The following is a 57,671-nucleotide window of genomic DNA, read 5'->3' as shown; positions in this document are numbered from 1 at the left end:
TTCATTTCCGACACGTCGGCGATCATCGATACCGCCAGGGGAATGATGATGCCGCAGCCCAGCCAATAGAGCCCCTGGAACACACCAAAGCTTATGGACACTGCCCACTCACCACCTTTGGCGATGGTTTCGAGGGACCCGGTTTGGCCGAACAGGAAGTACATGGCTACGCCAGACACGGCGCTGATCAATACCGCGAGCTTGCACAGGGTACGCTTCTCGATGCGCTTGACCAGCGGGATAATCGCCAATGAGCCCAGGGTAAAACCCACCATGGTGGAGCCGTGCACAAACGATTTCTGGAAAGCATTCAGCCCCATGTAGTCGATATAGGTGTAGATCTGCATCTGGGCCGTTAACCCGACGCCGACCTGGGCGACCGCGTAGAACATAAAAATCTTGTTGGCATGTGGGTCTTTGAGGATGCCCCATACGGTCGCGAAGAAATCCTTCAGGCCATTCCCGTGCATTTCCATGTTGCGGGAATCAACAATAAATTTCCTTGTCAGGTAACAACAGAGTAACACCAGCGCGGCCGTGCCCAGGCTGATGACCAGCCCCATGGTCTCGTAATTTTCAAGAATCTTGGTGCCATCCAGGCGGGAGCCATCGGCATTGGTGCCATCCTGGAAAAACAGACTCCAGGCCATGGCACCAAAGGTGAAGTTGATCGCCATATTCACCACCATGCGCACCGACTGCAGGCTGGCACGGGATTCATAGGTCTTGCAGATTTCAAACCCGAGCGCGGTAAACGGCACCACGAATACGGTGACCGCTGTGCGCAAAATGAGGTTTGCAACGAGCAGGTAGGTAAACAGCAGCGCGTTGCTGGCCATAAAGAATTCGGGTACGGACCATAACGAATATAAAGAGACACTGGTCGCCAGGCCGCCAACCAGCATGTAGAGGTGGCGCCGTCCATAGCGGCTGCGGGTGTTATCGCTGACAAACCCCATCACCGGATCCGTTACCGCGTCCCACAAGGTTGTAATACCCAGAGCCAACGCCGCCAGCGCCGCCGGAAGCCCTAACGCCTGGGTGTAAAAAATCATGGCGAAGTTGCCGATGGTCAGAAGCGGGATCGCTGAGCCGCCATCGCCAAGGGCATAAAACCAGACGTCGCGTTTGCGCGAGCGCGCAGGCCCCGTGGCCAGGTCACCACCGGACGCTTGGCCAGCGCCGGGGTGGGTATCAGTTGCGGTAGTAGTATTCATTATGGTTATTCCGTTTTTACCGACTGTTGTCTAGTAACCGACTAATTTTAATCAATCACCGCTTTATTCTTTGTCGCAGCACTTGTCACCGTATGGAGCTGCCGAGAACCAGGATCGTGCGCTATCCGGGCTTTCCTTATCTTTCAGGGGATATAGCCGCAGCGTATCTGGCTTGTCAGAGGCCCAGGAAAATACGTCATACATGCTGACTTCCACATCGGAAGCCATGACCACGCTGAGGCTTTTGTCCGACTGTGGCAGCTTGCGCATTGGGCGCACTTCCAGCCCTCGGGCTTGACCAGTCTCGCGCAGCTGCGCCATGGGAACTTGTGGGTATGCGCTGGCTTTATTGGGGCGGGACACCATCATCCACGGGCCGAGAAATTGTGTGTAACGCCCACCCTCTTCGGGAGATACCGGCTCGGGTGCACGCTCGGGGAGGCCGTTCCAGAATTGCCATTGAACCTGAAAACGGTGGCATCCCGCTTCAGCAGTCTGGCTGGCCCGCATCCAGTGGGGCTGATACAACTGCACATCATCAATATCCGGTGCGTCGGACAGATCGACCGAGTACTCTTGCAGATCGTCTCTCCATTTGAGGCGCACCCGGTTGTCCCCGAATGACAGCTCACCTTCCAGTGGATACAAAAGGTTGAGAGTATTCCCTTCGATGCGCGTCAGGTAGCTGGCCGCTTCCAACATGGCCGCCGGCCCGTACAGTGAGCAGCACCAGTAACCTTCTTTACCCATCTGCAGATAACTGTTTTTCAGAATCAGGCGCGCGCCAAACCCACCATTAATGGTCTGGTTGTAGAAGAACTGGTTTTCGATGCACAGGATGGCGCGGTCCAGCCAGCGCTTTTCCGCTGTCAGCTTGTGCAACTTGAGGCAAAGCAGAATCCAGTCGGAGTGGGAGCAACCCTCGTCATCAATGTGGGCGTCATCCTCGAAATGTCGAAAGCGCTCGGGAATACCGCCCGCTTCCAATACAAATTCCTGCCAGACTTGCTCCAGCTCCCCCATCACCCGATTGAGCAACGCTTCATCCCCTACTTGCTCAGCATACGCCAGACAGCCGCGACGAATGGTCAGGTAAGAGTGGGAGTGGTCCGCCTCCTCAAGCGGAGGCGCCAGATCAATTATCTTTTTGGCGAGCTCAAGGATCTGCTCATCCTGCAGAACTTTGTGGGCTTCAATCAATCCGTTGAGCCCATGAAAATATCCGCTTGGGGTTACTGCGTAAAACTCTGTACCGCGTTCGGAGATTTTCCGCGATACATCTTCCCAGTACTCGTACTGGTCAATGTACCAATCGACATGCGCGCGCAAAGCCGCAAGCACTGCCTCGCCACCATGCACTCGCGCATAACTCGCAATCCCCTGAAGCATCCAGCCATTGCCGTAGGCCCCCAGCATTGTCTCGACACCCGGCTTGATGGTCGCATTGCCGTAATGCCCATCGGCCTGCTGTAAAGCAATGGCCTTGTCGACGAGTGATTTCAGATACTCTGGCGGATTGCCCGGGTCATTGGAGGTGGCCAGTGCGTGAGCCCAGATCCAGCGTCCAGCAACATCACCATGGCAACAGGGAAAATTGGTCCAGCGGCCGTCGTCGTTGACGATCTGACCGAGCAGGTAGTCTTCCGAATACGGTGGCTGCGCCACGGTACGGAATATGGAGAGGCCGCAACGATCCCCCCATTCTCCATGCAAATGAAAGCTACTGGCGAGCTGCTCGTCACCCAGAATTCTCTGCGGGTTGAACAGCACCTGGCGGGTCTCGATACGCATACTCATCTCCACTATCTGCTCTGTACTACGACAGATGCGTAGCCATCGCTCACTCAGGTATCCCTCGGATTTACCGCTGTGAACGGACGGGATGAGATGCAGCGATCGCAATGATTTATTATGATTTATTTCGATCGAATTTGATCACGCAGGGATCGCGGTGTCAACGATTGGTATGCGCTCCAGACAGCGACAACGCCTTCAATCATGGCGCCAGAATACTCCTAGACAGGCGCCTTCGCATCCTCCCTCCCCCACCCTTTCGTTTACGCGACCTTACTGCCGAGCCACCTTAGCGAACAAAAAAGGGGAGCCTGCTAAGGCTCCCCCGTTTCGTCTAGCTTGCTGGCAAACCAGCGATCAGTTGGAAAACGAGAAGGTTGTCAGGCCGGAATAGTCCGAGCTTGTCAGCCCACTTTTATAGTAGATCGAGGTCCAGTCACTGTTGTTGTTGGAACCAAAGACCTCAAAGGACGAGAAACCCCGATTATCGGCATTGGGTTTCAGCTTGATGGCATCGGGCGCAATCTCGTTGCCTGCACCCAGGTCGATCTTGATCCACGCCGGGAAATTATTCCCGATATTCCAACCCACATTGGTGTTGTCGAATGCGGCATAGTCGTTGCTGCCATTGGTGCTGGAAGTTACCTGGGACTTGGTGCTCCAGGTCAGTTTCGGATCCGGGTAAGACTGGCCACCCACCATCCAGTGGATCTGCTGCATCGTCACATCCAGCTGCACGGTTCCGTAGCCGTAGAGCATCAGGTAACGGTACGCGGTGGGCTGCCAGCCTCCGCTGGTCACGCTCACTGAGCAGCCACTGGCGAAGCCGCCATCGTTGGTGGTGACGGTAATGCTGGCACTGCCCGCCGACAACGCGGTAACAACACCTGCGCCATCCACACTGGCGACACCGGTATTACTGGAGCTCCAGGTAACCGATGAGTCCGTGGCATCAGCCGGCGAAACCGTGGCATTGAAGTCAAAGGTTTCGCCAACACTGAGTGCAGGGTTGGAGCAGTTGTTCACCGCGACCCCGGTCACCGGGATATCACCAGGGCCAGCCCCACCCGCGCTGATGCTGCCGAAGTCGATGTATCCAGGGCAGTGCATGATCTGGGCGTAGCCACCGCCACCACAGGAACCATTCATCCACGCAGAGGTGTTGATGGCCTGATCTTCCGCCTGATAGGTGGTGCCATCAATCCGCAGATAATCCACCTCGATATCGGTGCCGTTATCCGGGAAGTACAGTTTGACGTTGCCATCGACCGGCTTGGCTACGGAGTAATCCGCATAACTGCTGCCGGAGATCGTCCAGGAATGGACAGTGACATCATCCACCCGCAACTGCAGCGTATCGTTACTGCCCAGCGCCATCCGTGCGCGTACCGTCACCAGCGTATCGCTGCTGTCAGCGGCGACTGAGACTGGACAGGTGGCACTGCGGTTACCACTCACCGTCGTCACTGTAATGGTGGCCGAGCCCGCGGCCTCAGCCGAAACCAATCCGCTGGAATTCACGGTGGCAACCGCCGGATTGGATGAGCTCCAGGCGACCGACTTGTTGGTTGCATTCGAAGGGGATACATCTGCAGACAGCGAGACCGTCTGATCCACGGACAGGTCCGCACTGGGGCAACCGCTAATGGTCACGCCGGTGGGAATCACCTCGGACGACCCGCCCAGCTGCTTGCGCCAGGCACCGGCACCTGCGGTGGAGACATACAGGAAACGATCACCGCCGCTCTCAACCACCCGTGCCGTTGTCAGGCCGCCAAAGTGGAGGTCACCGGTAATATCTGCCCAGGAAACACTCGCGTTCTGGGTGGAGGTGCCGGTAATGGTCCCCTCCATCACGGCATAGGTTTTCTGCAGGGTATGGTCGTAATGCGCCATGACCACCTTGTTGTCGTAGCCGGTCAGCCCCCCTTTGTTGCTGAACTTGAAGCTGTAGCTGTTACTGCCGCCGGTCACGGTGTTGTACCAGCTGTGGCTGGTCAGGGCGCGGGTGTCCGCACTCTTCAGCACGGTTTTCCAGGTGGCGCCCTCATCCAGTGAGATGGCGCCGACAAAGTGATCACCATCTCCGTCCTGATAGCTCTTGCCCGAATAGAACAGAATCACCTGACCATTGTTTTCCCAGGCATAGACTTCTGCATCCCAGCCGCCGCCGTTGTATATCTTCGACCAGGACCAGCTGTCGTTGGCGAACTCACCTTTAAAAACCCCGGTATCACCACTCACCGAGCTCAGGTAGACAATGTTTTCATTGGTTGGGTGCGGGGCAATTTTTTTGACCGATGCAATCTGGTCAGCTACACCGTTGGAGATTTTATTGAACCACGGCTGGTTGCCCTGCTCATGCTCGTTGTAGCCCCAACCCACATCACTTTGCATGTAGAGGCCATAGCCACGGGAGAAAATAAATACCTTCCCGGGTTTGGCCGGTGACTCGGCAATATCACTGATGAGGCCATTGGGCACGCCACCACGCCACTCACTGCCACCAGCGTAGAATTCCCACTCGTCCGCCGGCGAAAACTGGTCGAGATGCTTGATATACAGATTGCCCGTGCCGGCATGCCCGCCGAAACCGGCCGCCATTTGCGCAAGTACCACTTTTTTACCCCAGGCATCGGCAATTTCCACCGCCTGCACATCAGACAGAAAACCGTTCTGGCGCATCCAGACATTGCTCCAGGTGGCGCCACCATCCCAGCTCTCTACAGGTCCGTTATCACCCATCCCCTGGATGACGTAGTTACCGTGTGCATCGATATCCCAGGTGTAGGTACTTTCGGTACCGCGGCTACCGTAAGTTGCAATGGGGATTCCGTAGTAATCGGCAAAATACTGATTGGTGGTGTAACTGTAGCGATTGACCCAGTTGTAGCTGGAACCGTTCCAGTCTCCGCGGTATATCGTCTGGTTTTGCGTCGACCAGATGGCCCGCGCCCAGCCGGCGGAGTTGGGTGTGTAATGGGCGAAACGCGCATTGGGCTTGCCAACATCCCAACCGTCCAGCACATCGCTTTCGGTCCAGACCTGGTTCCAGGACACACTGCTGGGGGACGCACTGCTGTAGCTGCTGTTCCAGTTAATGCTTGCCTCGTAGACGCCCTTGCGCTCTTGGTCCATGGACACAATCATTTTATGGGCGCTGCCAGTAGAGCGAGGGTCGACTTCAGGCTGCCAAAAGCTGTAGTTCGGCAGGCTTCCGGTGACACTCTGCCAGGCGATACTGGATGTGCGCGAAGCAAAAATGGCAGTCTCCAGGTTTTCGCCCTGGTCGAGCCCGCTGTTAGCCGCCGCATTGGTTTGATACACCGCGTAAACCACTTTGCCATCCGGGCTTACATCCAGCCCTTTCGCCTGGCCGTTGGTGCCGGCAGGCGCACTCACCTGGTTCCAGGAATCACCAGCATTGCTCGATCTGAACACCCCGGCATCCGAGGCCAGAAAAACCTCGTTGCCATTGGCCGGATTGAACGTCATCGCGAAAACGTTGCGGTCACCAAAACTGTTGGCGGTGGATTTCTGGCTCCAGGAGGCACCGCCATCGATTGACTTGAAGACGATAACCTTGCCACCTTTTGACATACCAAACAGGCTATAAAAGCGGTTGCCGCCGCCGGCATCGTCGTAGTCGTCTTTCCAACCCACCGCGGCCAACACAATATTTTTGTTGGTTGGGTGGATGGCAATGGCTCCGATGGATTTCTTCTTAGTGTCTTCGACGAGGGTGAAACTGTCACCGCCATCGTTGGATACTTCCAAACCGAACAAGGTGCCCACGTACATTTTCTGGTTGCCCGACTGCTCGGGGATGGCCACCGCATACACCCGGTTCTGATGCAGTTCGCCCTTGGCATGCCAGGATCCACCGTTGTCGAGTGATTCGTAAATACCTTCCATATCGGAGGCCAGAATCAGCCGCTGATTGATATTCGGGTCGGCCACCACATCCTGCACCTGACCACCGGCACCCGGGTTTATGGACGTCCACTGGGCACTCACTCCCAATGGCAACGCCATCAACAGCAGTGTCATAAATGACGCCAGAATCAGCGTCACCCGTTTTCTGAGTTTGAGTATGTTCATCGCTTTGGCTTCTTATTGATTATTTTCTATGCAAAACAGCGTAAATTCGCACCATTTACGACCACAAATGATCGCTTGTGATCGATAACGAACGAAAATGAACCATTGGAATGTAGAAAGTCAAGTGTTTCAGCAACGAGTAACCGGAACTGCGAACCCGGTCGGCGCACACATTACCTGGCCGACGGATCGCCCGACTGCCCCGCCCAACTCAACTCAGCCGGATTTGCGGTAAGCCAGCGGAGTGGTTCCGCGGTACTTCTTGAACTGGCGGTGGAACAGGGGAAGAGAGGGAATACCACAGCGGTCAGCAATGACCGCCACCGGGTCACTGCCCTGCCGCAACTGCTGGCAGGCCAGGTGGATCCGGTATTCGGTAAGATATTCGAAGAAGGTGCGGTTCATTACCCGCTGAAAAAAACGCGCAAATGCCTGGCTACTCAATTCACAGGCTGCCGCTGCCTCGGCCAGGGTAACTTTACGGTGGTAATTGTGCCGAACAAAATCCAGCACGCTGTTCAGGCGGCTATCGCTATTTTCCTGGAGGTCGTATTGAAAATCATCCGCCGACAACACCCGCAGGCGACTCTGCGACAGGTCTTCAAGTAACCGCAATAGCCGCAGCAACCGGTCGAGCCCGCTGCCCTCGATGACAGAATGCAGCGCGTTTGCAAAATTCCTGTTACGGCCATTTTCAAACACAACCCCGTGCGCGGCCTGCTGCAATAACTCATGGATGGCAACCAGCTCCAGCCCGGGCGGTATCAACTCCTGCGGCCACTGCAGCACCAGTGCTTGTGCCGCGTCGGCGACCATGGACGCTTCGCCGCCGCTGCTTTCCCAGCGGTGTGGCAGGTTCGGTCCGATCAGCACCAGGTCTCCCGGTGCAAATGGCTCCATACTGCTACCAACATGGCGGACACCGGAGCCACGCCGAATATACGTCAGCTCGAACTGCGCGTGAAAATGCCAGGGCGCCGGAAACTGTGGCTCCGAGACACAGAGGCCATGAACAGAGCTGCCCACTTGCGGCGTGATACGTTCCAGGTGTGCGCGCAAAATTTACCTATTTTTTATAATTTAAATAAATTTCCGATGAAAAACTGAAAAATAGTATACATACAAACCTGCCATCGCTAGAAATACCGCAACCAACGGCTATCTATTTGAGGGCGACAGGATGGCAACAAGCAGTACCCAGCCGACAGACCTGTCACTGGTACATGAGCCACTGACCGAGCGCATGCGCCGGCACTGGCAGACCTGTGACTGGGATGCTTACAAACTCGACACAGACCAGCTCACACACTTTCAGGAATTCGGTTTTGTCAGCGGCGTCCCCATGCTGGACGATGATTACATCGGCGCATTGCGCGCAGAGCTGAATGAGATCGTGGATCCCGCGCACCCTCAGAACGCCCTCTTCCACGAGTTTCACAGCAATGAATCCAGCAACGCTAACCAAGTACTGTTTCACTCTCTGGGGCACTGGCGCATCGCGCCGCACTTTCACGATTTGCTGTGGAACCCTCGCTTTCTGGTACCGGTCTCTCAGCTCTTGGGCAACCGTGCGGTGCGCTTCTGGCACGACCAGCTATTTTGCAAGCCCGCACGCCATGGCGGCGTAGTTGCTTGGCATCAGGACTACAGTTATTGGACGCGCACTATCCCAATGCAACACCTCACCTGCTGGGTAGGCCTGGATGATGCCAATACCGAAAATGGCTGCCTGCATTACATCCCTGGGAGCCACCACTGGGGGCTGCTGGAAAAACCCGAACTGGCCGGTGACATGCAGGGAATAGAAGCCTTTCTTAATCCGGAGCAGCGTCGTCAATTGGAGAACCCTGTTGCGGTGAAGATGCCGCGGGGCTACGGTAGCTTTCACCATCCACTGATGGTACATGGCTCCTATGCAAATAATTCGGACCGGGCGCGGCGCGCGTTTGTGTTAAATGTATTTGCCGATGGTACACGGTCCGATACATCCGCTGCTCTTTTGGAAGGGATTCCCGTGGTACCGAGCGGCGAGACGATGGATGGACAGTTCTTTCCACTGCTGTTTCAACCCACCGAACACAAAACTTATCCGCTAGTAGTTAACGAAAAAACTCCATAAAAAAAGGAGGCTGCAATAGCCTCCTTTTTATCTGTCAGTCAATCGACAACGCTCAAGCGGCGAGGGCCTCGAGCTGCACCGTGATTACCTCAACCCCGGCCGCCTCAATTTGCTCAACAACACGAGGATCTGCGGTATCGTCGGTAATCAAAATATCGACCTCTGTCAGCGGGTAGATCACGAAGTTACTTTTCTGACCAAGCTTCGAACCATCCGCCAGCACTACCAGCTTCTCTGATTGACGACGCAATTTTTGCTCCGCGCGTACAATCAGGGAATCCGTTTCCATAACCCCAAACTCACCAATACCCGCAGTGCCGGTAAACATCAGGCGGCAACGATAATTCTGGATGGAGTCATTTTCAAACGGACTCAGAATGATGCCTTGTTTGCGGTAGATCTCTCCACTGGGCACCGTAACCTGGTTCTGGCCGTTCTCGCACAGGTACTGCGCAAGATAATAGGAATTCGTCAGGACACTCACATCCCGCTGGGTCAGGTACTCGCCCATCATAAAGGTTGAGGAACCCCCATTGACGATGACCAGTTCGCCCTCTTCGCACAGGGAAACGGCCTTCTCGGCAATCGCCTGCTTGGCAGTCGTCATTTTGTCTTTGTTGACGAGGAAAGCAGAGCCTGCAAGATGCGTCTTGGGCGCACCGGCCGGGCGGTTGCCAATACGCTGGGCGCCGCCGCGAATTTTCTCCAGGCGACCCTCTTCACTGAGCTTGATAAGATCACGACGAATCGTCGCCTCAGAGGAGTTCAATTGCGCAGTCAGGTCTGCGACGCTGGCAAACTGCTGCTCTTCGAGAATTTCCAGCAACAGTTGATGGCGCTGCTTTTCTAACATAGTGGCGATTCCGTGTCTGATTTTGAGCGTGTTAACCCGAGTGTTGACGCTGTATCCCTTCAGCCCTGCGCACACTGCCTTCACCTTTCGTGTTTCCACTTAGTAGTGCTTGTCGGCAGCTCGCTCATTTGGCGCGCCAAATCACTCAGAATTGCTCATTATCATTCAATCAAGGCAACTTTCAATCCTTTCAATCACCTGTGATTGAAACTGCAATTTGTCAGTGAGCCCGACTGATCGGGGCTTATACGATCCCTGAGCCACTGCCGCCGGTGGCTGGGCGGTCCGCTGTCAGGTTTTGCTTATATTGCGCAGCGCGGTAGGTCGCCAGTGGTGCGATAGCCCCGCCGTGACGGAGCCGGGCCATGCCAAGAATTGGGCTCACATCAGTATTGAATGCCTGCTTCAGGGTATTAGAGGCCATTAACGCATCATTGTCCTGCTGGAAACCTTCCAGTGCCGGGCGATCTACCAGCAAAGCTTTTACATAGGAGCGCTGCACCTCTTCCGCCGAATTCATCAGGCTCTCGATGGGATCGGTCACATTGTGAGACTGGTCCAGCATGTAACAGGGTGCGAAACCGGCCTGCTTGCGGTACTCGGCATCCACCAGTTCGTTGAAAATCAGGAACTGCTGATACGGATGCAGGGAACCGCTATCCAGGTCGTCGTCACCATACTTACTATCGTTGAAGTGGAAGCCCGCAAGCTTCTTGAACTGGATCAGGCGCGAAACAATCATTTCGATATTCACGTTGGGGGCGTGGTGGCCGAGGTCCACCAGAGACTTGGCCTTCTCACCCAGTTCCATTGCACACAGAACGTTGGTGCCCCAATCCTGAATCACGGTGGAGTAAAAGGCAGGCTCGAACATCTTGTGCTCGATAAAGACTTGCCAGTCGTCCGGCAACGCCGCGTAGATCTCGCGCATACTGTCCAGATAGCGCTCAAGGCCGCGCTGGAAGTGTTGCTGCCCCGGATGGTTTGAGCCGTCACCGATCCATACCGTCAGCTCTTTCGCACCCAACTCTTTACCCCACTCGATGCATTCAATATTGTGGGCTACCGCCTGAGCGCGGGTTTCCGCGCAGGTGCTGGTCAAGCTGCCATATTTATAGGTGTGGTTCTGGTCGGGCTGATCCTGAAAGGTATTGGAGTTGACGCAGGTAAAGCCGAGGCCGTACTGGTCGGCAAACTCGCGCAGCTCACTGAAATCATCCACCTTGTCCCAAGGGAAGTGTGGGGAAACTTCCGAGGTACAGCGGGTCAGCTGGTTGATCACCGCACAATCCTCCAGCTTCTCGAAAATATTACGCGGCTCTGCCAGCCCCGGGAAGCGGGCAAAACGGGTACCACCGGTACCGGTTCCCCAAGACGGAACGGCTACTTCAAACGTCGCGGCTTGAGCGGTAATCGCTTCGATATCAATGTTGCGCCGGGCCAGCTGGTTACCGAGAGCGTCGTAATCCTGTTGCAGTGCCTGATGCTGATCGTCGTTGCATTTATCGACGAGTGCGGAGGAAATTCGTTCGTTCATCGCCTGAAATCCTGTTTTTATTGTGTTTTCAGTGTTGCTCTTCGCTCGGGATTAGCGAGTAAAGGAAGGCGCGTGGCCCGCATCGACATTGATAATATTACCAGTTGATTTCGATGACACGTCCGAAGCGAGGAAATAAGCCGCTTCAGCGATATCTTCCGGGAACACGTTCAACTTCAGCAGACTGCGCTGGCGGTAATGTTCCTCGAGCTGCTCTTCGCTCATGTTGTAAGCGTCGGCGCGCTCTTTTTTCCACTTTCCGCTCCAGATCCGCGAGCCTCGCAGCACCGCATCCGGGTTTACCACATTGCAGCGCACCCCGATGGGCGCCCCCTCCAGCGCGACACAGCGTGCCAGCTGCACCTCTGCCGCCTTGGCCGTGCAGTAAGCCGATGCATTCTGCGAAGCCACCAAACCATTTTTGCTCGCGATAAAAATCACCGACCCTCCGAGGCTCTGGCGTTTCATCACTTTGAACCCTTCTCGGCTAACCAGGAAGTAACCCTTGGCCAGAATATCGAGATTGCGGTCCCATAGCTCGATGCTGGTTTCCTCGATCGGTGCAGCGCTGGCGATCCCCGCATTGGAAACCAGGATATCGATACCGCCAAACTCCACGGCCGCCACGGCCAGTGCTTGAGCAACAGACACCTCGTCAGTCACATCACAGCGCACGGTGCGCACGACATCCGCACTGAATTGCTCCACGAGCTGTGCGCCGCGCTCGGCGAGGGAATCTTCATCGATATCCGCCAACACCACGCAGGCGCCCTCCTGCAACAGTCGGCTGGCAGTAGCAAAGCCAATACCACCGGCACCACCGGTGATGAATGCCACCTTACCAGCCAGGTTCTTTGGCTTGGGCATGCGCTGTAGTTTGGCCTCTTCGAGGAGCCAGTATTCAATATCGAACGCCTCCTGTTCATCCAGGCCGACATATTCGCTAACGCCACTCGCCTCTCGCATTACATTGATGGCGTTGATGTAAAACTCGCTGGCGATACGCGCAGTGGCTTTATCCTTGGCAAAACTCAACATGCCAACGCCGGGGATCAGGTAGATCACTGCATTGCCATCACGCATGGCCGGGCTGGTATCGCGCTGGCACCGCGCGTAATAAGCGGCGTAATCCTCGCGATAGCTCGTCAGTTGCCCATCCAGGGCCGACTCACAGCGCACAAGCTCGGTTTCCAAGTCAGCAGACTGCGGATCGAAGTCGATAACCAGTGGACGAATTTTGGTTCTGAGGAAGTGATCAGGGCACGAGGTTCCCAGCGCAGCCAGCGGGGCCAATTGCGCGGAGTTTACGAACTGCAGCACCTCTGCAGAATCATCGAAGTGACCGATCTTGCGCTCACCGCTGGAGATCTTGCCGCGCACCAGAGGCATCAGTCGCGACGCGACCGCGCGGCGCTCGTCTGCAGACAGTTTTTGCGAAAGCTTCTCGCCACCAAAGGGCGCAGACGTATTGTTCTTTGCCAGCCAGTCCGCTGCGCGCTGAATAATAGTCAGAGTATTCAGGTAGCAGTCTTTGGAGGTGTACCCCCAAGTAAAAATGCCGTGCCCTTCCAGCACGATGCCTTTTAGATGCGGTCCCGACTTGGCCATGGCCTCCAGCTTCAGTCCCAGGTCGTAACCGGGCCGCTGCCAGGGCAACCAGCCCATCTCGCCTTCAAAAATTGTTTCGGTCAGATCCCGGCTATCTTTCGTGCAGGCAATGGCAATTGCCGCATCCGGATGCATGTGATCCACATGGGTGTGGGGGATGTAGGCGTGCAACGGCGTATCAATACTGGCCGCGCGGGGGTTCAAGTTGAAAGTGCAGTGAGATAGCAGTGCGACCATCTCATCCTCGTACTCCAAGCCACGATATTTCTGCTTCAGCTGCTCAAGACGGTCCATGTACAGGGTTGAGAATCCATCCAGTTCGATGGACCCGAGATCACCACCTGAGCCCTTTACCCACAGCACAGTGACGTCATCTCCGGTAAGCGGATCACTCATCTGGACCTTGGCTGAAGTGTTACCGCCACCGTAATTGGTAATGCGCAGGTCGGAGCCCAGCAGATTGGACCGGTATTTGAGCAGTTCGGGCTCAGACATGGAATTGGCCAGGGAATCGTCCCACAGGCTCTGGAGTGGCTTACTCATCATAGCTCGACCCTGAAAATCTTATTTATTGGTTTTTGTATCGTAGATATCTTGTGATTGGCCGAATTATGGCACTGAAGGAATATGATCGCAAATGATTTATTGTGATCGGGCAGATCATTTTTGATCGGAAAGCGACTTTTGGCACATCATACTGAGATCATCTAGTGCGCGCGGCACTATCCATAAGTCACCTTGTAATGACGGCCTCGCACAATGAAGCTTCGAATCGCTGAGCGATGGCCGACGGGGCAACAGGAAGTCGTCACTCACGCACGATATTGATTACATATGATTGTTTAGCGAGTCACTTGGTGTTACTTTAACCGAAAGAACCACGGCGCCCAGAGTGCTAAAAATAATAAAAAGATACCCTTAAGTAGACGCCCTGCATTGCGCGTGCCACGCACCAGGCGGTGAGAGATAACCCATGCAATACACACTTATTTTCGATATCGGCAAAACTCATATAAAGCTTTCGGTTCTGGACCCAAACCTGAAAAGCGTAGCCACACGAGAAGCCAAAAATCGTATCCTGATGTCTTCCATCTATTATCCGCAGGCCGATGTGGACTATATCTGGCAGTGGTTTAGCAATAACGTCCGCACACTTACCCAACGGTTTAAAATTACACGGCTCAACATTACGACCCATGGAGCCACCGCTGCCTGCCTGCGAGATGATGCCAACGCTTCTGACCTTGGGAACGACGGCCTCGCACTACCCGTGATGGATTATGAATTTGAGGATTTCCGCGAATGCCAGAAAACGGCTACCCACTACGCGTCTGTGCGCCCCAAGTTTTCTGAGACCTACTCACCAGCCCTGCCCGCCGGCCTGAACCTCGGACGCCAGCTACATTGGCAATCCCAGCAGTTTCCCGATGCCTTTTCCCGCGTGGGTGCCATCGTAATGTACCCGCAATACTGGCTGTGGAGACTGACGGGCAAGCAGTGCAACGAGGTCACCTCACTCGGTTGCCACACAGACTTGTGGGCACCCGGGCAAAACGATTATTCGTCACTGGTAGATACCATGGGATGGCGAGAGCTGTTTCCCACTCTGGTCAGCGCCACCCAGAAAATAGCTTCTCCCCTTTCTGAGGTCTGTAAAACGACGGGCCTTGCAGAAACTTGTGCTATCTATGCCGGTGTGCACGACAGCAATGCAAGCTACTGGCGGCACCGGGCAACAAGCGACGGAAAGCCATTTACGGTTATCTCAACAGGGACATGGTCGATCGTCATGGCCAATGGTGCGGAGCTATCCAGCCTGCAGGAAGCACGCGATATGCTGGCCAACGTGGATGCTGCCGGTGACCCTATCGCCTGTGCACGCTTTATGGGTGGGCGCGAATACGAAACCCTGTGCGCCATGACGGATTCCCCACTAGACCAGGCCGCAGCCGGGGATGAACCTCTGGATCAATTACAAACCTACATTCTCCAACAGGTCATGGCACTGCCAACATTTAGCCGTGGCGGGGGACCTTTCGCCAACCTCCAGGGAACGATTCGCGGCGAGGTAACGGCTGGTACCGGTGCGCTCATCGCATCACTTTACTGCGCATTGATGCTGGACTTTCAACTCGCTGCCATTGGCAGCCGTGGCCACATCATTATTGAAGGGGCCTTCCTAAAAAACCCAATTATTTGCGGCCTACTCGCTCAGTTACGTGCACCCCAGAGGGTTTACCTGTCCGAAGATGACACCGGCACGGTAACTGGCTGCGCCATGCTCACGCAAGCTACCGAGTGCAAGCCAGATACGCCATTGGAAACATGTCGCCCAACGACTCTAAGAGGCCTGCACGACTATAGAGATAGTTGGCGCCTCGCAGTAAGGGCACTCGAACAAGCCAGCACCACACCCGTTACCCACTCCAGCGCAGAGTGCTAGTAAATCCCCTTCAAGAAACTACTGTTATCAATCGCTGCCATCCCACCCTGTGGTTGCCCGGATTAGCCTGAACGATTCAACCCATTGGTATGCTGCGCAGTGGATTATGGGGCGAGACTAGGGAGTGGGACAAGATACAAAAAAAGCCCCCTTGCGGGGGCGACGAGAAGGGAGACTAAATCTTCTTGCGAAAGTCTCCTGACGAAGAGCTCCAAACAATGCCATGACTAACGTCATGTAGTGCCCGAAGAAACAAGCGTGTGTTGAGTGCGGCTAATACTTACCATCAATACACCAACCGAAAACAAACAAGAACTACCCTATCAAAATTCATCAAATGCGATCTGGGACTCAGGAACCTTAAGCTCCGCCAACATCTTTCGAGTAGCCGCCATCATCGGCGGCGGTCCACACAGATAAAATTCCACCTGCTGCGGTGTCGCATGGAATTGCAGATAGCGCTCGTACAGATACTCGTGGATAAAGCCGCTGGGCAACTCGCCAGAAGAATCCTCTGCGTCAGACAAGGCCACATGGAAACTGAAATTTTCGTGATACTGCATCAGCTCCCTGAAGTAGTCGGCGTAGATTAACTCCTGCTCACTGCGTGCCCCATACCAGAAGCTGATTCTGCGCTCGCTACTTTCGGTCTCCAGCAAGTGGGATATGTGTGATCGCAGTGGGGCCATACCAGCACCCCCGCCAAGGTAAACCATCTCTGCAACCGAGTGCTTAATACGGAAATCCCCAGCAGGTCCCTGCGCCTCGATCACATCGCCCGGTGTCAATCCGAAAACATAGCTGGAGCCAACACCCAGCGCAGGCTTCCCAGCGACCTGGCCCAGAGCCAGGCGCACATTTAACTTGATCGTTTTATCCCGCGCGGGGTTAGTCGCGATAGAATAGTTACGTTTACAGGCAAGTCGGTTCTCTACAGGAATATCAAAAATTCCAAGGCTCTGCCAGACATCCTCAAATGGTTTATCAACCTGCTCAAGCTGCAGGTGACGACGCTCGTATGCCGGTATTAATACCTGAATATAGTCACCGGGCTGATAGCGGAATGTGGGTGCTATCGCCAGTGGTTCGAGCTCCAGCTCACAGATGAAACTCGCGATATTGCGCTTCCCGACAACTCGGAATTGCCAGCGTCGGCGCGTCGGATCCTGATTTTTTTCATCAACGTTAGGGCGGGTACACAACTCCAAGTGGCCGTCACGCTCTTTCACCGCGAACGTCTCAAGTGCACTGCATGCAGGCCCTCGCACCGCGGCGCCATTACGAATGTCAAAGCGTCCATTGTGTTTTGGACACTCGACAATTGTGCCCTTCACAAAGCCTTCCGCCAGATGCGTATTTCCGTGTGTGCAGATTCCCTCGGTCGCGAAGAGCCGCCCTTCGGCAGTCCGGTACAGGGCGTAGGTATGACCGCGAAAATCAACGCGTACAACGTCTTCTACCCTCAACACATCCGCGGCGCCAACCCTTACCCACCCTTCGGTATCGACATCACCGTCAGGCCGAATCACAGCGTCCTCACAAGTACTAACACTGCCAGCTGGTAACTTACGCTCGACGAAATAATCCGGATCCTTGGATTGCTTCCAAAGGGCAGGGATAATTTCCTTCCACGCTGCCCACAATCCCGGATATGCCGGAGGGCAATCGTCTTTGATCAATGCATGCAGGCGTGGCAATGCATGGTAGGGCACCAGCGGAAACATGTGGTGCTCGACATGATAATTCATGTTCCAGTAGAGATAGCGGTTCACCCAGTTCATATACACCGTGCGGCTATTCAGGCGGTGGTCCAGAACGTTTTCTGCAAGCGCCGCATGCTGAGTGTAACCGTAAATTGCGATCAGCCAGGAGCCAAATACGGTTGGCAGGCCGATAAAAAACAGTGGTAGCCAAGACTGAAACACAACAGCGAGTGCGATAACGGCGAGATAGATCGCCACATATAACCGCGCCTTCCAATGGATTTTTGGCCACTCCTGCTCGGGTACAAACGCGTTCGCCTCCTGGGTGCGCTTGCCGAGTGCATGCACTACCATGCGACGCCCCTCAGCCCACATCACGTTGAGCTTTATCACCCCAATCAGCGTCTGAAATAGATTGACCGGTCGCGGGCTGGCGATTTCGGGATCACGGCCGACGATAATCGTATCCGTATGGTGACGGACGTGGCTCCAGCGCCAGGTGGTGGATTCGCGGAACACCAAAAAGGAGGCGATCTCATAGAGCGCGGTGTTCATCCAGTCGGAACGGAAGGCCGTTCCATGACTGGACTCATGCCAACGGGAATCGGAAACGGATGCATAGAGCACCGCATAGATCATAAATAGAAGAAAGAACCACCCGGTGCCCCACGTCAGTACCATGGCATAGGCAGAGAATCCAAGTAGCGCGAACCAGAACAGCGTATCGCGCACAGCGGGGCCGTTCTTGCGTTGTAGCAAGTCACGCATCTGCGCCTTGGGAACCGGGCTCTGATACCACTGCGCATCGGCAAGCCCATTGGCCTGCGCAGCGCGCGCACCAGCGCCAGTTAACCGGTAGTCTCTCACCGCAAAAGCCCTCCAGGGCCAATTCTTATTGTTATCGAACGATCTCGTGACGAGCAGCCTTAATCAGAGGCTCGTTTGCGCTTGATTTATCCGGCGCTCGGCCCGACAATCAAACCATCAGTAGCGATCATTTTTAGTCATTAGCGATCATATTAAATAGCGAGCGAGCCCAAATCAACCACTTTTTCCGTTGTTTTGCGGCTTTCAAAACCGGTTTAACCGGGGTAGAAGAGATTAGGCCAACTATGCAGAAGAACCTTTCCGAAGAGGTCGGTACGGTGAGCGTGCTGGGACGGGGCAGCGACCTCGAAGTAACGATTGTTGAGTACGGCGCGCGCCTCGCCTCTATGCGTTTCCGCGGCCGCGAAATGCTACTGACTTATCCGCGAGTCGAGGACCTCGCCGAAGATCCGTTTGCTTTCGGTGCGGTATGTGGCCGTGTCGCCAACCGCATCGAGAACGCGCAGTTCAGTCTCGACGGCCGAGAATATATGCTCTCGGTCAATGATCCCCCCCACTGCCTGCACGGCGGCCAGCGCAATTTCGCCAACCAACGCTGGCGGCAAGTCGCCGCCGATGGGCAAAGTGTGCGGCTGCAAATCCACTCTACAGACGGCGATCAAGGTTTCCCGGGCAACCTACAAACCGAGGTGCATTACCAGCTCCACGAAGACGGCGCTCTGGATATCCACTTCAGCGCTGAAACCGATGCGCCCACCCCCGTCGATCTCACCAGCCATGGCTATTTCACCCTGGGAGAAGTGGATGCGCGGAATCTGGAGCTACGCATTGGCAGCCGACATTTTCTGCCAAAAACCCGCGCTAATGTACCAAGCGGAGAGATTGTCGAGCTGCGTCCCGAGGCGACGCTCGACCAGCGCCGATCACTAGCAGAGCACGAGCTGCGGTGGACTCAGGCAGATCTGAAGCAGCATGTAGGATTCGATCATTATTTTCCCTTCCACCGCACACCTCTGATGCCCCAGGCGAGCCTGTGGGCACCCAATAGCGGCGTACAAATGCAGCTGTTCACCGACCAGCCCGGTGTGCAGTTTTACGACGGTTTCGGTCTCGGAGGTGCCTTCAGGCCATATGCGGGTATTTGTCTTGAGCCACATAATTTCCCCAACGCAATCAACCAGCCAGGCTTCCCCTCACCCGTACTTCGCCCCGGGGAAACCTACCAACGCAGTATGCGACTGGTTTTTCGCAGCCTCTCCTAATTCCCCCCCCAAAAAAACGGCACCCAAAGGTGCCGTTTTTTCAGATAACAACGCCGAAGGCGCACATCAATTTCGAATAGCGACCTTTAGAGTTTTGATTTCGAACGGGTCCAATACCAGAGACGTCCGCCCCGCTTCTAGGGTTAATTCCTCCGCACTAGCCAACTCTTCTTTCATGTTGAGCTGCCAAACAGACGACACACGCGGATCAAAAGCCAGCTCAATTGCGCTGCGCTTATTCTCGGTATCGTACAGGCGCACGATATACCCGCTGCCATCCTCGGCCAGCTTTACCGAACTAATCAGGACATTGTCCGGCAAGGTGGAACGCAGCAAGCCAAATTGCGTAGGCGACTCACCATCTCCATTCGCAGATACTTCGGTGACCACCAACGGATGATTGAACGCCTTTGCCCGCTGAATGACCTTGGCCTGATGCAAGTTGCCCTGGTGCGGATAGATGGCATAGCTAAAGCGCTCCCCGCCCGCATCACCAGACTGAGCCAAACCCCAGCCGACCTGGGCCAGCTCCGGGTAGGAATGCTTGCGCTGGCCATAACTGAGATTAAGCCGGATACCGCCTGATTTCAGATCATAGCCATAACGGGTGCGGTCAAATAGCGCTACGCCATAGCCACTCTCCGAAACATCCGCCCACTCGAACGCCGCCGTCGGCGACACCAGGTGATCGAACTTCCCGTGATTACCCCGCTCCATATCGATATAACCGAACTGGGTTCCGTGATGGGCCTCATGGCTGTTCACGTCGAGGGGAAAATCCACTTCCAGTCGTTCGTAATCGACCCAGCGAATGTCATTTTCAAAGTAGAGCTGCCTCTCCCCTTTGCCCAACCAGACCCGCTGGGTGAATTGCGAATCGCCAATCTGGTAGCGAATGGTGACGCCCGCTTGCAGGGGGTTGGTGAAATAGTCACTGAAGCGCGCACTTGCGGAAATCGGCATTACAGACTGGTCTTCATGGGACACCTTGATCATGGCATTCCACAATTTTCCTTCCGGCACCAGTTCACGCTGCTCTTCTTTATCCCAGAAGGACGTAATCTGTCCGCGCTCATTGAAGGTAACCTTAACGAGCGTATTTTCCAGCACACGTTTCTCGGCAATCATGGAGGGTACGTCGAGGCTAGAGGTATCGTCCCAGTAGAGCACCTGAAACTGCCCCGCCGGTAGCGTCGGCAGCTCGGCGAACAACTCACCATTGTCCCCACGCACCAATGGCACGGTTAATCCATCTCCAGTAACCAGTGTGCTTGCTTTCGCCTCACGAACACCGAGACTAACCAGTCCCTGCTGGCTTACCGGCGCGCCATTGAATAACAGCAGCCCATCGCCTTGTAGAGCCATTTTTTGCTGCAGGTGACGAATAGCGCGATCACGCACATCCGCGGCCTGCTGCTCCAGGCTGCGCAACTGCACGTTGGCTGCTTCCAGTACCTCGGGTACGGCCATACCGGTGATCACATCGTGGAAGTGGTTGACCAGCAGGGCCTTCCAGGCTTGCTTCAATTCTTCTGCCGGGTAGTCGAGTCCTTCCAGCGACGCCAGTGCAGACACGGCTTCAGCCTCAGCCAAGCGCTGCTCTACCGCGCGGTTCGCCGCTTTGATTCCGTTCGCCATCATGAATGTGCGTTCAATCCAGGCGTCCGGCAAAATACGATCATCGTACAGCGGGAACTTATCCCAGTTGACCTGCTGCCCTTCGATATAATCGTGCAATGTGGTCCACTCCACCGCCGGGAACCCGGGTAACGCTTTTACCCGCTGAATCACCTCGATCTGATCCTCGGAGCCGCCGGCACCCCCGTCGCCCCACCCGACCAACAACAATTGGTTATCCGTGGCCTCTTTATTCTTGAACTGGTTCCAGGTACCTGCCAATCGCCTTGGGGCCGCATCCGGTGCGTTGTACGTCGTGATCAGGCTCCCGTCTTCAAAACGATAGTCGTGGATGGGATCGTGGAATGGATATTCCCAGGCGGGTGTAGTGAGTGAATTCACCAGGATTTCCGAGCCATCCAGCCCACGCCAGCGGTAAATACTGCTGTCGATTTCCGGTGTATTGGTGCGCATTCCAATCAAATGATCCAGCCCAAAGCTCCGTGCGACCTGCGGTATAAACGGCGGATGCCCGAAGGTGTCGGGCAGAAACAGCGTGTTGTCCGTTACGCCCAGTTGGTTTTCATAGTAATCAAGTCCGTACAGGAACTGTCGGACCACACTCTCACCACCGGGTAGGTTCATGTCGTTTTCGACGTAAGTAGAACCATTGGCGATCCACTGCCCATCGGCGATTTTGGCCCTCACACGGCCAAACAAATCCGGATACAGAGCTTGCATGCGCTCGTAATGGTAGGGCGTGGTGAACACATACTGATACTCGGGGAAGCGATCCATCAAATAGAGGTTGTTCAACGCCAACCGCTGAATCTTGTCGTCGGTGTGATCAAAAGTCCAACGCCAGGCACTGTCGAGGTGACCGTGCATCAGGACCTTGAGGGTCTCGCTGGGCGCGGCCATTTGTGCAAGGTCTTCAAACCCCTGCTCCAATACTTCAACTGCCGCCGCCAGCTGTTGATCCAGCAACTCGGAACCCGCGACTTCCAGGTTAACCGAAGTGAGCACCTTGTCAGCGAGTTCACGAACCGCGCGGTATTCCGAAGAATCCTCGGTGAGGATCGAAGCCGCCTCGATTAATACCCGCATCCGCCAGTAGACTTCGTCGGCATTCGGATTACGCTCCACGATGCCAATTTCCCGATATCCCCGTGGCTGATCGAATACACCAAAACTTTTCAGGGTAATGCGATTGGTGCGGGACAGATCCATCATCGAATCAGTGGACCAGTAAAAGTGCTTGCGCTGCAATGCGGCCTTGGGTTCGCCGTTGACAAAGATGGTAGTTTCCGGCCAACCGGGAACGGACATATCCATGGGCTTGACAGTGAAAAAGCGCTCGGCACCACTATCGGAGGGTGGCAGTGGAGGGATGTCAAACCAGTAAGTATGTTTGCTGTGCCGTCCACCTACAAGGCTACTGGGGTTCTGCCGAATCTCAGATTCGGTCACATCCTGTTCAGGATACGACGGGTCCCAGTCGTCAACACGCTTTACCCGATCGACCTTCCACAGCATCGTGTGACGCAATTTTCCGAGGCGCTCCAGAAACAGGATTTCATGGGCCTGGAAATAAGGATACGGCATAACGTGCCCGTCCAGCGCCAGGTGCCCGCCTTCCAGGGCAAGGTGGTCGCCATCAGCCGCACGCTTGATGTAATCGAGGGTTGATGCGGGTACCGGCTTGTATTTCGTGGATTCCAGAACGGGATCACCGGTAGCGATGTGAGAAATCAACAGTGCGCCGATGCCACTGCCTAACGTGATAATCGACTGTCGCAAGAGGTTACGCTTTAAAGTTTGCATGCGTTACTCCCAGTGCTGCGCTGGTTTCCATGGGAGAGGCACAAACGATCCCGCGAATCACACGCAGACATTGAAAAGAAGGGTTGGGGAAAAGCGACCGGTGCCGTGTAGCACCGGCCGTTCTCTTATTTATTGTTATGAATGCGCACGGATTTAGTTCAGTGCAGCACGCTCACTCGCAGTCACCTTCAGTACACCACCTTTCACCATATCCTCATGCTGGAGCTGGAATGGATTAAACGGCTTGCCGTTCAGGGACTTGCTAGCGATGTAGCGGTTTTCTTCGGCGAAATTCTCCACTTCGATACGGAATTCGTCCCCCGGATAGAAGTCCTTGTCGAGCTTAATGGTAATCGACTCGAACGACGGCGTTGCCAGTTGATACTGAGGCTCGCCGACCAGGTCCGGATAGAAGCCCATCATGGCAAATGCCAACCAGGCCGAGAGAGTGCCCGCATCATCATTGCCTGGAATGCCCCAGGGGGTGGTATTGAAATACTTGTCCACCGCAAAGGTAACGATATCCTGAGTGCGGTGTTCCTGCCCTTCGACATAGTTGAACAGGAATGGATACTGGATGTCCGGTTCGTTGGTCATATCGAAGTAATAGTTTTCAAAACTGCTGCTCAGGCGATCAATAAACTGCTCCTCGCCCATCAGATCGATCAGGCCGGGAATGTCGTGGGGCACGAAGAACAGGTATTGCCAGGCAGTACCTTCCACATAACCCTGACCGCCGCTCATTTTCCAGCGAATATCCCAGTGGCGATCCAGCGGGTCGAACGGAGTCATCCAGGAACCGTCTTTATTGCGCGGGCGCAGGAAGCCGGTTTCCTCATCATAGAGTTTACGGTAGCTCTGGGCCTGCTCGTAAAAACGCTTGGCATCTTCTTCATAGCCCAGCTCTTCTGCCAGCTTGCTGATATTCCAGTCTGCCAGGTTGTATTCAAGGGTGGTGGATACTGGCCCCCACACAATACCGTTGAACCAGCCGAACTCCATCGGCTCACCGCCACGGTCATCCATGGGAATGTATCCGAGGTCCAGGTAATGTTTGATACCAGGGCGCAGCAGGTTAAAAGTTTCGTATTGAGTACCCGCCTTTACCATTGCCTGATAGGCCGTTTCCACATCGAAATCTTTCAGGCCTTTCCGGTAGGTATCGACAATCACCGGCACCGCAGGATCGCCAACCATGGTGGCGGCTTCCATACCGATTAGTTCCCACTTCGGCAGCCAGCCGCTATCTTCGGCGGTATCGACCATCGATCTCACCATATCCAGCTGCTGCTCAGGGTGAGTCAGCGTAATCAGTGGATGTACGGTGCGGTAGGTATCCCACAAACTGAATGTGGAATAGCGGGTGAACCCCTCAGCCTTTTTGACCGTTTCACCGTCCACGCTGAGATACTCACCATTCACGTCGCTGCTGACGTGCGGCATGATCAGTGAGTGATACAGGGCGGTGTAGAACTTGGTCTTGTCTTCTTTCCTGCCGCCAGTGACTTCAACCACAGACAGTTCTTTTTCCCACGCAGCGTTGGCCGCTTTGCGCAACTCAGCAAAGGATTTCTTACCCTGCTCTGTTACTAAGTTTTCACGCGCGTTCTCAACAGAGACAAAAGAAATACCAACGCGCAGTTCCAGCTCGGTAGGCTCAGCAAACTCATAGCTGAAGCTTGCGCCTACGTAGTCGGCATTTGGTGTCCTTTTTTGGGTTTCGAGAAATGCCGGAGAATCAAACTGCCCGTACACCGCAGCCGGCTGGCTAAGCTCTGCGGAGAAGTAGATCTTGCGCTCTTGGCCAGCGTCACAGAAATTACCTTCTATCTGGTAGCCCTCAATACGGTTGGCGCTTAGCTCGCTGAAACGTCCCCCGCGCATTTCTCCCTGATTTACCGCCAGGTCGAATACCAGGTGGGCCTTGCCCGCCGGAAAATGATACTTAGTGATGCCAGAGCGGGTGGTCGCGGTCATTTCCGCCCACACATTAAAGGTGTCCAAAAATACCTTGTAATAGCCTGGCTCTGCCTGCTCTTTGGAATAGCGGCTGCGTGTTTCTTCTGGGGTCAGCGCCAGCTCACCGGTAATAGCTTTAACCGGCAGCGCCCCGCTGCTCGGACAGCCTACGCCCGAAAGCTGCATATGACCGAAACCATAAATATGCTCGGCACCAAAATGATAGGCGGCGGAATTTTTGTGTTTACTGAAGTCGATGTTTTGTGGCACTACAGAAGCCATACCCCAAGGGAGTACCGCGCCGGGATAGGTATTACCTTCGTTGGCAGTGCCGATAAACGGGTCTACCCACTGGGTTACCGAAGAGGCTTCGGCAACCGCTGCTGGGGTTGGGGTATTGCTCGCAGTGTTCTGCTCGGTATCACAGCCATACAGCATGGCGCCTGTCGCAAGTATGCCCAGTCCCAAGCCCAATCTCTGGCCCAAGGCACGCGTGGAGCTTGCGAATGTTCGTTTCACTCTCATTATTTTGTTCTCCATCATCTTCTTATGTTCAATCGACAATTAGTTGCAGAGTCTGTGCACAGGCACCAATGGTGTGGTAGTCACACTTGGCACCGGCGGCACTTTTTTCATCGCTGTAGCGCTGGTTATCTGCATTCAATAGGCGGTACCAGGCACCATGTTTGTGGTCCACCATGTGCGTCCAGCAGTATTCCCAGATTGTCTGGTAAACCCTCCAGTAGTGTTCATCCCCGGTCGCTTCCGCCAGCATCGCCGCGGCCGCAAAGGACTCCGCCTGAACCCAGAAATACTTGTCGTCATCGCAGATATCGCCTGCGGGGCTGTGGCCGTAATAAATGCCACCGCGTTCGCTGTCCCAGCAACGGTCAAAGGATTCATCGAACAATGCGCGAGCGCGGTGCAGCATCCACTCTTCCGGCCTGTGTCCGTAGAGGGTGAGTAGCAGCTTGCTCCACTCGGTCTGATGTCCAGGCTGGAATCCCCAGGGACGGTAGAGGTTTTTGGGATCGTCGCGATTATAGTCCCAGTCCACGTCCAGGTTTTCGGTGTAGTGTTCCCACACCAGGCCCCCGCCCTTCGCAGCCAACTTCACCGCTACGGTCTCCGCCAGATCGCGAGCGCGTTGGAAAAATTGTTTATCGCCGGTCGCCTCAAAGGCGGCGATCAACGCCTCACAGCAGTGCATATTGGCGTTTTGCCCCCGGTAGCTGGACACACTGCTCCAGTCGGCAGTAGCCTCATCGGCATAGATCCCCCGCTCTGGCAGCCAGAAGTGTTTTTCTAGCAGTCCCCACACCCGGTAAATGCCGTCCCGGGCGCTCTCGATACCGATGCCAAGGGCACTTGAATAGGCAAGCATGACAAAGGCGAGACCGTAACAATGGTTGGTTTGCTCCACCGGCGTATGATCTTGCAATAACCAGTGATAGCCCTCGCGCTCTGGATCCCAATGCACTTCGTCCACATACGTGAGGCCGTGCAAAGCAGCATCCCGGTATTCGGGTTTGTCGAACAGGCGGTAGGCAGTGCAATAGTTGAAAACCATGCGAGTAGAACTGACCAGATGCCGTAACCCCGACTCGAACAGGCTGCCATCGTCACGATAGTTGTGAAAAAAACCACCGGATTCATCAATCACGTTCGGGGCATAAAAATCGAGAATTGACCGGATATGCCCGGTAAGAAATTCCTCACTGCGGAAATCGGGTATTGCAGATGTATTCATAATGATCTCTCGCAGGCGCACCTAAAACTTTCGATATCGGCCAGAGTCGGAAGTGCCGGGAAGGCACCAGGGCGCGATACGGCAATGGCACCACTCAAGGTTGCGAAGCGGACACAGTCTTCGAGCAGCCATTTATCGGCCAGCAGATCAGTCAGTCCATGTTCGAGGACTTTACGCAGCAAACCACCAGTAAACCCGTCGCCGCCGGCGGTGGTGTCGACTACTTTTACGGGCGGGATTGCAACGGCAATGTGGATGTCGCGGGTGTAGCACTGCACGGCTGCGCCACCATCGGTGACGAGCACTAGTTGCGGAGTCCCAGCGAGTATCGCCTGTATATAAGTATTGACGTCTCCGTCATAGGGACTGCCCGCACACAGGAATTCAAGCTCATCGCGGGAGAACTTGAGGATATCGGCACTACGCACGAACGCGTTAACCACATCGCTATCCGCCGCGCCGGCCCGCCAAAGGTTATGACGAAGGTTTACATCAAAGCTCACCAGCGCCTGACGTGCACGAGCGAGTTCAATCGCTGCCGCGGTGGTCAGCTGAAGTGAATTGGAAGTAAGGGTATTGCTACAAAAGTGCAACAGGCCGCAGTCATCGAAGTAGGTGCTCTCAAGCTGCTCTGCCTGCATCAAGGTATCTGCGGTGCCATCGCGGTAAAACTCGAAGGAGCGATCACCCGTATCATCCAGAAACACGAATGCGAGTGAGGTCTTGGCCGTCGGGTGCCGCAGAGCCAAGGATGTGTCTACACCGTACTGCTTGAGACAACTAAGTAGAAAGTCCCCGAAGATGTCGCTTCCAACCTGCCCCAGAAAACGCGTCGGCACGCCGAGCTTGGCGGCAGCGACGGCCACATTGGCCGGCGCTCCCCCGGGATACTGGGTAAATTGGTTGAGCGGTGTTTCGCCGCCGTGATCGCTGCCCGTGTTCAGGAAATCGATCAGCGCTTCGCCAAAACACACGAGTTTTCGATTGGCCATCCTACTACTCTCCACATTCTTCAAATGCACTGGGGCTTAAAGGGCAACTTAAGCAGACAAGGCCGTTAGCCGGCCGGCTGGGTTGCCTCATTCGGAGAATCAGCCATTGTGGATTGCAGCATTCCTGCATTAGCCCCCTTCAGTGCGTACCAGCCAATAAAGACGTAACACACCAGCGGTACCAGGAAACTCATAGTCAGGCCACTCAGGTCAGCAACCAGCCCCTGTGCCATGGGCACTACCGCGCCACCCACGATAGCAAGACACAGAATGCCGGAGCCCTGGGATGTCATGGGCCCGAGCTTGCGGATACCCAGGGAGAAAATGGTCGGGAACATGATGGAGTTGAACAGGCCCACCCCCAGTGCTGCCCACATGGCCACATGCCCACTGCCGGTCAGCACCACCACCAGCAGGGCAATACAGGCCGCGGCATTAAAGGCGAGCACGCGGGTGGGCGCTACAAACTGCAGGATCGCCGAGCCAATAAAACGCCCGACCATGGCACCACCCCAATAGAAGGTGAGGTATTGAGCGGCAGTCTGCTCGCTAAAGCCGGCCACTTCCGGCAGCGCGATGTAATTGATCAGCACACTGCCAATCGCGACTTCCGCGCCCACATACAGAAAGATCGCCACGGCACCCAGTACCAGATGCTTGTGCGCCCAGATGCTGGCGCCGGGGCGCGCCAGGTTGGCCGGCTCCGCTTCGCCTTCAATCGCTGGCAGTTTTAGCAACTTGAATACGATCGCCGCAACAATCAGGAATCCGGCGATGATCAGGTAAGGCACCTGCACCGCACGCGGATCTGCCATACCCTCTCCGCTCTCACCACCGGAGTGCACAGCGCCCATAATCAACAACGCGCCAAATAGCGGTGCGACGGTATGGCCTACCGAGTTGATGGCCTGTGAGAAGTTCAACCGACTGGACGACGTTTCTGGAGAGCCTAGTACTGCTACATAAGGGTTGGCAGATACCTGAAGAATGGTGATGCCACTGGCCAGTACGAACAATCCAGCGAGGAAGAGTCCGTAAACCCGAACTTCCGCTGCCGGATAGAACAGCATGCATCCGGCCGCCGCCACCAACAAGCCCACCGAGACACCATTCTGATAGCCGAGCCGTTTGATCATGGCGCCGGCGGGAATGGAGACCAGGAAGTAGGCACCAAAGAAGGCAAACTGAATGAGCATCGCCTGTACATAACTGAGGGAGAATGCACTTTTCAGGTGGGGAATCAGGATATCGTTTAGTGCAGTGATAAAACCCCAGATAAAAAACAGGCTGGTCATCACCAGTAGCGGGAACAGATAGGCGGTTTTGTTCTGTGGGGCTACCCCCCGGGATACCGTGTTCCCGGTGTCGTTCATCGTCGCTGGCATGGCAAAGTACTTTTCTAGTTATTGTGTGTAGATATTGTTTGTCGTTGTCGCTCAGGCGCCGGCTGGACTTTCTTCCCGTCCAGACACCTTGACGACTCACTATACCCACGGGCTTGCGCTTGCCACTTCGTATTCAGAAATCAGAAGTAAATATTTTTCAAATTAGATCAAAAAAAACTTCGGATTCTTAAACAAAAACGAAAAATTCCTTCCAGATCAATAACCTATAAATCAATCATCGGTTGATCACTTTTCTGGAGCAGATGTTTAAAAAACATACAGAATTGAAATGTCGATGAGTTTTCCGAAGAAAACTACCGCAGAACACCATTTTTTCACCGCAATTTTCGACCGAGAAATGTTCAAAAAGGCGCCGTGACTATTTTTGCGCGGAGCAAAACCAGTGCGCATGAGCCCGATATGCACTGGCAATTTCGTCGATTAGACATCGCACCGCAGGTGTCGCGTGACGAGCAAAGGGAGTAATCGCGTAGACGCCTTGCGACTTCGCTGTGTGCGGGGTCAACAGCGGCAGTAACTCGCCGTCATCCAGCTCCCGATGCACCAGGCAACGAGGTACATAGATTACGCCGAGCCCACGCAGCGCGGCTTTTTTCAACACCTGCGCGTTATTTGCTTCCAGGTTGCCATCCACGGTCACGGAGTAAGTCCCCTCTTCCCTAGCAAACAGCCAGTTGCGCGGCCCACCATCTTGTAGCGCATAGATCAGGCAGTTGTGCTGTTGCAGCTGCTCGGGCGCAACTATGGATCCATGCTGGCTCAGGTAATCAGGTGTTGTGCATACGACCCAGTCTGAGTCGATCAACCAGCGCGCGCGCAGAGACGAGTCCTGCAGGGTGCCGGTACGCACGGCGATATCGATCCCGTCGCGTACCAGGTCCACATAGCGATTGTCCAGGCGCAAGTCGACCCGCACCTCCGGGTACCGCGTGCAGAAGTCCGCCACCAGATCCGAAAGCAAGATATCACCGGAGATGGTGGGTGCACTGACCACCAACTGGCCGCGCAGACTATTACTCAGACTGGACACCTCTGCCAGCGCAGCTTCCTGGTGCTGTTTGACGGCACTGGCGTGAGTAAGCAGCCGCCGACCAGCCTCAGTCAGAGCCATATTGCGGGTATTGCGAAACACCAACTGGGTGGCCAGCGCGCTCTCCAGACGGCTAATGCGTTTGCTCAGCCCCGGTGTGGACATTCGGGCCTGCTCCGCAGCCTTGCGAAAGCTGCCCGCCTCCGCCAGCAGTGCGAACAGCGCGAGATCTGATGCTTCAACCAATGACTGATCCTCAGGTATCCAGCACGGAAGCGAAATTGCAACGCGATCGACCAGACTATTAGCGAACAATTGGAAACAATCAATTTACTCGTTAACGATAGTTTCATCAAACCCGATGCTTTAGCCTTGCCTTCAAATAAATAACCAAAACCTATAAAGGACATTACTCATGGCCGAGGCCGTCCGCATCTACCCGCCGAAACCGGACAAGGTGTATCTGTTTGGTACCTGTCTGGTGGATAGCTTTTCACCACAGACTGGGCTTGATGCCATCGCGTTACTGGAACATCACGGTATCGAGGTGGTCTTTCCGCAGGCGCAAACCTGCTGTGGCCAGCCCGCGTACAACTCCGGATACGATGGTGAGGCGCGCGCCGTGGCGCGTAGCCAGATGGACCTGTTTCCCGCGTCCTGGCCCATCGTGATTCTTTCCGGCTCTTGCGGTGGCATGATGCGCAAGCACTACCCCGCGCTGTTTGATCACGCTCCAGAGGTTGTCGCTTTTGCCGAACGGGTTTTTGAATTCACCGAATTCCTGCGCCACGTAGTGCAGCCCACATTTTCCGACCAGGGCGCCGCTACCCGGGTCACACTGCACACCTCCTGCGCAGGCCGGCGCGAACTCGGTATCCATGAACACGGTCTGGCACTTCTCGACCAGCTTCAGCAAGTACAACTGGTCCCCCACGATTACCAAGAAGAGTGTTGCGGCTTCGGCGGCACCTTCTCGGTCAAGCACGCCGATGTTTCCGCCGCCATGGCGGAAGACAAGACGCGCAACCTGGTCGGTGCCGGTGTGGATGAGTTTGTCAGCACGGACTGGGGCTGCATGCTGAACCTGAATACCACGTTGGAATATGCACAGCAGCCCCTGCGCGGCCGCCACCTGATCAGTTTTCTGGCGGAACGAATCGGTGTCACGCAGCCGCTTGGGAAAGCGGATTCAGAAAAATTATTCGCGGAGGTGGCGCGATGAAGCAGCAACCGGAAGCATTTCACCCGAACAGCACCGCAGCACTGGCCGACCCGGTGCTGCGCAGTAACTTTCGCGGAGCCATGGAATTTCTGCGCAACAAGCGTCGCACGGCATTTGCCGGTGTCAACACTGAGGAAGGAGACTTCGCTGCGCTGTCCCGACGCGGCGAGGCAATCAAACAGCGCTGTCTGCAGCAACTCCCTGAGCTTCTCGAGCAGCTGGAGCAAAACTGCACCCGCAACGGTATCCAGGTGCACTGGGCGGAAACCTCACAGCAAGCCAACGAGATCATCGAATCCCTGATTCGCGCCCGCAATGGCAGAAAGGCCGTTAAGGGTAAATCCATGGTCACCGAGGAAATTGGCCTCAACGAATATCTGGGTGATCGCGGTGTCGATTGCATCGAGTCCGATATGGGGGAATTCATCGTGCAGCTGGCCGGTGAAACACCCTCCCATATCATCATGCCAGCTATCCACAAAGACGCTGGCCAGATCGCCAGCCTGTTCGAAAATAACCTTGAGGACACTCCCTATACCGAAGATGTCGACCAGCTGATCGGGATCGGCCGGCAACAATTACGTGAGCGATTCCAGCATGCGGATGTGGGGATCACCGGGGTCAACTTTGCCGTTGCCGAAACCGGTACCCTGTGCCTGGTGGAAAATGAAGGCAACGGGCGGATGTGCACCACGGTCCCCCCGCTGCATATCGCCGTTACCGGGATTGAAAAAGTGGTCGCACAACTGAGCGATGTTCCGCCACTGCTTTCACTGCTCACCCGCTCCGCCACCGGCCAGAAGATCACCACCTATTTCAATATGATTTCCAGCCCGCGCAAGCCGGGCGAGCAGGATGGGCCGGAAGAAGTGCATCTTGTGCTGCTGGACAATGGCCGCAGCCAGGCGTTTGCCGATGAAGAACTGCGTAAAACCCTACAGTGTATTCGCTGCGGTGCCTGCATGAATCACTGTCCGGTGTACACCCGCATCGGTGGCCACGCCTATGGCACCACCTACCCGGGACCGATTGGCAAAATCGTGAGTCCGCATCTGCTCGGGCTGGATGCTACCAAGGACCTGCCCACGGCGTCCTCACTGTGCGGTGCCTGCGAGGAAGTCTGCCCGGTGCGCATTCCCATTCCCAAATTGTTGCAACGGCTGCGGGTCGAGAGCAATCACGCGGGTACAGCAGAAGGAATAGTGAGAGGGGCAGGCAGCGGGCGCAAGCCACTGGAGGCCCTGGTGTGGAAAGCCTGGGCCTGGGCCTGCCGGCATCCCGCGATTTACCACCGGGGTGCCTCGCTGGCCGCCCATGGTCGCAAGCTATTCAGGTTCTTGCCCAGCCGCTGGAAAACACAGCGCACCATGCCGCAACCGGCACAGATCACCTTGCATGCAGCATTGAAAAATAGACAACGCAGGAGCGCGACCCCATGTCCGCAAGAGAAAATATCTTAAACCGATTGCGCAACGGTTCCGCATCGCACCCGGCCATGCATCGCAATGCGGCGCACGACGCTTGTGGCCAGATATCGCATGCCAGCAATGTATCCATAACAACCGATCGGATGCGCCAGCAGTTTATTGAACTACTGCGCGCAAACCACGCTCAGGTAATGGAGACCGACGACTTAGGGCTCGCGGAATCGGTTGTCACCTGCCTGCAAGAACTCGGTATTACCCAATTAATGGGTAGTGAAGAAGTGCGGTTCCTGCTCGGCGAGCAAGGGGAGATGCCTATCCAGTGGCAACCGTGGCCAACCAAAGGGAATGACGCAGAGAAAAAAGAGACTTTGTTTTCCCGGACACCGGCCGCAATTACCACCGCCACCGCGGGCATCGTGGAGACCGGTAGCCTTGTCCTGATTCCAAGTGCTACAGAGCCCCGCTCACTTTCGCTGATTCCGCCAACGCATTTGGTAATTATTCGCGAGAGGGATCTGTATCCGGATCTAGAAAATTACATCGCCCACAGCCCATGGGGATTATCAATGCCGACAAACATTGTACTGGTGTCGGGGCCTTCTAAAACGGCTGATATTCAGCAAACGTTGGCATACGGGGCGCATGGGCCGTCTAAGTTAGTTGTTTTTCTTGTTTCTTAAAGGCACGGAAAAGGTTGAGCGAGAGCACTTTACTTCTGCTCGCGATTTTGGCTCCGGTCGGGATGGACTTGAAACACGCTAGGGCGTGTTTCAACCCTGCGGGCTCGTCTTTGCCTCGGTCTTAACTCGCTGCGCGAGTTAATCGAACCGGAGGGTTCTCACCCGACCTAAGCGTCGTTAAACGAAAAAGCCCGGCATATGCCGGGCTTTTTCGTTTAATGGCGGTGAGGGAGGGATTCGAACCCTCGATACCTTTCGATATACACACTTTCCAGGCGTGCTCCTTCGACCACTCGGACACCTCACCAAATTGTATGCGTGGATTCCGGCTTGTTTAGCGAGCTTGCCGTCCGCACGCCTGCGGGCTCGTGGCTGTTTTGCCTTGCTAATCAGTAACATAGCGCCCCGATCAGCGAGCGCGCACTTTACAAAAAGGCGGCGGAGGGTGCAAGCAAAATTCGAAAAAAATCCGCCAAACACCGCCACCTGTCGAGTTATTCGCCAGACCAATCCGCAAAGAAGTCTTCGACAACCAGGTCTGGCGCGGATCTCGGTGGTTTTGCCGGGGTGCCCATATAGATGAAGCCACTGACCTCTTCGTTATCTGCCAATCCCAGTGCGCGGGCGACCAATCGGTTCTCTGCCAGGGCACCGGTGCGCCAGTAAGCGCCGACATTTTCGGCAAAAGCGGCGGTCAGCATGGCCTGCACGGCACCGGCGGTCGACATCCGCTGCTCGTTAAACGGCACCTTGGGGTGCTCCTGCAGCTGGGTAATGGCGACAATCACCAGCGGAGCGCGGAGCGGCATGGCGAGTATCCGCGCTTGCTGGGCCTCGCTCAGAGCTTCCTTGTTTTCCGTTGCCTCCAGATAGATCTCCCCTAACCGCGACCTCGCAGAGCCCTCAATCACCAGAAAGCGCCAGGGGCGCAGGTTGCCGTGATCGGCCGCGCGCAGGGCTGCGCGGAAAATACTTTTCCGCTGGTCCGCGTCCGGCGCGGGCTCAGTGAGTAGGCCAACCGAAACCCGATTGTGCAATGCGTCCAGCGCGTCCATTTGTGTCTCCTGAGTGCTCAAAGATTGGTGAATGTGTTGCAGGCTGAATTTGGCGCCAACCCCGAAAGAGCGAGATTTTACCCTATTGATCGATGGAATTTCTTATGGACGACCGTCCACTTTTAGCACAAGATTCTCAAATGACATCGCTTTCCCTGCCCTTTGAGGGTAAACTTTGCGCCTGTCGGTGATCTGAACCACGTTATTCCAATAATTCTCGTGGCGCCAGGCTTCCATTAACGGAGCCGCCCCAAGATATTTTCAGTGTTTTCAGGCCGCGATGGTGCAGGGCTATCAACTCCCTACCTGCAGCAATGCGCGGGATCCCGACTGCACACGACAATGTGGACAAAAAGAAAACAACAAGCTCCCAGACAACTTCTGCGAAACGCCATCGACACCCGTTCCGTTTTTGCAGTACAGAATTAAAAAGATTCAGTGTTCATGCAGAACCAGCCCGAAGAAAACAACAGCCTAAAATCGGATTCCCGGTATCCGCTGTATTTCCGTGCGCTAATCTGTTTCGCCGCAGCCGGCACCCTGCTTAACAGCATCAATTGGTCCGCCCTATTATCACAATCCGAACTGCTGCCTCTGGGCATGGCGGTGCTGTTACTGGTTTATATTCCTGCGGCCTATCGATTCTCGTTGCGCGCGGCTCCGGAGAAGCGCGAGGAACTTCGCCGCTGGCTTTCGTTCACCGATGCACTGCTGATCGGTATGGCTATGGCGCTCGCCAATTTCAGCCTGCTGCCCAGCCTGCTGTTCCTGACCATGGTGCAGTTCCATGCGCTCACCCAGGGCGGCGGTCGCAGCTGGTTCGAGCACAACACGGCGCTATTGCTTGGCGTCGGTGTCGGCTACCTGATCCACCGCCCGGCGCTGGTGGTGAACGCCGACCTGAATATCAGTGCAGCCAGCCTGATCGGCGTATTTACCTATTTCTGTTGCTATGCGTTTTATATGCACAAGCAGATCTCCCAGCTGCGCAGCAATAACGAACAACTGCGCAAGGACCAGCGCATCGCCAATATGGCGAGCTACAAGCTGTCTCGCTACCTGCCCAAGCGCCTGTGGCGCGCAGTAACCACGGGCAAGGACAAGGAAATCGTCACCGAGCGCAAACTGCTGACCGTGTTCTTTTCCGATATCAAGGATTTCAGCCAGCTCACCGAAGAGATGGAGGCGGAGACTCTCACCCGTTTGCTCAACAATTACCTTACCGAGATGTCGCGCATCGTGGCGCACTACGGCGGCACCATCGATAAATTTATCGGCGATGCGGTGATGGTGGTATTCGGGGATGACCAGAGCAAGGGCCCAAAATCCGATGCCCTGCGCTGTGTGGCAATGGCACTGGCCATGCGCAAGCGAGTCAGTGAGATGATGCAGGAGTGGTACAACCAGGGCATCTCACACCCGCTGCAGATTCGCATGGGCATTAATACCGGCTATTGCACCGTGGGCGTTTTCGGCACCGCCGACCATCAGACCTATACGGTGATGGGCACCCACGTGAACCTGGCAGCACGCCTGGAAAGCGCCGCCGACCCGGGCGAAATCCTGGTGAGCCACGAGACCTGGGCGATGATCAAGCAGACAGTGATGTGCCGCGACAAAGGGCACGTGACCGTGAAAGGCTTCAGCACCCCGGTAAAGGTCTATTCGGTAACGGACCTGCGCAAGAACCTGGGTGGCAAGCAGAGCTACCTGGAAGAGCACGCACCGGGTTTCGCCATGCACCTGGATCTGGACAAAGTGCGCAACTACGACAAAGAAAAAGTGCTACGCGCCCTGAAAGATGCCCAGGCACGCCTGAAAAGCAAAGTCATTATCTGAGGCAGCTGCCTCAGATGCCCCCCCCCCACCTTAGATAGCCCCCACCATACCAAACACTCTTCTCTCCAACTGCTTACTCCACTCTTATACGAGCGGCTTACTGGCGCCCGTAGCGCGGAGGAAATTCGATATTGCCGGAGGATGTGCGCAGCGGATTGATATCCAGCCCACCGCGACGGGTATAGCGCGCACATACCGTTAATTCTGCAAATGCCGCGAGGTGCTGCAGGTCGCAGTAGATACGCTCCACGCAGTGCTCGTGAAAGTCCTGGTGCTCGCGGAATGAAATGATGTAGGCGAGCAAACCCGCACGGTCCAGCGCCGGCCCACGATACTCAATCGATACCGTGGCCCAATCAGGCTGACCGGTAACCGGGCAATTGCTGCGCAACAGGTGGCTAAACAGGGTCTCCTCCACCACTTCACCACCCTGCTTCAGCTTGAGCAGCGCCGCATCCGGCTCGTAGGTTCGAGCTTCGATATCCAGCCCATCCAGGCATTCACCCCGCGGTACCTGCACCGCCAGCGCGGCATCGTCTACATCAAACAGGGTAACGGCAACATCGCTGCCAGCCGCCGCACTCAGGTCTTTCTCCAGCGTCTCGCGCACTGCGTCGGGCGAGGCGAACTCGGTCTGATTCAGAGAGTTCAGATACAGCTTGAACGACTTGGACTCGATCATTGACGGACTGGAGGCCGCAAAGCGGAAACGTGCCACCGCGACCTGGGGCACTCCCTTCGGATTCAGCCACGACAGCTCGAACCCCCACCATTCATCGGCACCACTAAACGGCAGCCCCTGCCCGTGCAGGCCCAACTGCTTGCGCGAAACCGCACGCGGAATGGGATGCAACAACCCGGGGTTGTACTTGCTCTCGTAGCGGGTTTCCTGGCCCAGCGGGAGATTCTGCCAGTCTTCTCGGTTCATAGCCTTACTCAACTCTTTATGAACGCTTCACGATCACTCAATGACGCAGCCGCTTGCCGTGACTCATCAGATGTAACGCCCAGGCCGACAACGCAGCGATAAATGTCAGCACGCCGACAAATGCCCATGCCACATTGATATCAGACACACCCAGTACCCCATAGCGGAACGCATTCACCATGTACAGAATCGGGTTCAGCTTGGACAGCGCCTGCCAGAAAGGTGACAACAGCTCGATGGAATAAAACACCCCACCCAGGTAGGTTAACGGCGTGAGCACAAAGGTCGGGATGATCGAGATATCATCAAAACTGTTGGCGAAGATTGCGTTAATGAAGCCGGCAAGAGAAAACAACACCGAAGTCAAAAATACGATCAGGATGGTAATACCGATGTGCTGTACCGAGAGCGAGGTAAATACCAGGGCAATCAGGGTGACGATCAACCCCACGATTAGGCCGCGCGCTACGCCGCCGAGCACATAGCCGGCCATAATCACCCAATTGGGCGTGGGCGATACTAGCAACTCTTCAACACTGCGCTGAAACTTGGCGCTATAGAAAGAGGAGACCACGTTGCCATAGGAGTTCGTGATCACCGCCATCATGATCAGGCCAGGCACCACAAACTCCATATAGGAGTAGCCACCCATCTCACCGATACGCTTACCAATTAGCGAACCGAAAATCACAAAGTACAGAGACATAGTGATCACCGGCGGCACCAGTGTCTGCGGCCAGATGCGAGTAAAGCGGCGCACTTCGCGGCGGAAAATTGTCGAGAAGGCAGTCCAGATCAGTTGCGGGCTCATACATCGGCCTCCTTATCTGCCGGTTGCTGATTTTCAGCCAGCAACGACACAAACAATTCTTCCAGGCGGTTGGCGCGGTTACGCATACTGGTGACCGCGATATTCTGTGCACTCAGGTGGGTGAACAGATCACTCAGGGATTGCCCCTTCTCAATAGTCACCTCCAGGCTGTGCTCATCCAGCAGGCGCCCATCAAAATCGCCAAAGTCCGGCACACCTTCCAGGTTTTCACGGGTATCCAGAATAAACACTTCCCGGCTCAGGGTTTTAAGCAGGGACTTGATGGAAGTGTTCTCGACAATATCGCCCTTGTCGATGATGGCGATATTGCGGCACAGGCTCTCCGCCTCTTCCAGATAATGGGTGGTGAGAATGATGGTGGTGCCCTGCGCGTTGATTTCCTGCAAAAACTCCCACATGGAGCGGCGCAGCTCGATATCCACACCGGCGGTGGGCTCATCCAGGATCAGCAGTTTGGGCTCATGCAAGAGTGCACGCGCGATCATCAGCCGGCGTTTCATCCCCCCGGAGAGCATTCGTGCCTGAGTCTTGCGCTTGTCCCACAGACCCAGCTTGCGCAAGTATTTTTCCGTGCGTTCTTCAGCCAATTTCCGCGGCATGCCATAGAAACCGCCTTGGGTGCAGACGATATCGAATACCTTTTCAAACTGGCTAAAATTGAACTCCTGAGGCACCACACCTAGCTGCTGCTTGGCTTTGGCAAAGTCCTTATCGATATCAATACCGAAAATCGAAACGCTGCCGCCAGTTTTGCGCACCAGGGAGCAGAGGATACCGATGGTTGTGGATTTGCCGGCGCCATTCGGCCCCAACAGTGCGAAGAAATCCCCTGGCTGCACATCAAAGCTGATGCCTTTCAGTGCTTGAAAGCCGTTGTCGTAGGTTTTCTCGAGATTATGGATGGACAGTGCGGCAGTCATTACTTCCTCCAGACGGTAAGGGCGCATATTCAACGCCGTTAGTCCCGATATTGCAACCTCATGGAGAACGGGATTGCCTGGAGGTACTCTGAGCGCCCAGTTGCTGGAGAAACCCCCTGAACTCGTCAGACTCGGTCAACAAGTGGCGGCTGACCGCAATCAACTGGTCGACTTGCTGGTCAGTCAGACGAAAATTCGTACCAATATCGTCGAAATACGCACGCTCTGCAGGATTCGGCAAGTGCTCAAAATTGATTTCCGCGAAATGAAAGGTAACCGGCCGCTCCGGGGTAGAGTTTTCCGCCACGTAATCTTCAAACTTTTCCCGCGTCAGCAGGATGGTGTCGTCACTGCGATGTGAAATCTGTCGGTTGACCACACTTTTCGCCACTTGGAACAGCGGAGGCGATTTGCCGTGACGGGCCCACTCGACATGGGGGCGAGCGCTCGCGTCGACCAGGATCACCAGAATGTGGCGCGCTTTGATTTGCGGCATCAGGTCGGTCGCCTGTTGACCACTTTCTCGCAGGGATAGATTCCGGTAGAAACTGCGCAGGCCAAGATTGTCCGATATCGCACCGTCCACAAGGTGAAACCAGGGCCACCGTTCGCGATCCAGATGGAGAGACAGCTCCCGTGCGGCGAGCGCTTGCTTACTCTGCCTCTCTTGCCTCTGCGTATCCAGTAACTCTTCCGGCACCGGAAAGCCACAGGTCCCTGCATGGTTCTTTACCGCGATTGGTGAAAACAGCAAAGGTACCGATGACGATGCTGCGACCGCCCGAGAAATGGGATAGGCGCCCACATCAATACAGTAAAGATCGAACAGCTCCCGCAGAAACGGGATACGGACGCCCGAACTCAGGTCCGAGGCATTGATCACGACTCTCGGTGCACCGGGCCACTCCATATGGGCTAAAGTCGCACCGCCAAACAGCTGCTGGTCATAGTATTCTGCCGCCAGGTCTGAACGGCCAAAGGTGCGGCTAGCGAGGCGTGGCCAGTTCCGGGGGTTCAGGGTTCTCGAGAGAAGTGCGCTCTGAACGTCTGCGCGCAAGAATCGTTGCTCGAAATCTTCAAAAATACGATTTCCATACAGCCCATAATACGCTGCGGTAAAGCTGCCGCCAGATACAGACGAAATGACGTCCACCTCCTGCAGCAGCGAACGCTCGCGACCATGAATGTGTACAGGGGTATCTCTCAACTCCTCAAGCACACCATAAGCGAGGGCGGAAGCGCGTGTACCGCCACCGGAGAATGCTAACAATACAGCCAACTCGGGGGAGCGCTCGGCGGACATACGGCGCTCAATTTCCGCGTTCCTACCCGCTTCCCAGCGCGTCAATGGCGTCTCTGTCTGCAACTGGTGCGTACAACCGCTCACCAGTAAAGCAAGACAGATCGCCAGTGCACACCGCGCTACTGCGGGTCTTTTCCCTGACCAGTGCAATCACACCTCCATTTCTCTGCCACACATTCATGCCAGCTCTGGCCCGCCGGCGCTGAGCAAGGAACAGAAGTATAGGCGTGGCAAAGCCAGGGCTCCGCGCCCCGTCAAAGAGCAGCGTAAGTATTGGCTCAGATGACAGCCCAGGCGCGGGCAGCGCAGAGGAAGAGAAAGGACAATCGGAAGGCAGGCAAATAGTGGGCAAAAAAAAGCCGCTCAAAGAGCGGCTTTTTGTTTTGGAGCGGGAAACCGGGTTCGAACCGGCGACCTCAACCTTGGCAAGGTTGCGCTCTACCAACTGAGCTATTCCCGCAATCCTGTGGCAAAGCCGCTAATGCAGCTTCACAGCATTGGCATCCCCAAGGGGAGTCGAACCCCTGTTACCGCCGTGAAAGGGCGGTGTCCTAGGCCTCTAGACGATGGGGACATAGAACATTCCCAACCTCAACGAGGTTGAGTTTGGTAAACCTACACGTTCTTGCGAACCTTTCAATCTACCTGTTCACCCGCTTATGCCGGCGAACGAAAACTTGGAGCGGGAAACCGGGTTCGAACCGGCGACCTCAACCTTGGCAAGGTTGCGCTCTACCAACTGAGCTATTCCCGCGTGGCATCCCCAAGGGGAGTCGAACCCCTGTTACCGCCGTGAAAGGGCGGTGTCCTAGGCCTCTAGACGATGGGGACCCAGAATCCTTCTTGGCGTTGCTGACCGTCGTTTCCGTAAGTCAGTACTGCGTCGAAGTGGGGCGCATTCTATGGAGAGGCCGGGGGGCTGTCAACACCCGATTTAAAACTTTTCCAGAAATTTTTCCTTTCCATACAGGCACTTACACAACCAGCGGCCAAAACCCGCAAAAATGCTCGGCACCGGTGACCAGCGATTACTGCGCCGCCGGGGGCTCCTCTCCCGCCCAGCGTTCCAATCGCTGCTGCAGGTGCCCAAGAAAGAGGCGGATGCTCGCCGCATTACTGCCCAGATCGCGAGCACCGGTGCGGGAGGCAGAGCGCACATCCACCCGCACCGGCCCCGGTTTACCGTTCGCTGGCGCAGCATTTACCTCCGCCTTTTGTTGATCAGATGGCTTCTCAGGCGCGGCTGACTCAGCGGGCGTGTCCGGTTGGTCCGGGCGAACACGTACCACGATGTCCTGGGTCAGGCCCAGCAAAGGGGTACGCCCCACCAATTCCAGCCGCCCTTTGGCGGGCTGGACCGCAATCACCCGCCAGCCCAATTCCCGTGCCACCGTCTCTGCATGCTCTATGACCTTACGTGCCGGAACATCCACAACTAGCGGTTTGATATCGGCATAAGCGGGCGTAGCGGCCTGGATCTCTGCGGAGACGCGCCCGGGGTAAGCGGGGCTGTTGTCGCCCTCCCGGCGCAAGGAGATCAGCATGTCGAATTCGGGCGGGTCTTTCAGGTCGGTAGTAATGTCGTACAGCGCCGGTGTATTCAGGTTCTGCTGGCCCACCAACATCATCGGTACGGCTACGGGGATGACCGCTAACAGCATGGCCCACAACGCCGAGATCCGTGCCTCTGCATTCCTCTTTACCATACCCCACAGGAACACCACCATGGCAAAGAGCGCCACCGCAATCATCGCCAGGCCGAGGACAGTGAAGACGGAATACGTCGAGTCGAGCTTCAGCAGCCCGACCCGCACGCCAACAATGGCCAGGCCAATCAGCGCAAGCAGCGTCCATTGAATGCGGTACAGCCAGCGACTCCAGTGACGAGGACGCCCGGAACGCAGCATAATCAGCCTCCTACCTTACCCTCTACCCTCGCGCGGGCTCAGTCATCTTGTGATTCGGTATCCGGATCCAGTTTTACCGACAGTGAATTAACACAATAGCGCAAGCCGGTCTCGGTCGGCCCGTCGGGGAAGACGTGCCCAAGGTGGCTGCCACAGTTGGCGCACAGTATCTCAACCCGTCGCATCCCGAGACTGTGGTCCGCCCGCTCCTCAACAACCCCCGCGCTCGCCTCCGCATCGAAGCTGGGCCAACCACAGCCGGCATCAAACTTGGACGAAGAGTGAAACAGCACCTCCTGACAGCAGCGACACAGGTACTTGCCGTCCTCGAAGGTGTCCCAGTACTCGCCGGTAAATGGACGCTCGGTCCCCGCTTCCCGGCAAACACGAAATTCTTCCGGAGTCAGGCGCTCGCGCCAGTAGTTATCGTCTTTTTCTTTTGCCATACTGTGCCTCCTTTTTTGCCTGAAAAGTCAGTATCCAGCGGCATTACCCTGCCCCGGCAAAACGCTTTGTGGCAGCACCTCATACCCCGGGGCGCCCACCAAAACGCTGGGCCGACCAGCCGCTGATTGCCTTCACAACGAGCAGTACAGCCTACTAGGTCCGAGCGTTGGAGAGAAACGAATTTGCCTGCCTGGCGGCTCCATAGAAACGGTTTTACCAAAACCGCCGAGCCGATGCGCACAAACCCAATTTACTGAGCCCAATTAAAGAACGCTGCAATGAAGGATATTCACAAGTCGGAAAAACTCCACGGGGTCTGTTATGAGATTCGCGGGCCCGTCATGGAGCAGGCCACGCGCCTGGAAGAAGAAGGCCACCGGATCATGAAGCTGAATATCGGCAACCCGGCACCCTTCGGCTTCGACGCGCCCGATGAAATCCTGCAGGACGTGATTTACAACCTGTCCCAGGCGCAGGGCTATGTGGAATCCAAGGGCCTGTTTGCGGCGCGCAAGGCCATCATGCAGGAATGCCAGACACTGGGCATTCCCGACGTGGACATCGATGATATCTACCTCGGCAACGGCGTGTCCGAGCTGATTTCCATGTCCACCCAGGCGCTACTGAACGACGGCGATGAAATGCTGTTGCCGATGCCCAACTACCCGCTGTGGATGGCCGCCACCAATCTGACCGGCGCCAAGGCGGTACTCTACCGCTGCGATGAGCAAGCGGGCTGGCTGCCGGATATCGAAGACATCAAGTCGAAGATCACTTCCCGCACCCGCGGTATCGTGGTGATCAACCCGAACAACCCCACCGGTGCCGTATACCCGCGCGCGCTATTGGAGCAAATCGTCGAGCTGGCGCGCGAGCACAACCTGGTGATTTTTGCCGACGAAATCTACAGCAAAATCCTGTACGACGACGCCGAGTTCGTACCCATGGGCTCACTGGCACAAGACGTGCTGTGCCTGAGCTTCAACGGCCTGTCGAAATCCTACCGTCTGGCGGGATTCCGCTCTGGCTGGATGATTGTCAGCGGTGCCAAGCAGCGTGCCAAGGGGTTTATCCAGGGCATGGATATTCTTTCCTCTATGCGCCTGTGCAGTAACGTACCGGCCATGTTCGCCGTACAAACGGCGCTGGGTGGCTACCAGAGCATCAACGACCTGGTGCTACCCGGTGGTCGTCTACGCCAGCAGCGCGATCTCGCGTATCGCATGCTGAATGACATCCCCGGCGTCAGCTGCATGAAGCCAGAGGGCGCTATCTACCTGTTCCCCAAGCTGGACCTGAATAAACACAAGATCGAAAACGACGAGCGCTTCGTGCTCGAGTTCCTGCGCAAGGAAAAGATCCTGCTGGTACAGGGCAGCGCCTTCCACTGGGATGCACCAGACCACGTGCGCATCGTGTTCCTGCCGCGGGCGGACGACCTGTCGCATGCCATTGCGCGGCTGGGCAATTTCCTCGAACACTACACCCAATAAATAGCACTGACCCCTGGCAATTGAGCACCATGCTGGACGACCTGCATATTCACGACTTTTACCGCGATGCGGGGCGCATTCTGCTGGCACTGTTCCAGCAATTCCCCGCGCCCGCGACCATCTATGTGGAAGATATTTCCGGCCCCGACACCCCGGACGAATTTGGCCTGCACTCCCCCCGCCATTTGGCCTGCTTGGGCGCGATGACCTGGCTCAAGGAATGTGGCTATATCAATTTCGCCCAACTGGTGCGTCAAGAAGCGGTAGAGGAAGCCACCCTGTCCCACCGCAGCTTCTTACTGATGGTAAGCCGCGGTGAGGATGGGATGAGCAATGCGGAAAAACTGAACGAGGCAGTTCGCGGAGGCTCGTCACCTAAACTGGAAGCGCTGGTCGTGGATTTAATGCGTCACCTGTGAAATTTTACGTGCAACATTTTTAATGCCGCGTCGGAGTCGCTATCCGGGAAATCCGGATTTTGTGGCAACCGCGCCACCACGGAAAAGCCCGGGTTCGCGGCTTCAATCAAGTCACGGAAATACTGCTCACTGTGGGCTGGTGAATTAAGTACCAGCAGCAAGTCAGCCTCGTCCGCCAGGCAGCCGGGCAATAGCTCCAACTGCCGTGCATAGTTCTCTGCGGCATCGAAACTCCCCCGCTGTCGCGTGGGCGGGTCAACAATCGCCAGCTGAAACGGCCCGCGACGGTCATAGCGTTTGAAGTCCCGCAGCGCATCCATGGCGAGAAAACGAATACCCTTGCTGGTCAGGTTGTTCAACTGGTGATTGGCCTGCCCACGCTTTAGTACGCCCTTGTTCAGATCCACGTTCAGCACTTCCAGCTCGCCCGCGGCGCGCGCCACTGTGGAAAACGCACAGGTAAACGCGAACAGGTTCAGCAGCTTGAGGTTTTCGATCGTGCCGGCTTTTTCCCGCACCTGCTGCTCCAGCCACTGGCGGCCTGGTTCGATGTCCAGAAAGAAGCCCACGTTCTGACGGTCAAAGGTGAGCGGAAACTTCAGCGCGCCACGACGGGCCACCGGTGTTTCCACTGCCTCGCCACACTGCCACTGAATGGGGGCACCGCGCTGATAGCGTCGCTGCACGGCCACACCACGGTACCCGAACGGCTCCACCAGCGACCACAGCTGGTTCGCCAGTGCATCTTCTTCAGGATATTCGTCAAACAGGGTGACCAGAATGGCGGGGTGATAGCTGTCTACACACACACTGTCCAGGCCCGCATAGCAATGCCCACGTCCGTGAAACAGACGGCGGCTATCGGGCACCTCACTCTGAGACTGTTCTTCCTGCAATTTGCTGCGCACTACCTGCAGCAAGAGTTCCCAATTCAATGTACTTGTACTCTTTCGTTCTTTACTAAGTGTTATTCGTCGCCTGCGGCAGACGAATAATCTGGCGCAATACCGCTGCCGTCACCAGACAATGGGTACAGAATCTCATCGCGGTAGCCAGTGACTACCCGCACAAAACCACTCCAGGCCTCGTCCAGTGCCGGATCCCCGCTATCAATCAGCAGCGGGCGGCCGCCCAGTTCGGTGACCTTTGTTTTGGTGGCCACCACCAACAGGTTTTCCCGGCCAACGCTGGTCAAAACCTGCGGATTAAGCTGCTGGTTACCGCGACCAATCAAATGGCCCTGACCACCGATGGCGGTAAGAATAATCTTTACCGGGCGCTCAGGGTTAGCTTCACAGTGCTGCGCGATTGCCTGCACTATTTGCGGGGCGCTCACATCTGCCGCCACCAGGGAACCGTTGCACCAGAGGTCCACCCCCAACAGCGTCCCCTCCGCACCCAACTCGTTCAGCACCGCAAGGGTCGTAGAACCGGGCCCGAATACATACAGGGTCTCCGGGTCCAGCTCGTCGATTTCTTCCACCATCTGCGCGGCGATGTCTGCCACTGCCAGCTCTTCGACTTCGCGGCCGGCATTTTTTACTGCCTGCAAGAATTGTCCTTCTTCCGGCACCAGTAGTTCACCGTAGAAGCGTGTGCTTACCCTCCCTTCACGAAAGGATTTTTCATCGATATCGCGCACTTCGCGCTGGTGTAAATCCACCAGCTCACCGGACATCAGCCGACGCAGTACCTCGCCTGCCGCCCGCGGGGAAATCGCAAAGCATGCGGAGTGCATTTTTACCCCGGCGGGAATCCCCAGCACAGGAAAGCCATCGCCCAGTGCATTGACCATATTGCGCGCGGTGCCGTCACCACCAGCAAACACAATCAAATCCGCACCGGCATCGCGAATTGCTGCGGCGGCCAACTCAGAGTCGGCTGGCGTTGAGCGCTCACCGGCTGCAGCACCAATAACATTCACGGTAAAGCCCAGCGATGCTGCCAGGTCCTCACCCATATCGCCGGCAAAAGTCACAATTTGCAATGCATCACTAAACGGTTGCAACGCACTTAGCGCTATTGTCGCACGCTTGTGCGATTGCGGCTCGATACCCGCCGCCAGAGCGCGTGTCACGGTGTCTGCACCATCGCTCCCTTTGAGTCCGGCAGGGCCGCCAACTCCTGCCCAGGGGTTGATGATAAGTCCGAGTTTTTTAAGCTTCACTTGAGCCCCAGTATTGCCAGTTGCGTACGCACCGCCTGGTCGAGATTCGGTAACTGTACGGGCGATGGCAAAGTGTAATGTGAGAATTCCAGACGCTTGGGGTACTGTTTGCGAAGCTGATCAAACGCAAGAGGTAAAGGTTCACCGCCGCTGGCCGCAGTCTGCGCCGCAGCGCGCAGGCGCGCATCGTCCTGGCGCGGGTCGTACATCGACAACAGCAATTCACGCATTGCCGCAAAGCCCGACTGGTCGCTGGTCAACAGTGACTGCTCCAGCGAATGCTCTGAGCTGGCCTCTTGCGCGGTTGCTGCCACAGGCAGGTCCAGCGCCTGGTTGAGCGCCTCGCGAATCATGCGCGTCCCCGCCAGCTTGCCATCGTGACTGTAGCCGGCGATATGCGGGCTGCCGAGGTTTACGCGTTTGAGCAACTCCGCATCCATATCCGGTTCGTTTTCCCAAACATCCAGCACTGTGGTAAACGACGTATCCCATTCGCGTAGCGCGAGATTGTCGATCACTGCACCACGGCCGGCGCTGATCAGCACCGCACCGGGGCGAATACGATCCAACGCCTCGCCATCAATCATATGCAGGCTGGGGTGCGGGCCATCTTTCACCAGAGGAGCGTGCAGGCAAATCACATCCTGCTGCAGGACCTCTTCGAGCGGCGCGCTATCCGGGTTATCGGTTTTCCAGGGGTCATAAATTTTGCACTGGATATCTAACGCATGCAGTTTGCGCTGCAGCGACCCACCGACGTTGCCACAACCAACAATGCCGAAATTGCGCCCGCGCCAATCGACATCCAGCGCCGCCAGTGCGCAGAACACGTACTCCACCACGGAATTAGCATTACAGCCTGGGGCCGCACTCCAGGCGATACCCTGCTGCTCCAGCCAATGCGTATCCAGGTGATCGGTGCCAATCGTGCAACTACCGACAAAACGCACCGGCGTATTCGCCAGCAGCGCTTGGTTCACCTGGGTGACCGAGCGCACCAGCAAAATATCCGCATCCACCAATTGCGAAGCCGAAAGACCGCGCCCCTGCGCACGCACAATCGTCCCGAGATCACCAAACCACTGTTCAAGCCCGGGAATGTTTTCATCGGCGACGATGGTGAGTGGCGTTGCAATTGATGTTGTTTGTGTTGTTGCTGCGGTGGCGTTATGGCTCATGGCTTCTCGTATATCGTTAAAAGTCAGTATCTAGTCCAGACGGGTCAGGTCACAAGCTCGTCGCGCATGTTCGTCAGCGTACGGGAAATTTTGTTGGCGAGCCCACCAATACCGAACTCCTCAGCCAGGGCAATCGCCAACTCAGGATCGGAGGCATTGTGGGCTAGCGCTTCAGACGTCACCCCCACAGGCACATCGTAAGCCAACTGCGCGAGCTGCAACGCTATGCGAATCTGGCCCTCATGTTCCGCCAGTTTGCCCACCAAACCCTTGGCCCCGCGAATTTTGAGGCCCGCTACGCGCTCTCGGTTTGCCAGTAATTCATCGACGGAGCGAAACTCGCTTAGTAAGCCCGCTGCCGTCTTGGCACCAATACCGGGTACACCCGGGATATCGTCGATGCTGTCGCCGACCAGAGCCAGATAGTCGGCGATTTGCTCGGGGCGCACACCGAATTTCGCTTCTATCTCGGCGCTTTCCATATATGCGTCGGCGGCAAAGTCCCACAGGCTCGCTGCGCCGCGACTGAGCAACTGCCCCAGGTCTTTGTCGCGGGTAACGATCACTGGCGCCTCCCCCTGTTCGGCACAGATCCTGGTCAGGGTGGCGAGAATGTCGTCTGCTTCATAACGCGCACTGGCGAAGCTGGCGATACCGAGGGCCTCGGCCATTTCCCGGCATGCAGCGAGCTGAAAAGCGAGCGCTTCGTCCGGCAATACCCGACTGCACTTGTAGTCCGGATATATCTCGTTGCGGAAGCAGCTACCGAGGGATTCATCGAATGCGCAAGCGATACCTTCGGGCCGGCGCGCCAATAGATCCAGCAAGAAATTACTGAAGCCGTATACCGCTTCGGTGGTGTAACCGGAGCGACTTTCCCAATTTGGGGGCAACGCAAAGTAGTAGCGGAAAATATATACAGAGGCATCCACCAGATAAATCTGCTTCACCCGAGGTCCTCCAGTCGAAATTGCGTCTGCTTGAACGGGTCTGGCTGGCCAAAAGCCTGTGCGAGTGAGCGCGCAAACAGCTCGGCGCGCGCATTGACGCCCTCGGTACAGTAATTCTGCACCTGCTGCCAAATTGCACGTTTGAAACCTGCACTCGGGCCAAGCCCCGCATCCAGATTATCCGCACTTACCCGGAAACCCAGGCCGCAAGCGCGCGCGAAAATCCACTCCAGTGCCTGGGGCTTTACTTCCACCCGTTCAAATTCCGCTTGCTGCTCGGCACTGCGCCCATCCGGGGCATACCAGTAACCGTAGTCCGGCTGCTTGCGCCGCTCGGCGCCCGCCACACACCAATGCGCGGCTTCATGCAGTGCGCTGGCTGGGTAATCCCGGGTAAATTGCACGCAATGTGTCTCACCTGGGTTCTGCCCCGGGCGGTAGTAAGGTTCAGGGTAGCCACCCTCAAGACGGGTATTGAGGCTGTCGGCGGCGGCAAAGCACCCATTGAATACGATGACTATACATTCAGTCACAGATCGTGGCGAAACGTCACCCATTTCCTCGCGGGGCTCCGCAGGATGGTATGGAACTTGCTCATCAATAACCGTATTCGACAAAACGTGTGGCTACTCTCTTCTGGGGACGCTCGTACTGCTCGGGGCGGTCTCTGCGCACGGCTGCTCATAGTTCAAGACTGGCAGAGAAATTCCTGCAGAAATGCCCGGTTGGCGCGGACTATATCAGCGAGTGCGCCGGGATCAAGGCTGGGAACACTGATGCTGAGAGATGGTCCAATACCCAGTTGGTAGCCGCTTCCGGCCCATTCCATCAAAAAGGAGACATTTAGTAGTAAACAACCCCATTCCGCTGGTTGTATTTCTGCGGATCAGAATATACCTTTGGACACAGGGATACCGGAAACCTACTCCCGTTTGATGCGGTGTTTTTTGCAGCGCTCCGCGGTTGTTTTCGGTTGCGGTACCGGCTTCCCAGGGAGGCAAAAAAGTTGCTCCCGGAGTCTGGATTCGGCGATGGCCGCCCGGCCCTCGCACGCTATCCCTACGCCGGCTGCACCTCATAAGTAGTACAAGACCTTCCCGCCCTACTACCGGCCCTGCAAGGAGGTGCTCTATGACCGACCACAGTACCAACAACGTGGTTGACCTCTTCACCGGCAAGCCAATCGAAACTTCAGAGAATCTGCGGTTTATCCGTCTTTCTCCGGAGCTCGACGGCTTGGAAATGCTCTACTCCAACAATTCCAGTGGGACAGATCTCTACAGCCTGAAAATCCTTTGCTGGGGCCTGCGTGCCAACGGCGAGGTGGTCGGGTTGGTTCCCTGGTTAAACTCCATTGTGGCCTGCCCGGATATTCAGGATCCCCTGGATGGACGGTTTGAAGGCTATTACGACCCGGGCATCGAGGAGATCTTCCACGAGCCCCCCATCCATAAGATCGTCGAGCTGGAGACTGCGGCGGAATACTTCGAGTACGAAAGCAATCAGGCAGACGAAGTTGTTCAGGAAGTTCCCGACACCATTGGCACCCATGCGGTGTTTATGGATGCCGACAAGGAAAACCTGACCCTTACGGAAGTCGTGAGCTGGCGCCTATTTGCCAGCGGAGAGATCCACGGCATGCTGATTGATCACAATAGTGTGGAGACCACGCCGGTGCTGCCCGGGGACGAGTGCCTGTACTCGGCGCAGGAGTCCGAATGTTTCCGCTACTTCTTCCAACACCACATCGCCAACAAGATCAAATCTGAGGACCCGGAGGCCCTTGCTGCGATCGCGGCGCTTGTCACTTCGCCCTAGCAACTACTTCCCTACACATCACGTAAAACAAGGGCGACCAGTGGTCGCCCTTGTTATTTCCGCCGCTTGATAGACCGAGGAGCGCGTTCAGCTGTCCGCTTTTTTGATCCAATAAACGAACTCGTCATTTTCTTCCAGGTGCTTCACCAATTCGTAGCCGAGGAACTGGCAGAACTTCGGTATGTCCCGCTGAGTCGATGGGTCTGTGGCAAACATCTGCAGTACCTCACCAGCAGCGACCTTGCGTACAGCGGTGTGCAGCATCATTACGGGTTCCGGGCACAGCAGGCCGCGGGCATCAAGGGTGTGTTGTGACTTCATAGGGGCTATTGTCGGCGATTTCATGAGCCGCGTCATCCGCGGTACTCGGACTCACCAGTCTGCGCAGCGGAACGCACTGAAGACTAAACTGCTGGGTGTGGGATCACCACGCCCAAAGGCTCGAAAAGACACAAGTACTTGCCAGTCACTTACCGGGTACTCTAAAGTCGATCGTAACTTTGAATGATGTATGTATGAATGGTGTATGAATTGCGATGATTTACGTATTGATTGAGCGGGAAATTGCCCAGGATCTGGAGTCTACGTACGAGGAGGCCGCGCGCCGGCTACTTACCAATGCCTACCAGACCACTGGATTCGTGGACGGCCATACCTATACCGAAATGGGCAATCCGCTGCGCCGCTTCACCATGTCGCGCTGGAAGTCGGTCCTGCACTGGCAACACTGGTATGGCAGCGAGGAACGACGAGAGCAAATGGCTCAGCTCGCCCCCATGCTCGCCCACGAAGAAAAGATTACGATTCTTGAAGACGCATCCACTGCCGCATCTGGTCAGCCGCAGCCTGCCAGTGTTGTGACTGGGTAAAGCCACTGGCCTTGCGTGGCTTGAGGTCGTGATCCCCATCCTCCAGCCAGTGCATTTGAATCCCACTCCCCAAAGCGTAACCGTCAACTTCTTCCCGGCTCCCAAGCTTGTCTCGGGTGCCCTGCACAATCAGGGTGGGGCTGGTTAATGGCTGCAGATGTTCGGTGCGTAATTTTTCTGGTTTTCCGGACGGGTGGAAGGGGTACCCAAGACAGATGGCTCCTGCCACCTTCCCGCCGTCAAAATTGTCCTGTACCAGCATGCTCGCTACGCGCCCTCCCATAGATTTGCCACCGATGTACAGCGGTGCCTGAGGCAGCGTGGACTGCGCCCGGTCAATCTGGTTCTGAAAGTGCGCCAGTAGCTCGTCCATCTTGTTGGGTGGTCGGCGCTTACCGGTTTCCCTGCGCTCCGCCATGTACGGAAACTCAAAACGCACAACACCCAGGTTCCGCTCTACCAGCAATTGCGTCAGCGCCTGCATAAAATCGCTATCCATCGGTGCGCCGGCACCGTGGGCAAACAGGAACCAACCAACCGGCGGCGTTTCCGGTTGATCAATCAGCCAGCCATCTGGCCCCGCCATCAGTGGTCACCATCTTTGGAGATGTCCCTGGGAATGTCCTCGGCCAGAATCAGGTTGACCGACTCCTCACCCGGCTCAAACCAAATCACGATGGTTTTGTCTTCCAACTGACGACGCAGGCTGGAAACCTTAGCGTCAAGGCTGACTTCCCGCTCGCCGTAGTCGGTACCATCGCGGGTCGCATACTCTTCCAACAGGTTTTGCAGGGTTTCGGGTGGGAGTTGTTTGAATGGAATAATCATCGGGGTATCTGTAAGGCAACTTCTGCAGCAGAACATATCAGATTAGGCGGCGGTAGGTCTCTAAGCGCGTCGCAGTGATCGCCCGCAGCAAAGCGCAGTCAAACCCAGCGTTACCCAAGCCCAAAACGAAAAATGCCCCGAATTTCGGGGCATTTTCATCGCTGGATCCTTAACGGATCAGGACTTGGGCTTGCGGAAGCGTAGGGTCATACGGTCGCTCTCGCCGATGGCCTGGTACTTCTCCTTGTCTTCATCACCCAATGCCAGACGGGGTGGCAGGGTCCAGACGCCCTTCGGGTGTGCCGCGGTATCTTTGGGGTTGGCATTCACTTCGCTGGCTTCTTCGAGCACAAACCCAGCCTTGGTCGCCAGCTCAACAACATAGTCCTGGGTCATGTAACCACTGGACATCATGTCCTCACGGGAAGTGTCCGGTTTAGCCCGATGCTCAACCACACCCAGTACACCGCCTGGCTTCAGCGCCTTGTAAAAGGTTTTGAAGGCTGCAGCTTCATTGTCACCGCGCATCCAGTTGTGCACGTTACGGAAGGTCAGCACCGCGTCCGCAGTACCCGCCGGGGCGATTTCCAGGTCCTGACCCGGAGCGAACTCGGTCATCACGACCTTGCCAAAAGTATCCTTGTTGTCTGCCAGCTTCTTTTCAAAGTTTTCGCGGGAACGCTTGAAATAGCCGACCTCGGTCTCTTTGGGGAAGTGCGCGGCGTATAGCTTGCCCTCCGCCTGCAGCAGCGGAGACAGAATCTCGGTGTACCAGCCGCCGCCTGGCCAAATTTCCACCACGGTCATGGTGGGCTTCACCTGGAAAAATTCGAGGGTTTCGGCCGGGTGACGGAATTCATCGCGCGCAGCGTATTCTGCAGTGCGCTTGTCGCTCGCCACCGCATCCTTGATCGCGTCGGCCTGAACAGCGCCAGCCGTAGTCGCCGCAAACGCGATACCGGCAAGCCAGTGAGTCAATTTCATCAGGGGTCTCCTCGATTGAGCCTGGTTAGAATTATTTTCTTCACCGCCAGATTCAACACCCTGCCCCTCCCCATGTAAAGTCGCTTGGAGGCGAATATCGACTAAATGAGTGCTATTCACGTTTTTTGCCCCCCGGGGGTCACACTGGCTACAATTCATCTCACGAACCATTGCACAGTGTTAAAAGCGCCAGTAAGGAAGCCCTCATGCAACAGCACTTCGTCATTTCGATTATCAGCGACGACAAGCCCGGCGTGGTGGAGATGCTCTCCGCCGTAGTGGCAGAGAACGGCGGCAACTGGGAAGACAGTCGCATGGCCCATTTCGCCGGCAAATTCGCCGGGATCGTAAGGTTGAGCGCCACCGCACAGGACAGCCCACGTCTGAAAGCGGCACTGCACAACCTGGCCGGCGCAGACTTCAAACTGCAAATCGAGGACGCCTTGGCGGTGGCAGCAGATAGTCGACAGACCCTGCAGCTGAAGCTGGTGGGCAATGACCGTCCGGGCATCGTAAAGGAAATCTCCCGTGCGCTGGCTGCGCGCAAAATCAATATGGAGACGCTGGATACGCGCTACGGCAGCACCCCGTGGAGTGGCGAGCCGCTGTTTTCCGCCGAATGCACCATCAGTGTGAGCGAAGATGTCAGTATTGACGGCCTGCACGACGAACTAGACGAAATCGCCGATGAGCTTGGGGTCGAGATAGACTGCGAAGAGACCTCCTCCGCGTTATAATCCGCGCCCGTCATGACCCATGCGGTTGCGGGCCCGGCTGACCTTGTCTTGGTTTTGGGTACTCGATACCGTCGATACCTCTGACGACGCTAGTGTCGGCTCCGCCGACATGCATGCATTATCAAAGCAGTGCCCTTAACCAACCATTAGCTATGTTCAAAATCGTTCTCTACCAACCAGAGATTGCCCCGAACACCGGCAACATTATTCGCCTGTGCGCCAACACCGGTGCAGAACTGCACCTGATTGAACCTCTGGGCTTCGCCATGGATGACAAGCGCCTGCGCCGCGCTGGGCTCGACTACGCCGAGTACAGCCGGGTTGTGCGCCATCGCGATTGGCAAGCGTTTGTGACTGCAGAGCAGCCCAAGCGCGTGCTGGCGCTCTCCACCAAGGGCAGCAAACCCCATTCTGAAGTCGAATTCCGCGCGGATGATGCGATTGTGTTTGGCCCGGAAACTCGCGGTCTGCCTGCCGAATTTCTCGCGATGACGGGACAGGAACACACCCTGCGCATCCCCATGTGCGCCAACAGCCGCAGCATCAACCTGTCCAATGCCGCGGCGATTGTTATTTATGAGGCCTGGCGACAGCTTGGCTATGTGAACGCGCAGTAGATCATGAAACCAACAGACACCACACGCGCCCCGATCGGGCTGTTTTATGGATCCAGTACCTGTTACACCGAGATGGCTGCGGAAAAAATTCGCGAGCGTATCGGCGACGAATGGATCGACCTGCACAATGTGGCCAGCGATGATGTCGCGGAGATGCAGGACTACGATTTCCTGATTCTCGGCATCCCGACCTGGGACTACGGAGAGCTCCAGGAAGATTGGGAAAACTGCTGGGATCAGTTGGCTGCGATGAATTTAAGCGGCAAAAAGGTCGCCTGCTACGGGTTGGGTGACCAGGAGGGCTACCCACAGTGGTATCAGGATGCACTTGGCTACCTGCACGCACAGGTGGTCGCTGTGGGTGCAAAAGCCGTGGGCTACTGGTCTGCTGACGGATACGAATTCGAAGAGTCCAAGGGGCTGACCCCGGATGGCGCCCAGTTTGTGGGCCTGGCACTGGACGAAGAGAACGAGTTTGATCGCACCGACGAGCGCCTGGACCAGTGGTGCGCACAGATCATGCACGAGTTCGGCCTGCAGTAACACTCTGCCAAAATCACTTATCAATCACTTATTAAGTAGCTCGCTACCGTAATTTGCTGCCACATGGGCGATCAAACTCAACCAGACAATAAACCGGTAAGCCACGCACAACTGGAATGGCGCGACAATGGCCAACCGGTGTCCAGGGCATTTGACGATATCTATTTTTCCACCGCCTCGGGCTTGGAAGAAACCCGCCACGTTTTTCTTGCGCAAAATCACTTGCCGGAACGCTGGGCGGCTTTAACAGAAAATGCCGTATTCACCATCGGCGAAACCGGTTTTGGCACCGGCCTGAATTTTCTCGCTGCCTGGCAACTTTGGCATGACACAGCACCGGCATCGGCGCACCTGCATTTCGTCAGCGTAGAGAAGTTCCCCCTACACCCCAAAGACCTGGCAAGGGCGCTGGCAATGTGGCCGGCACTCGAACCCTTGAGCCGCCAGCTTATTGCGCAATATCCAGCCTACCTTGCCCCCGGGGTACACCGTATTGACCTCACGCCCAATGTCCATTTGACGCTGGTCATTGGCGAGGCCAGCGATGGTTTTCACTCCCTCTCCCTGGATGACGTCAATCGCGATCGCTGGGTCGACGCCTGGTTCCTGGATGGTTTTGCCCCATCGAAAAACCCGGAGATGTGGAGCGAGGCCCTGTTTCAGTCGATCGCCGCACTGAGTGCTCCAGACTGCACATTTGCCACGTTTACCTGCGCTGGGATCGTGAAGCGCGGCCTGAAGTCCGTGGGGTTTGCGCTGGAGAAGGTGCCCGGCTTTGGGCGTAAACGGGAAATGCTGCGCGGCAGGTTTGCAGACGCTGCCGAAACCGCCACCGATTCCACAACAAGCGCGTCCTCCACTTACCAGAGAACTCCCTGGCACTTGCCCCCAAACTCGGGAACGGCTGCGAAACCCAATACCGTGGCCATTATCGGTGCCGGTATCGCTGGTGTCTCTGTGGCACGCGCACTGGCTGCACGCAATTATCAGGTTACCGTGTTCGAACAGGGCGAACATCCCGGCAGTGGCGCCTCGGGCAATGATCAGGGAATCTTGTACGCGAAGCTATCGCCGAAACCGGGCCCCAATGGAGATTTCAACCTCCAGGCGCTGCAGTTTGCACAGCGCTACTATCCGCGCCAGTGTCCAAACGCAGCACATTTCGAGGGTTTGCTGCAGCTGGCGCAGAGCGGAAAGGAACAGCAGTTACAGCAGCAAATCTGCCAACAACTGCAACTCGATGACACGAGCCTGTTGGCGCGACCGGTCAGCGCCGAGCAGGCATCTGAATATGCGGGTGTCCCCCTGCAATTCCCTGGGCTGTATTTCCCTCACGCCGGCTGGCTGCGACCGCGCCAAGTCTGCGAGGCGCTTTTGCAGCACCCCAATATCCAGACACGCTGCGGCACGCGCATTCGTGATGCTGTATACGAAGGGGGCTCTGAAGGAAAAGCGCAATGGAAGCTGCACCTTGCTGGCGTCGAGCAAACGCAGCCTTTTGATGCTTTGATCTTGTGTACCGCGAACTTCAACCGCCAGTTTCCGCAGACGGCGCCCCTGCCGCTACAGCCCATTCGCGGGCAGGTCACCTTTGCAGAGGCAACTACCACATCAGAGAAACTGAAGATCGCATTGTGTGGCGAGGGCTACATTGCTCCAGCGGAAACCCGGCATGCGCAGCACAGCTTTGGTGCCACCTTCAAGCTCAAGCAGTCGGAAACAGAGATTCGCCAGGAAGAACACGAAGAAAATCTCGCGACCCTTGCATCACTGCTGCCGGGGTTCGCACAGGAGTTCGCGGAGCAAACGCTACGCGGGCGCGCAGCAGTGCGCGCCGCCACCCCGGACTATCTGCCGATGGCCGGGCCAGTGGCGCAATGGGAAGAGCTGGAAAATTCCTATGGTGCCCTGCGCAAAAATCGCAAGCAGCTGATTGGCAAGCGTACCCCGTACCAGCCAAACCTGTATGTGCTGGCTGGGTTGGGGTCGCGAGGTTTCACTTATGCACCGCTGGCCGCGGAAGTGCTCGCAGCCTGGATAAATCGCGAGGCCATGCCGGTGTCGCAAGACCTGGTTAAAGCATTGCACCCAATGCGCTTTGCCATTCGCGCACTGGGTAAAAACCGGGAAATTTAGCGCTCTTCGGCAAGTGTAGGGACTTGCAGCAATGTGCCGCTACCGGAACCACAGGCAACAATCGATTTCATCGCCGCCTCAACGGATACGTGGGGCAAAATTTCTACGCAGTCGGGAGGCAAGTGATACACGAAACCCGAAGTGGGTACCGGGGCCGTGGGTACATATACGGTGTAATCACCATTGTCATGGATTGATGTGACGATTGCGGTGACCGAAAGCGGGTTACTCGCCCCATGAATCCGTGCCCGTGCCACAGGCCCGGAGAGCACGCCCTCGGTGCCACCCCCACCAATAAACTGCAACACCAGGTCCTTGATGGTGTTATA

General features: G+C 56.1%; 46 protein-coding genes and 5 tRNA genes (2 of these 51 cut by a window edge). 15 read left to right on the top strand and 36 right to left on the bottom strand.

Annotated features, from left to right (window positions below; all coding sequences use genetic code 11):
- The 4 genes from AS89_RS0111480 to AS89_RS0111460 all read right to left on the bottom strand — a co-directional run.
- Positions 1 to 1,217, bottom strand: partial view of an MFS transporter gene (locus AS89_RS0111480; protein WP_010132782.1) — the 5' portion only. The gene continues 277 nt to the left of window position 1, outside the view; 1,217 of the gene's 1,494 nt are visible here — the first part of the coding sequence; it begins with the start codon at positions 1,215 to 1,217; its stop codon lies off the left edge, out of view.
- Positions 1,218 to 1,280: 63 nt separating this feature from the next.
- A complete protein-coding gene (locus AS89_RS0111475) occupies positions 1,281 to 3,008 on the bottom strand; it encodes a hypothetical protein (RefSeq protein WP_010132781.1) in 1,728 nt (575 codons plus the stop codon).
- A gap of 360 nt (positions 3,009 to 3,368) precedes the next feature.
- Entirely contained in the window at positions 3,369 to 7,112 is a 3,744-nt protein-coding gene (locus AS89_RS17420) for an Ig-like domain-containing protein (protein WP_010132780.1), read from the bottom strand.
- Positions 7,113 to 7,328: 216 nt separating this feature from the next.
- On the bottom strand, positions 7,329 to 8,138 hold the full coding sequence (locus tag AS89_RS0111460; RefSeq protein ID WP_158217360.1) for an AraC family transcriptional regulator: 810 nt from the start codon (positions 8,136 to 8,138) through the stop codon (positions 7,329 to 7,331).
- A 154-nt stretch (positions 8,139 to 8,292) separates the two neighbouring features.
- Between AS89_RS0111460 and AS89_RS0111455 the strand changes: the two genes are divergently transcribed.
- Entirely contained in the window at positions 8,293 to 9,231 is a 939-nt protein-coding gene (locus tag AS89_RS0111455; protein WP_010132778.1) for a phytanoyl-CoA dioxygenase family protein, read from the top strand.
- A 52-nt stretch (positions 9,232 to 9,283) separates the two neighbouring features.
- Here AS89_RS0111455 and AS89_RS0111450 read toward each other — a convergent pair whose 3' ends face one another.
- From AS89_RS0111450 to AS89_RS0111440, 3 genes are all read right to left on the bottom strand, one after another.
- On the bottom strand, positions 9,284 to 10,084 hold the full coding sequence (locus AS89_RS0111450) for a DeoR/GlpR family DNA-binding transcription regulator (RefSeq protein WP_010132777.1): 801 nt from the start codon (positions 10,082 to 10,084) through the stop codon (positions 9,284 to 9,286).
- Between the two features lie 244 nt (positions 10,085 to 10,328).
- Positions 10,329 to 11,621 carry an L-rhamnose catabolism isomerase gene (gene rhaI / locus AS89_RS0111445; protein ID WP_010132776.1) on the bottom strand — a complete coding sequence of 431 codons (1,293 nt, stop codon included), beginning with the start codon at positions 11,619 to 11,621 and terminating at the stop codon, positions 10,329 to 10,331.
- A 51-nt stretch (positions 11,622 to 11,672) separates the two neighbouring features.
- Entirely contained in the window at positions 11,673 to 13,772 is a 2,100-nt protein-coding gene (locus AS89_RS0111440; protein ID WP_100169367.1) for a bifunctional rhamnulose-1-phosphate aldolase/short-chain dehydrogenase, read from the bottom strand.
- Between the two features lie 430 nt (positions 13,773 to 14,202).
- Here AS89_RS0111440 and AS89_RS0111435 point away from each other — a divergent pair, with 430 nt between their 5' ends.
- Positions 14,203 to 15,672 (top strand): FGGY-family carbohydrate kinase, encoded by a 1,470-nt coding sequence (locus AS89_RS0111435; RefSeq protein WP_010132773.1) that lies wholly within the window; start codon positions 14,203 to 14,205, stop codon positions 15,670 to 15,672.
- A 323-nt stretch (positions 15,673 to 15,995) separates the two neighbouring features.
- Here the strand turns inward: AS89_RS0111435 and AS89_RS0111430 are convergent, their stop codons facing one another.
- Complete coding sequence (locus AS89_RS0111430) at positions 15,996 to 18,107, bottom strand: fatty acid desaturase (protein ID WP_237709679.1); 2,112 nt, start codon at positions 18,105 to 18,107, stop codon at positions 15,996 to 15,998.
- Positions 18,108 to 18,487: 380 nt separating this feature from the next.
- Here AS89_RS0111430 and AS89_RS17415 point away from each other — a divergent pair, with 380 nt between their 5' ends.
- Complete coding sequence (locus AS89_RS17415) at positions 18,488 to 19,465, top strand: aldose epimerase family protein (protein ID WP_010132771.1); 978 nt, start codon at positions 18,488 to 18,490, stop codon at positions 19,463 to 19,465.
- A 66-nt stretch (positions 19,466 to 19,531) separates the two neighbouring features.
- On the opposite strand, the gene AS89_RS0111420 is transcribed toward AS89_RS17415, so the two are convergent.
- The 6 genes from AS89_RS0111420 to AS89_RS0111390 form a co-directional block, all read right to left on the bottom strand.
- Positions 19,532 to 22,906, bottom strand: a complete 3,375-nt coding sequence (locus AS89_RS0111420) for an alpha-mannosidase (protein WP_010132770.1) — start codon at positions 22,904 to 22,906, stop codon at positions 19,532 to 19,534.
- A 153-nt stretch (positions 22,907 to 23,059) separates the two neighbouring features.
- Positions 23,060 to 25,384, bottom strand: coding sequence for a GH92 family glycosyl hydrolase (locus AS89_RS0111415; RefSeq protein WP_237709678.1), 2,325 nt, complete (start codon positions 25,382 to 25,384; stop codon positions 23,060 to 23,062).
- Between the two features lie 34 nt (positions 25,385 to 25,418).
- Positions 25,419 to 26,615 carry an AGE family epimerase/isomerase gene (locus AS89_RS0111410; protein ID WP_010132768.1) on the bottom strand — a complete coding sequence of 399 codons (1,197 nt, stop codon included), beginning with the start codon at positions 26,613 to 26,615 and terminating at the stop codon, positions 25,419 to 25,421.
- Positions 26,612 to 27,607, bottom strand: coding sequence for a carbohydrate kinase family protein (locus AS89_RS0111405; RefSeq protein ID WP_010132766.1), 996 nt, complete (start codon positions 27,605 to 27,607; stop codon positions 26,612 to 26,614). Before AS89_RS0111405 ends, AS89_RS0111410 begins: the two co-directional genes overlap by 4 nt.
- A gap of 65 nt (positions 27,608 to 27,672) precedes the next feature.
- Positions 27,673 to 28,992, bottom strand: coding sequence for a sugar MFS transporter (locus tag AS89_RS17410; RefSeq protein WP_081475723.1), 1,320 nt, complete (start codon positions 28,990 to 28,992; stop codon positions 27,673 to 27,675).
- A 379-nt stretch (positions 28,993 to 29,371) separates the two neighbouring features.
- Positions 29,372 to 30,289 (bottom strand): LysR family transcriptional regulator, encoded by a 918-nt coding sequence (locus tag AS89_RS0111390; protein ID WP_010132764.1) that lies wholly within the window; start codon positions 30,287 to 30,289, stop codon positions 29,372 to 29,374.
- Positions 30,290 to 30,458: 169 nt separating this feature from the next.
- Between AS89_RS0111390 and AS89_RS0111385 the strand changes: the two genes are divergently transcribed.
- Genes AS89_RS0111385 through AS89_RS17405 form a run of 3 tightly spaced genes read left to right on the top strand, consistent with a single transcriptional unit; the run spans position 30,459 to position 33,372 of the window.
- Positions 30,459 to 31,265, top strand: a complete 807-nt coding sequence (locus AS89_RS0111385) for a (Fe-S)-binding protein (RefSeq protein ID WP_010132763.1) — start codon at positions 30,459 to 30,461, stop codon at positions 31,263 to 31,265.
- Positions 31,262 to 32,725 carry a LutB/LldF family L-lactate oxidation iron-sulfur protein gene (locus tag AS89_RS0111380; RefSeq protein WP_010132762.1) on the top strand — a complete coding sequence of 488 codons (1,464 nt, stop codon included), beginning with the start codon at positions 31,262 to 31,264 and terminating at the stop codon, positions 32,723 to 32,725. The genes AS89_RS0111385 and AS89_RS0111380 overlap by 4 nt, the downstream gene beginning before the upstream one ends.
- A complete protein-coding gene (locus tag AS89_RS17405; protein WP_081475721.1) occupies positions 32,701 to 33,372 on the top strand; it encodes a LutC/YkgG family protein in 672 nt (223 codons plus the stop codon). The genes AS89_RS0111380 and AS89_RS17405 overlap by 25 nt, the downstream gene beginning before the upstream one ends.
- A 219-nt stretch (positions 33,373 to 33,591) precedes the next feature.
- On the opposite strand, the gene AS89_RS0111370 is transcribed toward AS89_RS17405, so the two are convergent.
- Positions 33,592 to 33,679, bottom strand: a tRNA-Ser gene (locus AS89_RS0111370).
- A 187-nt stretch (positions 33,680 to 33,866) separates the two neighbouring features.
- Positions 33,867 to 34,427: a nitroreductase family protein gene (locus AS89_RS0111365; protein WP_010132760.1), complete on the bottom strand. Its 561-nt coding sequence runs from the start codon at positions 34,425 to 34,427 to the stop codon at positions 33,867 to 33,869.
- A 444-nt stretch (positions 34,428 to 34,871) separates the two neighbouring features.
- On the opposite strand from AS89_RS0111365, the gene AS89_RS0111360 reads away from it, so the two are divergent.
- The gene (locus tag AS89_RS0111360; protein ID WP_010132759.1) at positions 34,872 to 36,266 is read left to right on the top strand and encodes an adenylate/guanylate cyclase domain-containing protein; all 1,395 of its coding nucleotides are present in this window, start codon (positions 34,872 to 34,874) and stop codon (positions 36,264 to 36,266) included.
- Positions 36,267 to 36,363: 97 nt separating this feature from the next.
- Here the strand turns inward: AS89_RS0111360 and queF are convergent, their stop codons facing one another.
- The 10 genes from queF to msrB all read right to left on the bottom strand — a co-directional run bounded on the left by queF (position 36,364) and on the right by msrB (position 42,602).
- On the bottom strand, positions 36,364 to 37,194 hold the full coding sequence (gene queF / locus AS89_RS0111355; protein WP_010132758.1) for an NADPH-dependent 7-cyano-7-deazaguanine reductase QueF: 831 nt from the start codon (positions 37,192 to 37,194) through the stop codon (positions 36,364 to 36,366).
- Positions 37,195 to 37,231: 37 nt separating this feature from the next.
- Positions 37,232 to 38,005: an ABC transporter permease gene (locus tag AS89_RS0111350; protein ID WP_010132757.1), complete on the bottom strand. Its 774-nt coding sequence runs from the start codon at positions 38,003 to 38,005 to the stop codon at positions 37,232 to 37,234.
- Entirely contained in the window at positions 38,002 to 38,946 is a 945-nt protein-coding gene (locus AS89_RS0111345; RefSeq protein WP_010132756.1) for an ABC transporter ATP-binding protein, read from the bottom strand. The genes AS89_RS0111350 and AS89_RS0111345 overlap by 4 nt, the downstream gene beginning before the upstream one ends.
- Positions 38,947 to 39,004: 58 nt before the next feature.
- Positions 39,005 to 40,294 (bottom strand): patatin-like phospholipase family protein, encoded by a 1,290-nt coding sequence (locus tag AS89_RS17400; RefSeq protein ID WP_138976396.1) that lies wholly within the window; start codon positions 40,292 to 40,294, stop codon positions 39,005 to 39,007.
- Positions 40,295 to 40,633: 339 nt separating this feature from the next.
- Positions 40,634 to 40,709 (bottom strand) — tRNA-Gly (locus AS89_RS0111335).
- A 38-nt stretch (positions 40,710 to 40,747) separates the two neighbouring features.
- Positions 40,748 to 40,823 (bottom strand) — tRNA-Glu (locus AS89_RS0111330).
- Between the two features lie 104 nt (positions 40,824 to 40,927).
- Positions 40,928 to 41,003, bottom strand: a tRNA-Gly gene (locus AS89_RS0111325).
- 1 nt (position 41,004) lies between these two features.
- A tRNA-Glu gene (locus tag AS89_RS0111320) sits at positions 41,005 to 41,080 on the bottom strand.
- A 197-nt stretch (positions 41,081 to 41,277) separates the two neighbouring features.
- Positions 41,278 to 42,156: a DUF1499 domain-containing protein gene (locus AS89_RS0111315; RefSeq protein ID WP_010132754.1), complete on the bottom strand. Its 879-nt coding sequence runs from the start codon at positions 42,154 to 42,156 to the stop codon at positions 41,278 to 41,280.
- Between the two features lie 38 nt (positions 42,157 to 42,194).
- On the bottom strand, positions 42,195 to 42,602 hold the full coding sequence (gene msrB / locus AS89_RS0111310) for a peptide-methionine (R)-S-oxide reductase MsrB (protein ID WP_010132752.1): 408 nt from the start codon (positions 42,600 to 42,602) through the stop codon (positions 42,195 to 42,197).
- A 279-nt stretch (positions 42,603 to 42,881) separates the two neighbouring features.
- On the opposite strand from msrB, the gene AS89_RS0111305 reads away from it, so the two are divergent.
- Both AS89_RS0111305 and AS89_RS17395 read left to right on the top strand, forming a co-directional pair.
- Positions 42,882 to 44,096, top strand: coding sequence for a pyridoxal phosphate-dependent aminotransferase (locus AS89_RS0111305; protein ID WP_010132751.1), 1,215 nt, complete (start codon positions 42,882 to 42,884; stop codon positions 44,094 to 44,096).
- Between the two features lie 29 nt (positions 44,097 to 44,125).
- Positions 44,126 to 44,515, top strand: coding sequence for a hypothetical protein (locus AS89_RS17395; protein ID WP_010132750.1), 390 nt, complete (start codon positions 44,126 to 44,128; stop codon positions 44,513 to 44,515).
- Here AS89_RS17395 and AS89_RS0111295 read toward each other — a convergent pair.
- From AS89_RS0111295 to AS89_RS0111275, 5 genes are read right to left on the bottom strand one after another with little or no spacing between them, the layout of a single operon-like run.
- Positions 44,506 to 45,450 carry a class I SAM-dependent methyltransferase gene (locus AS89_RS0111295; protein WP_010132749.1) on the bottom strand — a complete coding sequence of 315 codons (945 nt, stop codon included), beginning with the start codon at positions 45,448 to 45,450 and terminating at the stop codon, positions 44,506 to 44,508. The two genes, AS89_RS17395 and AS89_RS0111295, sit on opposite strands and share 10 nt — an antisense overlap.
- A 32-nt stretch (positions 45,451 to 45,482) precedes the next feature.
- Positions 45,483 to 46,682: an ATP-NAD kinase family protein gene (locus AS89_RS0111290; protein WP_010132748.1), complete on the bottom strand. Its 1,200-nt coding sequence runs from the start codon at positions 46,680 to 46,682 to the stop codon at positions 45,483 to 45,485.
- Positions 46,679 to 47,860: a 4-phosphoerythronate dehydrogenase gene (locus tag AS89_RS0111285; RefSeq protein ID WP_010132747.1), complete on the bottom strand. Its 1,182-nt coding sequence runs from the start codon at positions 47,858 to 47,860 to the stop codon at positions 46,679 to 46,681. The genes AS89_RS0111290 and AS89_RS0111285 overlap by 4 nt, the downstream gene beginning before the upstream one ends.
- A 44-nt stretch (positions 47,861 to 47,904) precedes the next feature.
- Positions 47,905 to 48,810, bottom strand: coding sequence for a 5'-3' exonuclease (locus AS89_RS17390; protein ID WP_010132746.1), 906 nt, complete (start codon positions 48,808 to 48,810; stop codon positions 47,905 to 47,907).
- Positions 48,807 to 49,343 (bottom strand): elongation factor P hydroxylase, encoded by a 537-nt coding sequence (locus tag AS89_RS0111275; RefSeq protein ID WP_237709677.1) that lies wholly within the window; start codon positions 49,341 to 49,343, stop codon positions 48,807 to 48,809. Before AS89_RS0111275 ends, AS89_RS17390 begins: the two co-directional genes overlap by 4 nt.
- A 598-nt stretch (positions 49,344 to 49,941) precedes the next feature.
- Here AS89_RS0111275 and AS89_RS0111270 point away from each other — a divergent pair.
- Complete coding sequence (locus tag AS89_RS0111270; RefSeq protein WP_010132744.1) at positions 49,942 to 50,628, top strand: hypothetical protein; 687 nt, start codon at positions 49,942 to 49,944, stop codon at positions 50,626 to 50,628.
- An 87-nt stretch (positions 50,629 to 50,715) separates the two neighbouring features.
- Here the strand turns inward: AS89_RS0111270 and tusA are convergent, their stop codons facing one another.
- Complete coding sequence (gene tusA / locus AS89_RS0111265) at positions 50,716 to 50,949, bottom strand: sulfurtransferase TusA (RefSeq protein ID WP_010132743.1); 234 nt, start codon at positions 50,947 to 50,949, stop codon at positions 50,716 to 50,718.
- Positions 50,950 to 51,164: 215 nt separating this feature from the next.
- Between tusA and AS89_RS18440 the strand changes: the two genes are divergently transcribed.
- On the top strand, positions 51,165 to 51,497 hold the full coding sequence (locus AS89_RS18440) for an antibiotic biosynthesis monooxygenase family protein (protein WP_010132742.1): 333 nt from the start codon (positions 51,165 to 51,167) through the stop codon (positions 51,495 to 51,497).
- Here the strand turns inward: AS89_RS18440 and AS89_RS0111260 are convergent.
- The 3 genes from AS89_RS0111260 to AS89_RS0111250 form a co-directional block, all read right to left on the bottom strand.
- On the bottom strand, positions 51,427 to 52,083 hold the full coding sequence (locus AS89_RS0111260; RefSeq protein ID WP_010132741.1) for an alpha/beta family hydrolase: 657 nt from the start codon (positions 52,081 to 52,083) through the stop codon (positions 51,427 to 51,429). The two genes, AS89_RS18440 and AS89_RS0111260, sit on opposite strands and share 71 nt — an antisense overlap.
- The gene (locus AS89_RS0111255) at positions 52,083 to 52,325 is read right to left on the bottom strand and encodes a YheU family protein (protein ID WP_010132740.1); all 243 of its coding nucleotides are present in this window, start codon (positions 52,323 to 52,325) and stop codon (positions 52,083 to 52,085) included. The genes AS89_RS0111260 and AS89_RS0111255 overlap by 1 nt, the downstream gene beginning before the upstream one ends.
- 177 nt (positions 52,326 to 52,502) lie before the next feature.
- Complete coding sequence (locus AS89_RS0111250; protein ID WP_010132739.1) at positions 52,503 to 53,309, bottom strand: class I SAM-dependent methyltransferase; 807 nt, start codon at positions 53,307 to 53,309, stop codon at positions 52,503 to 52,505.
- A gap of 206 nt (positions 53,310 to 53,515) precedes the next feature.
- Here AS89_RS0111250 and AS89_RS0111245 point away from each other — a divergent pair, with 206 nt between their 5' ends.
- The 4 genes from AS89_RS0111245 (at position 53,516) to mnmC (ending at position 57,342) form a co-directional block, all read left to right on the top strand.
- Positions 53,516 to 54,046: a glycine cleavage system protein R gene (locus AS89_RS0111245; RefSeq protein WP_010132738.1), complete on the top strand. Its 531-nt coding sequence runs from the start codon at positions 53,516 to 53,518 to the stop codon at positions 54,044 to 54,046.
- A 152-nt stretch (positions 54,047 to 54,198) separates the two neighbouring features.
- Positions 54,199 to 54,663: a tRNA (uridine(34)/cytosine(34)/5-carboxymethylaminomethyluridine(34)-2'-O)-methyltransferase TrmL gene (trmL, locus tag AS89_RS0111240; RefSeq protein ID WP_010132737.1), complete on the top strand. Its 465-nt coding sequence runs from the start codon at positions 54,199 to 54,201 to the stop codon at positions 54,661 to 54,663.
- A 3-nt stretch (positions 54,664 to 54,666) separates the two neighbouring features.
- Positions 54,667 to 55,206, top strand: a complete 540-nt coding sequence (gene fldB, locus AS89_RS0111235; protein ID WP_010132735.1) for a flavodoxin FldB — start codon at positions 54,667 to 54,669, stop codon at positions 55,204 to 55,206.
- A 63-nt stretch (positions 55,207 to 55,269) separates the two neighbouring features.
- Positions 55,270 to 57,342: a bifunctional tRNA (5-methylaminomethyl-2-thiouridine)(34)-methyltransferase MnmD/FAD-dependent 5-carboxymethylaminomethyl-2-thiouridine(34) oxidoreductase MnmC gene (mnmC, locus tag AS89_RS0111230; RefSeq protein WP_010132734.1), complete on the top strand. Its 2,073-nt coding sequence runs from the start codon at positions 55,270 to 55,272 to the stop codon at positions 57,340 to 57,342.
- Here mnmC and AS89_RS0111225 read toward each other — a convergent pair.
- On the bottom strand, positions 57,339 to 57,671 hold the 3' portion of the coding sequence (locus AS89_RS0111225; RefSeq protein WP_029249963.1) for a DUF502 domain-containing protein. The gene runs 297 nt beyond the window's last position; 333 of the gene's 630 nt are visible here — the last part of the coding sequence; the start codon falls outside the window, past its right edge; its stop codon occupies positions 57,339 to 57,341. The two genes, mnmC and AS89_RS0111225, sit on opposite strands and share 4 nt — an antisense overlap.

The organism is Microbulbifer agarilyticus S89, from assembly GCF_000220505.1.
Classification (GTDB): domain Bacteria; phylum Pseudomonadota; class Gammaproteobacteria; order Pseudomonadales; family Cellvibrionaceae; genus Microbulbifer; species Microbulbifer agarilyticus_B.
This window is presented reverse-complemented; position numbering and strand designations above follow the sequence as displayed.

Excerpts from the sequence above, each read along its gene's own strand:
- fldB (WP_010132735.1), top strand. The coding sequence starts at position 54,667 with ATGAAACCAACAGACACCACACGCGCCCCGATCGGGCTGTTTTATGGA.
- AS89_RS0111270 (WP_010132744.1), top strand. The coding sequence starts at position 49,942 with ATGACCGACCACAGTACCAACAACGTGGTTGACCTCTTCACCGGCAAG.
- AS89_RS0111345 (WP_010132756.1), bottom strand. The coding sequence starts at position 38,946 with ATGACTGCCGCACTGTCCATCCATAATCTCGAGAAAACCTACGACAAC.
- AS89_RS0111455 (WP_010132778.1), top strand. The coding sequence starts at position 8,293 with ATGGCAACAAGCAGTACCCAGCCGACAGACCTGTCACTGGTACATGAG.
- AS89_RS0111360 (WP_010132759.1), top strand. The coding sequence starts at position 34,872 with ATGCAGAACCAGCCCGAAGAAAACAACAGCCTAAAATCGGATTCCCGG.
- AS89_RS0111405 (WP_010132766.1), bottom strand. The coding sequence starts at position 27,607 with ATGGCCAATCGAAAACTCGTGTGTTTTGGCGAAGCGCTGATCGATTTC.
- AS89_RS17405 (WP_081475721.1), top strand. The coding sequence starts at position 32,701 with ATGTCCGCAAGAGAAAATATCTTAAACCGATTGCGCAACGGTTCCGCA.
- AS89_RS0111350 (WP_010132757.1), bottom strand. The coding sequence starts at position 38,005 with ATGAGCCCGCAACTGATCTGGACTGCCTTCTCGACAATTTTCCGCCGC.
- AS89_RS18440 (WP_010132742.1), top strand. The coding sequence starts at position 51,165 with ATGATTTACGTATTGATTGAGCGGGAAATTGCCCAGGATCTGGAGTCT.
- AS89_RS0111450 (WP_010132777.1), bottom strand. The coding sequence starts at position 10,084 with ATGTTAGAAAAGCAGCGCCATCAACTGTTGCTGGAAATTCTCGAAGAG.
- tusA (WP_010132743.1), bottom strand. The coding sequence starts at position 50,949 with ATGAAGTCACAACACACCCTTGATGCCCGCGGCCTGCTGTGCCCGGAA.
- mnmC (WP_010132734.1), top strand. The coding sequence starts at position 55,270 with ATGGGCGATCAAACTCAACCAGACAATAAACCGGTAAGCCACGCACAA.
- rhaI (WP_010132776.1), bottom strand. The coding sequence starts at position 11,621 with ATGAACGAACGAATTTCCTCCGCACTCGTCGATAAATGCAACGACGAT.
- AS89_RS0111380 (WP_010132762.1), top strand. The coding sequence starts at position 31,262 with ATGAAGCAGCAACCGGAAGCATTTCACCCGAACAGCACCGCAGCACTG.
- AS89_RS0111475 (WP_010132781.1), bottom strand. The coding sequence starts at position 3,008 with ATGCGTATCGAGACCCGCCAGGTGCTGTTCAACCCGCAGAGAATTCTG.
- AS89_RS0111435 (WP_010132773.1), top strand. The coding sequence starts at position 14,203 with ATGCAATACACACTTATTTTCGATATCGGCAAAACTCATATAAAGCTT.
- AS89_RS17420 (WP_010132780.1), bottom strand. The coding sequence starts at position 7,112 with ATGAACATACTCAAACTCAGAAAACGGGTGACGCTGATTCTGGCGTCA.
- AS89_RS0111260 (WP_010132741.1), bottom strand. The coding sequence starts at position 52,083 with ATGGCGGGGCCAGATGGCTGGCTGATTGATCAACCGGAAACGCCGCCG.
- AS89_RS0111365 (WP_010132760.1), bottom strand. The coding sequence starts at position 34,427 with ATGGACGCGCTGGACGCATTGCACAATCGGGTTTCGGTTGGCCTACTC.
- AS89_RS0111420 (WP_010132770.1), bottom strand. The coding sequence starts at position 22,906 with ATGCAAACTTTAAAGCGTAACCTCTTGCGACAGTCGATTATCACGTTA.
- AS89_RS0111440 (WP_100169367.1), bottom strand. The coding sequence starts at position 13,772 with ATGAGTAAGCCACTCCAGAGCCTGTGGGACGATTCCCTGGCCAATTCC.
- queF (WP_010132758.1), bottom strand. The coding sequence starts at position 37,194 with ATGAACCGAGAAGACTGGCAGAATCTCCCGCTGGGCCAGGAAACCCGC.
- AS89_RS0111410 (WP_010132768.1), bottom strand. The coding sequence starts at position 26,615 with ATGAATACATCTGCAATACCCGATTTCCGCAGTGAGGAATTTCTTACC.
- AS89_RS17395 (WP_010132750.1), top strand. The coding sequence starts at position 44,126 with ATGCTGGACGACCTGCATATTCACGACTTTTACCGCGATGCGGGGCGC.
- AS89_RS17415 (WP_010132771.1), top strand. The coding sequence starts at position 18,488 with ATGCAGAAGAACCTTTCCGAAGAGGTCGGTACGGTGAGCGTGCTGGGA.
- AS89_RS0111255 (WP_010132740.1), bottom strand. The coding sequence starts at position 52,325 with ATGATTATTCCATTCAAACAACTCCCACCCGAAACCCTGCAAAACCTG.
- trmL (WP_010132737.1), top strand. The coding sequence starts at position 54,199 with ATGTTCAAAATCGTTCTCTACCAACCAGAGATTGCCCCGAACACCGGC.
- AS89_RS0111250 (WP_010132739.1), bottom strand. The coding sequence starts at position 53,309 with ATGAAATTGACTCACTGGCTTGCCGGTATCGCGTTTGCGGCGACTACG.
- msrB (WP_010132752.1), bottom strand. The coding sequence starts at position 42,602 with ATGGCAAAAGAAAAAGACGATAACTACTGGCGCGAGCGCCTGACTCCG.
- AS89_RS0111385 (WP_010132763.1), top strand. The coding sequence starts at position 30,459 with ATGGCCGAGGCCGTCCGCATCTACCCGCCGAAACCGGACAAGGTGTAT.
- AS89_RS0111315 (WP_010132754.1), bottom strand. The coding sequence starts at position 42,156 with ATGCTGCGTTCCGGGCGTCCTCGTCACTGGAGTCGCTGGCTGTACCGC.
- AS89_RS0111245 (WP_010132738.1), top strand. The coding sequence starts at position 53,516 with ATGCAACAGCACTTCGTCATTTCGATTATCAGCGACGACAAGCCCGGC.
- AS89_RS17410 (WP_081475723.1), bottom strand. The coding sequence starts at position 28,992 with ATGCCAGCGACGATGAACGACACCGGGAACACGGTATCCCGGGGGGTA.
- AS89_RS0111305 (WP_010132751.1), top strand. The coding sequence starts at position 42,882 with ATGAAGGATATTCACAAGTCGGAAAAACTCCACGGGGTCTGTTATGAG.
- AS89_RS0111285 (WP_010132747.1), bottom strand. The coding sequence starts at position 47,860 with ATGAGCCATAACGCCACCGCAGCAACAACACAAACAACATCAATTGCA.